This is a genomic window from Citrobacter sp. Marseille-Q6884 (assembly GCF_945906775.1).
Classification (GTDB): Bacteria; Pseudomonadota; Gammaproteobacteria; order Enterobacterales; family Enterobacteriaceae; genus Citrobacter.
Map to the genome: position 1 here is coordinate 1,602,937 of NZ_CAMDRE010000002.1, position 57,249 is coordinate 1,660,185.

The following is a 57,249-nucleotide window of genomic DNA, read 5'->3' on the forward strand; positions in this document are numbered from 1 at the left end:
CGTTAAACAGGACTCGCGTGACACGATCGGCCAGTTCATCGCTCACCTCGGGCAACGCCGCAAACGACCAGTCGGGATAAAGCGGCGTACTGCTTAAACAGGGGATTGACGTCGGATGAGAGAGCACCGTCATAAAATCGGTTTTGTGGAGAAGCCCTTCATCGTCCATTTTTTCCAGTAAACACACCGGCACAATGACCGCCTGAACGGCTTTTTCGCGTAATAAATACAATAAGGCATCGGCAGGAAAACCGGTGAATCGCAAGTGCAGATCGCGCTCAGGACGCAAACCGGCGTCGCTGAGCGCTTTGTACCCCAGCAAATAGCCGCCAAATGCCTGGGGATCAATCGCACCCACGGTTTTGCCGATCAGATCGTGTGGGGACGTTATGCCACTGTCACGCCTGACGAGGATCGCGCTGCCAATCACATTGCTGGTGGCTTTCCCTCCGCGGGTAGAGCGCAATGACGCCAGCCAGCGTAGCGCAGAACGGCTGTTGAGCTGCACAAACTGCGCCGGGTTGGTCACCACAAACTGCACCGTGCCACGGTTGACCGCATCCTGCATCTGATGCAGATCCAGCGGTTGAATATGAAACTGCTCACCGGGAATTTGCTGATTCAGCATGGTTTCCAGCGGCTGCCAGTGGTTGCGGGTGGAAACCTCTCCACGCATAGCCAGAACGCCAATGTTCCATGTCTGCGCCCAGGCTGTACTGCTCAGCATCCATATCGATGCCAGCACCATCAGGCCTCTTACGACATTGCATCTCACTGAATTATCCCTGTCATTTATGTTGTTTTAGATCAACAACAAGCCGGGTATGTGGTTAACCACAATAGAGCTCCCCCCGCCGCGATTTTTACACTGTAAATCATCAACATTCTTTATTCATCATACGCAAACCAACGGCGTGACCAATGTTTCGTTGTTGCATCGTGACGGGAGAAAATATGGACAGCAGTAAACGGCAGTTTCTCCAGCAACTGGGCGTCCTGACCACTGGCGCATCACTGGTACCCCTGGCTCAGGCGCAATTTCCCTTCTCGCCTGAACGACATGAAGGCTCACCCCAACACCGCTACGGCATGTTAGTTGACCTGCGGCGCTGCATTGGTTGCCAGGCCTGTACCGTCAGTTGTGCGATTGAAAACCAGACGCCCCAGGGCGAGTTTCGTACCCACGTCAACCAGTATCAGGTGCAGCTTGAAGGTCAGCAAAGCGTGACCAACGTCCTGCTGCCGCGCCTGTGTAACCATTGCGATAATCCCCCCTGCGTTCCGGTTTGCCCGGTACAAGCCACCTTCCAGCGCGAAGATGGCATTGTCGTTATCGATAACACCCGCTGCGTTGGCTGCGCGTACTGTGTGCAGGCTTGTCCTTACGATGCGCGGTTTATCAACCATGAAACGCAAACCGCCGATAAATGTACGTTTTGCGTCCATCGACTGGAGGCCGGATTGCTCCCCGCCTGCGTGGAATCCTGCGTCGGCGGCGCGCGAATCATTGGCGATCTGAAAGACCCACACAGCCGAATCTCACAAATGCTGCATGAGCACCATGACGCCATCAGAGTCCTGAAACCCGAAAACGGCACCTCGCCACATGTGTTCTACCTGGGACTGGATGACGCGTTTGTTACTCCATTAATGGGACGTGCTCAACCCGCTCTCTGGCAGGAGGTTTAAATGACCCACTCACTGATTATCGAAGAGGTTCTTGCGCGTCCGCAGGACGTAAGCTGGCTCCCCTGGGCGGTACAATATTTCTTTTTTATCGGGATTGCCGCCTGCGCCGCACTGTTCGCCTGTGTGCTTCACTGGCGCAGAAAAGCGATGCCGGAATTAGAGAACCTCACGCTGTTGATCGCCCTGACCTGCGCGATCACGGCTCCGCTGGCGCTCACGGCGGATTTACATCAGACCGCCCGCGTCTGGCATTTCTACGCTTATCCAACTCCCTGGTCATGGATGCCGTGGGGGGCGTTGTTTTTACCCCTGTTCACAGGATTTCTCGGACTGTGGTTTTTGGCGCAGCACGTTAAACACTTCACACATAAAAGTTACAGCGTCACAAAATGGTTGGCCGTGGGCAGTGCGCTCAGCGCCGTCGGGCTGCTGGTGTATACCGGTCGTGAAGTTTCCATCGTGCAGGCGCGCCCTGTCTGGTTCAGCTACGCCTTCCCGGTCGCCATGTTCCTGAGCGCACTACAGACGTTCTTTGCCCTGCTGGTCGCCGCCTCAAAAAGCGAGCAGGCATTACTGCGCAAACTGGCGTGGGGGCAGAGGGTGACATTGGTTGCGCTGGCCATCGTGGTGGTTATCTGGGTAAGCGGCAATACGCTGTCAGGATCGGCTATTCGCCAGTGGTTAGATGTCGCCTCTTCCGCGCGGCACTACGCCATCGCCTGGGCGGCACTCTGGGTCATTTCCCTGGGTCTTTGTGGGCTGATAGTACGTCATCCTCTGTCGCTGCCGCTGCGCATTCTGCTGGCCGTCAGCGCCATGGCGCTGTGCTGGCTAATGCGCTGGACGTTGCTGATTCAGGCACAAACCCTCCCTAAATTTAACGCGCAGTTTAATCCCTATTCCCTGCCCGGCGGCACGGATGGCTGGCTGGCCATCCTTGGCACCTTTGGCCTGTGGATAGCGCTCATCATTATTGTTCGTGAAGCCCTGAACGCGATCGCAAGGAGAATACAACATGGCTAATTTAACCCGTCGTCAGTGGCTTAAAGTCGGTCTCGCTGTGGGGGGAATGGTGACCTTTGGGCTGAGTTATCGGGACGTAGCAAAACGTGCAATTGACGGTTTGCTTGATGGGTCTTCCGGCAAGATTACCCGTGACCGTATCGTGGGCAACGCCCTCCTCCCCGAAGCCAATGCCCGCCCGCAATGGCAGCAAAACCCGCAGCAGGTTATCTCCATGACGCAATGTTTCGGCTGCTGGACACAGTGTGGCATACGGGTGCGCGTTGACAGCGAAAAAGGCAAAGTGCTGCGTATTGCGGGCAACCCCTATCATCCGTTGTCACACGAACACCCCATTGACACCTCCGTTCCCTTTGCCAGCGCCATGGAACAACTGGCGGGTGAAACCGGTCTTGATGCGCGCTCTACTGCCTGCGCCCGTGGCGCAACGTTACTCGAAGGGCTCTACAGCCCGCTGCGTATCCTTGAACCAATGAAGCGTGTCGGTAAGCGTGGCGAAGGAAAATGGCAGCGCATCAGTTTTGAACAACTGATCAAAGAGGTCGTCGAAGGCGGCGATCTGTTTGGCGAGGGTCACGTTGACGGCCTGCGGGCAATATACGATCCCCACACGCCACTCGATGCCAAACACCCTGGTTTTGGGCCAAAATCCAATCAGCTACTGGTCACCAATACCAGCGATGAGGGGCGCGATACGTTTATACGCCGCTTTGCTCTGAACAGTTTCGGCAGCAAAAACTTCGGTGCGCATGGTGCTTATTGTGGGCTGGCGTATCGGGCCGGTTCTGGCGCATTGATGGGGGATCTGGATAAAAACACCCACGTCAAACCTGACTGGGAAAATGTCGAGTTCGCGCTGTTTATGGGCACCTCACCGGCGCAGTCCGGCAACCCTTTTAAGCGTCAGGCTCGCCAGCTTGCCAGCGCCCGCCTGCGCGATGACTTCCGCTATGTCGTGGTGGCGCCAGCGCTGCCCCTAACCACGGTACTGGCTGATGACCGTGGACACTGGCAGCCGGTACGTCCGGGAAGCGACTCCGCGCTGGCAATGGGGATGATCCGCTGGATTATAGACAATCAGCGTTACAACGCCGGTTACCTTGCGATTCCCGGCGTACAGGCCATGCAGCAAGCCGGGGAAAAAAGCTGGACCAATGCTACGCATCTGGTGATCACCGATGAGATCCCGACGCTTGCCGGACAGCATTTAACCCTCGCGCATCTGCATCCAGACGCGCCGAGTGAGCCGATGGTGGTTAACGACGCCGGAGAATGTGTGGCCGCCAGCACGTGTCAGCACGCGCAGCTGTTTGTCACGCGTCAGGTTACGCTGGCTGACGGACAAACAGTCACAGTAAAAAGCGCGTTTCAGTGCCTGAAAGAGTCGGCAGAGAAACGCTCAATGGCTCACTACAGTGAGCAATGCGGTGTACCCGAAGCACAAATAGGCAAGCTGGCCGACGCGTTTACCCGTCATGGACGTAAAGCTGCGGTGATCACCCACGGAGGGATGATGGCAGGCAATGGGTTTTATAACGCCTGGGCGGTAATGATGCTGAATGCGCTGATTGGCAATCTCAGCCTGGAAGGCGGTGTTTTTGTCGGCGGCGGTAAATTCAATGGCGCGACCGATGGCCCACGCTACAACATGGACAGCTTCGCCGGAAAAATTAAACCCAAAGGATTAAGCATCGCCCGCAGTAAAACAGCCTACGAGTCCTCTGAAGAGTACCGTAATAAGGTGGCTGCCGGACAATCCCCCTTCCCGGCGAAAGCACCGTGGTACCCGTTTGTGGCAGGCCAGCTTACCGAACTGCTCACTTCTGCCCTTGAAGGTTACCCTTATCCGCTGAAAGCGTGGATCTCCAACATGACCAACCCGTTCTATGGTGTTGCAGGTCTGCGCGGCGTGGCGGAAGAAAAGCTGAAAGATCCGTCCCGGCTTCCGCTGTTTATCGCGATCGATGCGTTCATGAACGAAACCACGGCGCTGGCGGACTATATCGTACCAGATACCCATAATTTCGAAAGCTGGGGATTCAGCGCGCCATGGGCGGGTGTTGCCAGCAAAGCCACCACCGCACGCTGGCCGGTAGTGGCATCGACCACCAGCAAGACGGCTGAAGGGCAACCCGCATCGATGGAGTCTTTCTGTATCGCTGTGGCGAAGCGCATCGGGTTGCCTGGCTTTGGCGACAGTGCCATTTCCGACCCGCAAGGCAATCAGTATCCGCTAAACCGCGCCGAAGATTACTACCTCAGAATCGCCGCTAACATTGCTTTTATGGGGAAAGCGCCGGTCGCGCAAGCCACAGCGGAAGATATCGCTCTGACTGGCGTACAGCGGATCATGCCTGTATTAACGCAAACGCTGAAAGCCGATGAAGTCAGCCGTGTCGCCTTTATCTACTCACGCGGCGGTCGTTTTGCCCCGGACAAGAGCGGTCGGGCCGATGACCGTGTCGGCAATGCGTGGGAAAAACCGCTACAAATCTGGAATGCTGACGTCGCGGCACATCGTCATGCGATTACCGGTGAGCGCTACAGCGGCTGTCCGGCCTGGTATCCTGCACGCCTCAGTGACGGGCGTTCAGTGGATGAGTTGTTCCCCGTTCAGGAGTGGCCGCTGAAGCTGATTTCCTTTAAATCCAATACCATGTCCAGCGCCACGGCGGTGATCCCGCGTCTGCATCATCTTAAACCGGTCAATTTGGTGGCGATCAACCCGGAAGATGGTCGGCGTTATGGCGTGTCTCACGGCGATATCGTGCGGATCACCACACCGGGAGGACACGCGCAGGCGCAGATCAGTCTGCTTAGCGGTGTCATGCCGGGCGTGATTGCCATTGAACATGGCTATGGGCATAAAGAAATGGGTGCGGCGCAGCACACGCTCGACGGCGAACCGATGGCGTTTGATACCAAAATAAGATCGGGGATAAATATTAACGATCTGGGCTTCGCGGACCCGACACGTCAGGTCGCTAATACCTGGCTGGATTGGGTTTCAGGGGCTTCTGTACGCCAGGGACTTCCGGCAAAAATCGAGCGAGTATGAACCGTGTGCCGGACGGCGACGTTGCCGCCCGGCGCAACCCCGGTCAGTTATTCACCGGGATCACCGCACCTTTATACTTAGTGCGGATCCAATCCTGGATCTCTTTTGAGTGCAGCACATCAACCAGCGCCACAATATCCTTTTTCTTCTCATCACCGCGATGCACGGTAATGATGTTGGCATACGGGTTATTTTCACCACTTTCTACGGCAATCGGATCGTGAACCGGGTCGAGACCCGCGTCGATGGCGTAGTTGGCGTTAATCACCACCGCGTCGCCCTCGTCGTTGTTATACATTTGCGGTAACAGCGCCGCTTCCACGTTAGGCAGGAACTTCAGCTTTTTCGGGTTATCGACAATGTCGCTGATGCGTGCAGTGACTTTATCCACCCCAGGCTTCAGTTTAATGACCCCCTCTTTTTCGAAGATCGATAAGATACGGCCTTCTTCTGAGACAGCGTCACGCATGATGACTTTGCCGCCTTCCGGCAGATCCTTGAGCGATTTCACCTTTTTCGAGTAAATGCCGATAGGCTCAATGTGAATCGCCCCGGCGCTGACGAAGTCATAGGTTTTATCACCGGCATGATCTTTCAATACACTGTTCAGATACGGAATGTGCTGGAAGTAGTTGGCGTCAATCTCACGACCCGCCAGTGCCGTGTTCGGCAGGATGTAATCCTGGAAGGGTTTAATCTCCAGATCGATCCCCTGCTTCGCCAGAATCGGCTTAGCCTGCTCCAGAATTTCTGCATGCGGCACGTTAGATGCGCCAACGGTCAGGGTATCAGCCCAGGAAGCAAAGCTCAGGGCGCTCAGTGTTGCTGCGGCGAGTAATGTCAGCGATTTTTTCATGATGATGGTTTCCGTATTTTATTAGCGTTTATCTAACAGAGAGGTGATCACATCGCCGCAAAGCTGGATGATGAAAACGATGACAAGAATGGTCACCGTCGCCACCAGCGTGACGTCGCTGTGGTTGCGCTGGAATCCTTCCAGGTAAGCCAAATTCCCTAAACCACCTGCACCGATCACCCCCGCCATCGCGCTGTAGCTAACCAGCGCAATCAGCGTCACGGTGATACCGGACACCAGGGCGGGTGACGATTCAGGCAGTAAAACCCGAAAAATAAGCGTGCTCAGACGTGCGCCCATCGAGCGGGTCGCTTCAATGACGCCTTTATCCACTTCACGCAGGGCGATTTCGACCAGACGTGCATAAAACGGTGCGGCGCCCACAATTAACGCGGGCAGCGCGGCATTCGCCCCGAGAATGGTGCCGACCATTGCTTTGGTAAACGGGATCAGCAGCACGATCAGAATGATGAACGGGATCGAGCGAAAAATGTTCACGACCAACGAGATAGCGCTGTACAACGCACGATTCTGAAACAGCCCGCCGCGCGCGGTGAGAAACAGCGCCAGCCCGAGGGCGATGCCCAATACAAACGTCGCCAGGCCTGACAGCGCCGTCATGTAGAGCGTTTCCTGAGTGGCGGCAAACAATTGATCCCATTTCAGATGGGGAAACAGATCTTCAGCCATGTTGAATAACCTCGCCGTCAATGTCGTTATGGCGCAGGTCGGCCAGAATATTGTTGAGTTGTTCTTCGCTGGCGACAACGTGTACCCAGAGCTGGCCGAATGTGCCGTGGGCGGTCTGCGTCATTTTGCCGTGCAAGATGTTGAACGGCAGGCCGTAGCGCAGCGTCAACTCACCGACAATCGGTCGATGGGTGCGGTTTCCGGTAAAGGTTAACTTGATCACGACGCCGCCAAGCTCGCGTGCCAGCTGTGGGTTGAACTCATCCTCCTCAGCATACTGACTCACCTGACGGACAAACTGCCGGGTAATTGGTTGCTGCGGATGCGTAAAGACGCTAAGCACATCGCCTTCTTCGACGACCTTGCCGTTTTCCATCACGGCCACCCGATCGCAGATTTTGCGTACCACATGCATCTCATGCGTAATCAGCACGATCGTGAGTTTGAAACGGCGGTTAATATCGAGCAGTAAATCCAGGATCTGATCGGTGGTTTGCGGATCCAGTGCCGATGTGGCTTCGTCACATAACAGCACGTCCGGGTTATTCGCCAGCGCGCGGGCAATCCCCACGCGCTGTTTTTGACCCCCGCTAAGTTGCGACGGATATGCGTTTTCGCGCCCCGTCAGCCCTACCAGCGTAATCAATTCGGCCACCCGCGCCTTGATAGCGGCTTTCGGGGCACCGGCGATTTGCATTGAGAACGCGATGTTTTCGCGAACGGTCCGCGACCACAATAAATTGAAGTGCTGAAATACCATGCTAATTTTCAGCCGCGCCTGACGCAATGATTCACCCTGTGCAGCAGAAATGTCATGGCCGTTGATCATCACACTGCCGGCGGTCGGCTTTTCAAGGCCATTGAGCAGGCGAATCAAGGTGCTTTTTCCGGCACCACTGTAGCCAATAATTCCGTAAATCTGTCCCTGTTCAACCGTCAGGTTGACGTTATCGACAGCGGTAATAGCAAGCCTGCCTGGCGTAAACACTTTCGAAATATTTTTCAGGACAATCATGTCGTTTAGGTATCCGCTGCTGCTTATAGTTATCCTGCTAGCGCCTTCGCTGTTTAGCAGTATGGATGTCTAAACGAGTGTAATAGTGAAGATATATTTTTAGAATGAATTAAAATGAATTTGATATAACTTTTAGAAATATTATTTTTTTCACCGTCGTCACACGCCTATTGACCGCTGCTGAAAGGGTAACGACTGTTTGTTGCGCAACATGCCTCGACTGCGCACGACCGCTTTATCCATACCGATGCACAAATTCGTGAATATTTCTTATGAAACTGCACAGAACTCTTTTGAAACGCTGTTTCCATTTTCCTTTTTGATAAATTTCAGCGTATAATGCGCGCCAATTGTCTCTTGAATGGTTTCAGCACATTGACCTGTAAAACTCAACGACTACAAAACTCACCTTCCCGTTGGGCTGAAACGCAAGCACACATTCCTCTGCACGCTCTTTCGAAGTCACCTATTCTTAGAGCGAGGCATCACAACTTTCGTAACTCAGGTTTAGCTTTCCATCCGTGCGCGGTGGAGGCCAGATTTCCATATCCTTCTCAACTTAAAGACTAAGACTGTCATGAAAAAGACGAAAATTGTTTGCACCATCGGTCCGAAAACCGAATCCGAAGAGATGTTGACCAAAATGCTGGACGCTGGCATGAACGTCATGCGTCTGAACTTCTCCCACGGCGACTACGCAGAACACGGTCAGCGCATCCAGAACTTGCGCAACGTGATGAGCAAGACCGGCAAAAAAGCGGCCATTCTGCTCGACACCAAAGGTCCGGAAATCCGTACCATTAAACTGGAAGGCGGTAACGACGTTTCTCTGAAAGCGGGCCAGACCTTCACTTTCACCACTGACAAATCTGTTGTCGGTAACAGCGAAATCGTTGCTGTCACTTACGAAGGCTTCACCAAAGACCTGTCCGTTGGTAACACCGTTCTGGTTGACGATGGCCTGATCGGCATGGAAGTTACCGCTATCGAAGGTAACAAAGTTATCTGTAAAGTGCTGAACAACGGCGACCTGGGCGAAAACAAAGGCGTTAACCTGCCGGGCGTTTCCATCGCGCTGCCTGCACTGGCTGAGAAAGACAAACAAGACCTGATCTTCGGTTGCGAACAAGGCGTTGACTTCGTTGCTGCGTCCTTTATCCGTAAACGTTCTGACGTCATCGAAATCCGTGAGCACCTGAAAGCTAACGGCGGCGAAAACATTCAGATCATCTCCAAAATCGAAAACCAGGAAGGCCTGAACAACTTCGACGAAATCCTCGAAGCGTCTGACGGCATCATGGTTGCTCGTGGCGACATGGGTGTTGAGATCCCGGTTGAAGAAGTTATCTTCGCGCAGAAGATGATCATCGAAAAATGTATTCGTGCGCGCAAAGTGGTAATCACTGCGACCCAGATGCTGGACTCCATGATCAAAAACCCGCGTCCGACCCGCGCTGAAGCTGGCGACGTGGCGAACGCCATCCTCGACGGTACCGATGCCGTTATGCTGTCTGGCGAATCCGCAAAAGGTAAATACCCGCTGGAAGCCGTTACCATCATGGCGACCATCTGCGAACGTACTGACCGCGTGATGACCAGCCGTCTGGACTTCAACAACGACAGCCGCAAACTGCGTATCACCGAAGCGGTGTGCCGTGGCGCGGTTGAAACTGCTGAGAAACTGGACGCTCCGCTGATCGTGGTTGCGACCCAGGGCGGTAAATCTGCTCGTGCAGTGCGTAAATACTTCCCGGATGCGACCATTCTGGCGCTGACCACCAACGAAACCACTGCCCGTCAGCTGGTGCTGAGCAAAGGCGTTGTGGCTCAGGTTGTCAAAGAAATCAGCTCTACCGATGATTTCTACCGTCTGGGTAAAGAAGTCGCTGTAGAAAGCGGTCTGGCACAGAAAGGTGACGTTGTTGTTATGGTTTCTGGCGCACTGGTACCGAGCGGCACCACCAATACGGCCTCTGTTCACGTGCTGTAATAATTCCGACGTGAATTAATTTGCTTAAAAAAGCGCCCTTGTGGCGCTTTTTTTATTTTTCCGATAACCACGATTAATAAAAAATCAAATCGGATTTCACTATCTAATCAAAGATTATCTAAGATGAATCCGATGGAAGCTTTCTGTTTTCACACGCTTTTTTAGCCGTTTTTGCACAATTCGATGCTTCTTTGAGCGAACGATCAAAAATAAGTGCATTCCCATCAAAAAAATATTCTCAACATAAAAAACTTTGTGTAATACTTGTAACGCTACATGGAGATTAACTCAATCTAGAGGGTATTAATAATGAATCGTACTAAACTGGTACTGGGCGCGGTAATCCTGGGTTCTACTCTGCTGGCAGGTTGCTCCAGCAACGCTAAAATCGATCAGCTGTCTTCTGACGTTCAGACTCTGAACGCTAAAGTTGACCAGCTGAGCAACGACGTGAACGCAATGCGTTCCGACGTTCAGGCTGCTAAAGATGACGCAGCTCGCGCTAACCAGCGTCTGGACAACGCAGCTACTAAATACCGCAAGTAATAGTACCTGTGTAATAAAAATGGCGCACATTGTGCGCCATTTTTTTTGCTCTGCATTTATCTTCCCTGTTACTGCGTAGTACGCATCTCCTCTCCCGCCCCTGGCAATCCATTCTGCGCAGACTTCACTTCTGCCCCATTTGCGGTAACCGGCGTTTGCCCGGCTGTGACCGTAACCGGATAACCTGCACGACGATACAGCGCCCTTTCTACCAGGCTGCTATCAACGGCTTTATTGTCTTTAAACTGGCTAAAGCCTGCTGGCAGGACATACGGCATGGTCTGAACGTTTTGTTCCTCTTCGGGTGACAAGGGACGATGCACTTCCACATAACGCATACCGTTAGGTTCGACCGAGTACTTGATCGGCTCATTGATCACTCTGACCGGCGTTCCGGTTCGAACCTGGGCAAACAGCGCTTTGATATCCGGCGCATTCATGCGGATACAGCCAGAACTCACTCGCAAGCCGACGCTGTCAGGTGCGCTGGTTCCATGGATAAGGTACTCACCGTTACCATGCGCCAGACGCAGCGCATAGCGTCCTAACGGGTTATTCGGCCCTGCAGGTACCACAGGGGGTAATGTAATGCCGCGCTCCTGAGAGCGCTTACGGATGCCTGCTGTGGGTGTCCACGTTGGATTAGGTATCTTTTGCCCAACGCGGGTATCCATTACCGGCGTTTCCAGCCCTTGTAAGCCAATGCCAATTGGGAATACCTGAACAATGTTTTCGCCCGGTGGGAAATAATACAAACGTAGCTCGGCAAGATTGACAATAATGCCTTCACGCGGTGCATCCGGTAGCAGTAATTGCGAGGGAATGGTTATCAACGTGCCGGGTTTGGGTACAGGCGCAATGGTGTTGTTGGCTTCGAGGATCAGCATCGCGGCAGTATCAAACCGCCTGGCGATTGCCTGTAAGTTTTTATCGCCTTCCTGGACGGTATAGGTTTGATTCTGCCCGACAAGGCGACTGTTCGCCTGGGGCAAAGGATAATCGACCGCCCAGGCGGCCTGTAAAGCGCTGTAAGCGCCGATTAGCATTAGAGTAATAGTAGACGCGCGTTTCATACTCACTCACCCCCCTGGCGTTGTTACCGGATGGCGGCTGGCGCCTGATCCGGTTTACGAGTCATTGCGTTACCTGCACAACATCTGTCAGGACAGCCTGAAAGATGACGTGCTTTTTCTAGTTTAGCTAACAGTTGCCGCTTTCGTGCGGATAGCGCGAATCATCGCTTCCAGTCCCTGTGAGCGAGAAGGCGTGAGATGCTGTGTCAGCGCCATTTTCTCAAACCACGGACGCACATCAAAATTCACGATATCCTGGGCCGTCATTCGGTCGTACAAAATGAATACCACGGCGATAAGCCCTTTCACAATTGCTGCGTCACTGTCGCCCTGTAATTCAATAATGCCTTCGGCATTTTGACGCATTACAATCCAAACCTGACTCTGACATCCCTGAATACTATTTTCCGGGCGGCGATCGTCGGTGTTTAATTCCGGCAGACGCTGCCCCAATTCAATGATGTACAGATACTTCTCTTCCCAATTAGCGCAACGCAGAAAATTACGCAACAATTTTTCTTTATCCGGTAATCCAGCCATAACGCCTCCCTGTTATCCCAATAAGTGATGAATGCGTTTGAGCCCCGTCACCAGACGATCCACTTCTTCATGGGTGTTGTACATGGCAATGGATGCCCGACACATGGCAGGAACGTTGTAATACGCCATCAGCGGCATCGCACAGTGATGCCCCGTACGCACGGCTATCCCGTAGTTATCGAGAAAGCTGCCCACGTCATACGCATGATGCTTACCCAGGTTAAACGCAATCACGCCCAGCCGATTTTCCGGGCCGTAAAGTGTCAGGTCCGGGACGCTCGCCAGTTGTTCCAGCGCATAGCGCATCATGAATTGTTCATATTCGCTGATTTCAGCCAGCCCCAGTGCCGAAACATATTCAATAGCCGCGCCGAGCCCGATAATGCCGCCGGTGTTGGGCGTACCCGCTTCAAAGCGCCAGGGCGCTTTAGCCCATGTCGTGCCCTGAGTCAGGCTGACTGTCGCAATCATTGAACCGCCCCCTTCCCAGGGCGGCATCTCCTGCAGCAACGCTTCTCGGGCATACAGCACGCCGATGCCCGTTGGGCCATAGAGTTTATGCCCGGAGAAAACATAAAAGTCGCAATCCAGCGCCTGCACGTCCACGGTATGGTGCATAACCGCCTGCGCGCCATCCACCAGCACTTTTGCGCCATACTGATGCGCCAGCGCAATCATCTCCGGCAACGGGTTTTCTGTCCCTAACACGTTCGATACATGGGTAATGGCCAGCAGTTGGGTGCGTTCATCAAACAAGGCCGGGAGCGCATCCAGTTGCAATGTACCATCAGCATTCAGCGGAATAATACGCAGCTCAGCACCCACGCGCGCACACAGCATCTGCCAGGGGACGATATTGGCATGGTGCTCCATTTCGCTAATGATGATGTTGTCACCCGCCCGCACATTGCTGCTGCCCCAACTGTTCGCGACCAGATTAATGCCTTCCGTCGTACCGCGCACAAACACCAGCTCTTCGGCTGAACGGGCATTAATAAACAGGGATGCCAGCTTGCGGACATTCTCCATTTTCTCCGTGGCCTGGGCGCTAAGAGTATGGATACCGCGGTGTACCGCCGCATAGCCATGCCGATAAAACTCGGCTTCAGCGTCAATCACCTGATTCGGTTTTTGCGCGCTGGCGGCGCTGTCCAGATAAGCCAGCGGCAACCCGTTCACTTCACGCGTCAGGACCGGAAAATCAGCCCGTACTTTTTCAATGGGAAATGTCATGCTACGCCTCCCGGCAGGCGTTGAGCGATCCGCGCCAGCACCTGTTGTTTCAGCGTTTCATCGCTCAGGGCTTCCGTCAGCTCAGCGGCAAACGCGTAGAGAATCATCTGTTGAGCATCCTGCTGGCCGATCCCTCGGGAGCGAAGATAGAACATCTGCTCGTCGTCGATCCGACCGACTGTCGCCCCGTGGCTGCATTTCACATCGTCGGCGTAGATTTCCAGCTGCGGCTTGGTATCCACTTCCGCCAGTTTTCCGAGCAGCAAATTATTGTTGGTCATCTGGCCGTCGGTTTTAATGGCATGCTGCGCCACGTTGATCAGACCATTGAACACCGCCCGACCTTTATCGCTCACAATCGTTTTATGCAGCTGTCGGCTGTTGCAATAGCCTTTGTTGTGCTCCAGCCAGGTGCGGGTATCACACACTTCGTTTTTCACCGGCATCGCCAGGCTGTTAATACGCAGCGTGGTATTTTCGCCATTAAGTTGAGTGCTGGTGTTATGGCGCAGCACGGCATCCCCCAACAAAAAACTGTAGCTGATAGCCGTGGCATCGGCGCCAAGCTGAATGTCGTTATGCGCGAAGTGATGGCTGACCGGATTCTCAAACGCCAGTTTGATATGGTGCAACTGGGCATTTGCCGCCACGTTCATCGTTAAGCGCGCCCCCGTAAAATGCCGGGCCTCGTTGAGACTGACATAGTGTTCGATGACGGTGGCGTCCGCGCCTTCCGCCAGTTCAAGATGGTGACGATAATGCGCAGTATTGACCTCATCGCCCGCCAGCCCCTGGGTAATGTGCATCAATAGCAACGGTTTTGCCGGGCGGGTGTTACGTCTGACGGAGATATGCGTGACGCTGGGGGACAGGCTTTCCGTCAGGTGCAGAAACACTTCCGGCTGTATCGCCGCAGGTAGCGCCTGACGCGCATCGTCAACCGTGATTTCGAAGCCGCTGCCGTCCGTGCTGTCACACAGCGACGGGCAGAACTGTCCATCGACAAACACCAGACGCACAGCGTCAATGCCTGGCGCCAGCGCGTCACATTGTGCCGGGGTGATGTCCGCGTAACGACTGACAAACTGGCTGTTGGTTAACCCTTCCAGCGGCGTATATTTCCAGTCCTCATGCTTGCGCGTTGGCAGCCCCAGACGCAGCATTTGCTGCAGATGCTGTTGCGCATGATGCGAACGGGTTTCACCCTGTGCTTCAAACAGATGGTGCCACTGTTGTAGCACGTTACTGCTGTTCACTAAGCCAGCCATATCCTTGCTCCTCCAGCTGTTTGACCAGCGTGAAATCACCAGACTTCACGATTCGCCCCTGATAAAGAACATGAACATAATCAGGTTTGATATAGTCCAGAATACGCTGATAGTGGGTGACAATAATGAACGAACGCTTTCCGTCGCGCAGCGAGTTGACGCCATCTGCAACGATTTTCAGCGCGTCGATGTCCAGCCCGGAGTCTGACTCATCGAGAATGCACAATTCCGGCTCCAGCACCGCCATTTGCAGAATGTCATTGCGCTTTTTCTCTCCGCCCGAAAATCCTACGTTCACCGAGCGGGTGAGCAAATCTTCCGGCATCTTCAGGAGCGCAATTTTTTCTTCCATCAGATCCTGAAAGTCGAATCGATCCAGAGACGCTTCGCCACGGTAACCGCGTACCGCATTGAGCGCCGTTTGCAGGAAAAACTGATTGCTGACGCCGGGGATTTCCACCGGATACTGAAACGCCATAAAAATGCCTTCGCCCGCCCGGTCTTCCGGCGACAGTTCCAGCAAGTCTTTGCCCTTGAACTCAACCGTGCCACCGGTCACGTCATAATCTTCGCGTCCGGCGAGCGTTGCAGAGAGCGTACTTTTCCCCGAGCCGTTCGGTCCCATAATGGCGTGAACTTCACCGGGACGGATCTCAAGGCTCAGCCCACGCAGGATCGCCTTATCTTCCACACTGACCTGTAAATCTTTAATGCTTAACATGTGCTTTCCTTAAATTTTAACCGACGCTGTGCTCAAGACTTATGGCGAGAAGTTTTTGCGCTTCCACGGCAAATTCCAGCGGCAGTTCAGAGAACACGTCTTTACAAAAACCGTTCACAATCATTGAGATAGCATCTTCTTCGCTGATACCGCGCTGCAGGCAGTAAAACAGCTGATCTTCACCAATGCGCGAGGTTGTGGCTTCATGTTCGAGCTGGGCGCTGTTATTACGACACTCGACATACGGGAAGGTGTGCGCCCCGCAGTCCGCACCGATCAGCATCGAGTCACATTGGGTATAGTTACGGGCGTTGGTGGCGGTTGGCATGATCTTCACCAGTCCGCGATAACTGTTCTGGCTGTGCCCGGCGGAGATCCCTTTCGAGATAATGGTTGATTTGGTGTTCTTGCCGATATGGATCATTTTGGTGCCCGTATCAGCCTGTTGATGACCACTGGTCAGTGCGACGGAGTAGAACTCGCCAATAGAATTGTCGCCACGCAAAATGCAGCTCGGGTATTTCCAGGTGATGGCCGAGCCGGTTTCCGACTGCGTCCAGGACATCTTGCTGTTCTCACCTTCACACAAGGCGCGTTTGGTGACGAAGTTCAGAATACCACCGGTGTTGCCATCCCCCGGGAACCAGTTTTGCACCGTCGAGTATTTCACTTCGGCATCTTTGTGGATGATCACCTCTACCACTGCCGCATGCAGCTGATAGCTGTCACGTACGGGAGCGGAACAGCCTTCGATATAGCTGACGTAGCTGCCCTCATCCGCCACCAGAATAGTGCGTTCGAACTGCCCGGTCTTCTCGGCATTGATTCGAAAATAGGTGGAAAGCTCCATCGGGCAGCGCACGCCTTTCGGTACATAAATAAACGTACCGTCTGACGCCACGGCCGCATTCAGCGCGGCAAAGAAATTGTCGTTACCCGGAACCACCGTGCCAAGATATTGCTTCACCAGCTCAGGATGATCGTGAATGGCCTCACCGAACGAGCAAAAAATAATGCCCTGTTCTGCCAGCTTATCGCGATAGGTGGTGGCGACGGATACCGAGTCAAATATGGCGTCTACCGCCACCTCTTTACCCTCGCGCACCGGTACGCCGAGTTGTTCGAACGCGTCTTCAACCTCTTTACTTAAAAACGCGTTAGCGCCCGTTTGCTGCACCGCCCCCGGCTCAGAGGCACAGGTTTCGTCACAGTTGCCACAGGAAGGCGCAGAGTAATAGCTGTAATCCTGATAATTCAGTTTATCGTAATGCGCTTTTAACCAGTGCGGCTCTTCCATCGTCAGCCACGACCTGAACGCGTTCAGACGAAATTCCAGCATCCAATCCGGTTCATTGCGTTTCGCCGAAATCGCACGGACGACATCTTCATTGATCCCTTTCGCCAGTTCGTCGGTTTTCAGTTGGGTGAAGAACCCCTCTTTGTAATTCAGGTGTCCGCCCGCCCAGGTGTTGACATCGTCAGTTGCTTCAGTATTACGAGACATAGTACCGCCTATACCCCAAAACTTTCGCCACAGCCGCATTCGTTCTGGGCTTTAGGGTTATGAAATTTAAAAAGCTGATTTAATCCTTCGCGCACGAAATCGACTTCTGTCCCGTCGATAAACGGCATCGCCTGTAATGGCACATAGAGTCGGGCGCCATCCGTTTCAAACAGTAGGTCGTCTTTTTCCGGTTGGCTGACGGTATCCAGCACATAGCCGAATCCCGCACATCCCGTTTGTTTCACGCCTAGCCGCACGCCTAACATCGTGGGCTGCTTCGCCACCAGCTCGCGGATATGCGCGGCTGCCGCGGGGGTTAACGTCAGCCCACGCCATGTAAAATCGTCCGGATTAAATGTTCCTGAATGCAATTCCATAGGGTCACCTCGCGTCATTAGCCTTCAAGCTATAACACCATGTTAGTGATAATGATTATCACTTCAACCCCTCAACAGCAGGGGCATTCTGGTTAACCGCCCTTTTTGGCTACTTTTATTAAGCATAGACCCTACTGTGAGGGTTAACAGGGATGGATTAAATTATGCAATGCATTGATTAATAATGAATTAAGAAAGGCTAATCGGCGAGACAGGTCAACAATCAAAAGATGTATAGAAAATGACTATTTCTGCAATAGAAAGCGTTCAGAGGGGTAAGCGTGCAATGAACCTTAAGGCAAATTCCCAGAATAAAAGAAGAGTGATGTTGTTTAATTTTCAAACGCAGCATATGGCCTTGAATTTTCTATAATTAATAAACACACTCGGCCTCGAAAAGTAAATTCAACGGCGCTATTTATTCTATTTAGATCACTGCGGAAAAGGGAATGACGAACAGAAAGAGAAAGATGATAAGACATATTTTAAGCAACAAAAAACCCTTAAGGCGGCTTGTTAGTCGCCTTAAGGGTTCCGGCCCCATCCGGCGCTTATCTCCGGCACTCACAATGGCTTAGCTCTTGAAGGGGCGATAAGAAGAATCTCATACCCCGCCCCGGGTTTTTTAACACAACTTGCGGTTTGTCCGTTTTACAACCGCCGCAGTACTTTTCTTTAGACCTGGATCTCATTGAGGGCATCTAACAACAGGCGCAACCCGGCTGGTTGATGTTCACGAGAGAGGTACAAACCATAAATCGGTAGCGTTTTAGGCTGCAGCTGTGGCAGCAAACGAATCAACCTTCCTTGCGCCAGACCTTCTCGCGCCTCCTGTTCGGGCACCAGCGCAATGCCCATCCCTGCCAGCGCAGATTCACATAACAGCGAGGAGATTCCGGCGCTTAAATTCCCTTTTATCGCCACAGTGACAGCCTGCCCTTGTGCATCCAGAAAATGCCAGGATTTTCCGGCAAATCCGCTGTAGTAAAGGCAGTTGTGCTGTGCGAGATCATCGACCGTAGTTGGGGTTCCGTGCTGGTGAAGATACTCCGGGGAGGCGCATAACACCGACTCACAGTCGCCTAACCGACGAGCAATAGTCCCTGGCTCAGGATTCTGTGTAATGCGAATCGCCACATCGATTCGTTCGCCCACCAGGCTCACCGGTTGATTATTGATTTCAACTTCAATGCGCAGCTCAGGGTAGCGTGCCAGAAAAGTGGGCAGCACCGGCGCCAGAATATGCATCGCGGTAAAATGCGCGCAGGCCACGCGCAGTGTACCGGACGGTGTTTGCGCACCACTGGCTGCGCCAATATCCTGTGAAAGCTGCGCCAGCACGCGTGTTTTCAGCAATGCTTCTTCACCCGCAGGCGTAATCGTCAATCGCCGCGATGATCGGTGGATGAGCCGGGCTCCCGTCCATTTTTCCATCTCATCAAGATAACGACTGACCATCGGTCTGGAAAGCCCCAGCGCCCGAGCAGCGGCGCTCAGGCTGCCCAAATCACAGATGTGGTTAAATACCGTTGCCGCCATCACTCTGTCCATTGCATTCCATCCGATCGTTTTATGAAACTCAGCATGTCCTGATTAAGGAATTCTAACAGATCCAAATTTCCTTAAAATACGGCAACGATTAAAAGACAATTTCCTGCAAAAGGTTACCTATCATGAAACTTAAATCTCTGGCGATGCTGCTGCCCCTGTTTGCCTCTTCGGTTTTCGCCGCACCGCTACAACTGGATGTCTACAACCCGCAGGACAAGGCGATTTTTCCGGTCTCGTCTACGCTGGTCTCAGGCCCGAAAGAAGCGATTCTGTTTGATGCGCAATTCAGCACTAAAGATGGCGAAAAGCTGGTGCAGATGATTCGGGCGAGCGGTAAAACGTTAAAGGCCATCGTAATCACTTCAGGCGATCCGGATTTCTATTTTGGTCTGGAGCCCATCGTCAAAGCCTTCCCACAGGTCAAGGTGCTGGCCACACCGCATGTGGTGGATCATATTCGCGCCACCAAAGAGGCCAAATTACAGTTCTGGGGCCCGCAGATGAAAGATGGCGCACCCTCCTCGCTCACCGTACCGCAAGCCACCACGCAGACCTCGTTTACTGTTGATGGCGAAACACTGGAGCTTCGCCACCCTAACGATTATGCGGCGTACGTCTGGATCCCGGCAAACCGCGCCATCATTGGCGGAACCGGAGTCGCTTCGGGTATTCACGTCTGGACAGCAGATACCCAGTCCACTGAACAACGCGCAGCATGGCGCAAGGTGCTCAACGAAATGCAGTCGTTACAACCCGCTCAGGTGGTTCCCGGTCATTACATCGGTGAACGCCCGGCAGGCGATAACGCGATCCGCTTCACTCAGGATTACTTACAGTCGTTTGAACAGGCGTTAAGCGCCCATAAAGGATCGGCCTGGGTGATTAAAACGATGACGGCAGCCTGGCCGGATCTTGCGGACGCCAGTTCTCTGGAACTGAGCGCGAAGGTCAATACTGGTGAAATGAAGTGGTAACGCAGATTTAAGACAAAAAATAACCCCGAACACCTGTCGGGGTTTTCATCACGATAAGCATACCAGAATCAATGTACGCCCATGCGCCAGGCAAAATAGATCTCTTCTTTCAGTTCGGTTGAAGAGAGCGTCAGTAAATCCGCAAACTCCAGCTCGAGTTGTTTCAGTCTTTTCAAATACTGAGCCGGTGAAAGATCGCTTTTATCACGACGTAAAAACTCTATTGCCAGTTGGGCAGGGTCTAATTGGGTAGACATATCATCCTCGCTTGTGTTCAGAACCTGCACAGTATAACACCATTCCCTGTGCAGATAATGACCAAACTCAACATGCATCACAAAATTGCGGTCGTCAGGCGCGACGTGCAGCACAATCGTCCTTGTTCATCAAAGATTTCAATTTGCCAGACCTGGTGACGAGAGCCGGTATGCACTGCGCGACATACACCTCTCACCAGCCCTTCCCGCGCAGAACGCACGTGGTTGGCGTTGACCTCCAGCCCGACCACTTTTTGATCGCCCTGAGTACAGAGATAGCCCGCAACTGACCCCATACTTTCCGCCAGTACAACGGATGCCCCACCGTGTAGCAAACCAAAGGGTTGCTTCGTACGATGGTCAACAGGCATCGTGGCTTCCAGGGTATCGTCGCCAATGTGCACAAAACGAATATCGAGCAACCCAACCATATTTCCTTCACCCATGGCATTGAGCGCATCGAGTGTGACTTCACGTTTCCAGATCATCCTATAATCTCCAGCAGTGCCTGTAATGGGTGGCGAACGCCCGTGCCTTCAACGCGTTTCACCTGGCTGCGGCAAGAATACCCTGCGGCCAGGCAACGGTTACGTGGCAACCGCTGCATTGCCTGATGCCATGATAACTCATAGATCCCCAGTGAGTTCTGGTGATTCTTCACTTCATGGCCATACGTACCTGCCATACCGCAACAACCGACACTGACGTTTTCGAGCTTCGCGCCAAACCGGGCAAAAATCGCGGCCCACTGTGCCGGCGCGCCGGGTAACGCGGTCACTTCGGTACAATGACCAAAGAAGTACCAGGGCTCACCGCCGGGTGTGAGGGTTGGCTGATGCTCAAGCACGCTCGCCAGCCACTCATTGACCAGCAAGACATGGAAATCGCCCCGCTGTTCGCCCAGAGCCAGCTTGTACTCATCGCGATAACACAACACCAGCGCCGGATCGACGCCCACCATCGGGATATTCAGTTTCGCCATCCGATTCAAAAACTCTGAAGTCTTTTTCGCGGTTTTCGCAAAGCGGTTTAAAAAACCCTTAATATGCTGCGCTTTGCCGTTTGGCGAGAACGGCAGCAATACCGGCTGTAAGCCCAGTTTTTCTACCAACCGGATAAAATCAGCCACCACCTGCGCATCGTAATAGCTGGTAAACGGATCCTGAACCACCAGTACCGTACGCTCTTTTTGTTGCTGGCTTAATAATTCAAGCTGTTCCAGCGTCATGTTGGCCGAGCGATGCCCGACCAGCTGCTGTTGCAAGGACGGCGCAGACAACAATGGCAAATCCACCATCCCAATATGTTTTTTAGCGAGATTGCGCACCAGCGGCTGATTAATGAAGAAGTTGAACGTTTTGGGCGCCCGCGCCATTAAGGGCGCATAACTTTCGACAGTGGCAACCACATGGTCGCGTAACGGACGTAAATAACGCGAGTGGTAGAGTTGCAGGAAGCGTGAACGAAATTCCGGCACGTCGATTTTGATCGGGCATTGCGTGGAACAGGCTTTACACGCCAGACACCCGGACATCGCCTCTTTCACTTCATGCGAAAAGTCGTACTCCCCTTTCCGGGCATGCCAGCTATTCCGGGTGCGGGCAATCAGGGTGCGCAAACTGGCGCGTTTTTCCGGTAACTCTTTTTCCAGCTTAACAGGATCAATTCCGCGGTCGGCCAGCAGACGTAACCATTCCCGCACCAGCGTTGCGCGCCCTTTCGGCGAGTGGATACGATTGAGACTGATTTTCATCGACGGGCACATTGGGCTTTTCGCATCAAAGTTAAAACATAACCCGTTGCCATTACACTCCATTGCGCCACGCCACTCTTGCCTTACCGCCAGCGGAATCTGACGATCAAAGGTTCCACGTTTGGCCGCATCCACTTTCATCATCGGCGCATCAACGCCTTCTGGTGGGCAGATTTTTCCGGGATTCAGCCGGTTTTGCGGATCAAATACCGACTTCACTTTCCGCAGTTCACCATACAGTTCATCGCCGAAAAACGCCGGGCTGTATTCTGCGCGGAACCCTTTCCCGTGCTCGCCCCACAGCAGACCGCCATATTTTGCCGTCAGCGCCACCACATCATCAGAAATGCGTTTCATCAGCACTTCCTGCTGCGGATCGCACATATCCAGCGCCGGTCTGACGTGCAAAACCCCCGCATCGACGTGACCAAACATGCCATAGCTCAGGCCGTGGCTGTCGAGTAACGCGCGAAATTCTGCAATATAATCAGCCAGATGTTCTGGCGGTACGCAGGTATCCTCCGCAAACGGGATCGGCTTCGCAGAACCTTTCGCATTGCCCAGCAAGCCGACTGCTTTTTTACGCATCGCGTAGATACGTTCGATGCCTGCAAGCTCAGTGCACAACTGCCAGCCAATCACCCCCGCTTCCTGACGGGCAATTAACCCATCAAGACGTTCGCACAACGCGTTTACCTGCGAATCAATCAAGGCTTCGTCATCACCGGCAAACTCCACGATATTCAGACCCAGCATCTCTTTATCGGGGACATCGGTGATTAACTCGCTGACGGAGTGCCAGACAATATCTTCGCGCGCCAGGTTGAGGACTTTGGAGTCCACCGTTTCCACCGACAGCGCACGCGCTTCCACCATGACAGGGGCATTACGCAAAGCGGAATCAAAAGAGTCGTACTTCACGTTGACCAGACGCCGAACTTTAGGCAACGGCGTGATATCAAGACGCGCCTCAGTGATAAACGCCAGCGTACCTTCAGAGCCCGTGAGAATGCGGGTTAAGTCAAACTCGGTCATGTCATCATTAAAGACATGCCGCAGATCGTAACCGGTTAAAAAACGATTGAGCTTAGGAAATTTATCAATGATCAGTTGGCGGTTTTCACGACACCGCTGGTACACCGTCTTATAGATGCGACCAATGGTTGTATTGTTATTGCCAAGCATTTCGGCAAGCTCAACCGGCATGGGCTGGGTATCAAGAATATCGCCGCCCATCAGTACCGCGCGAACTCCCAGCACGTGATCGGACGTTTTACCGTAAACCAACGATCCCTGCCCGGACGCATCGGTGTTAATCATCCCCCCCAGCGTTGCCCGGTTACTGGTGGACAATTCCGGCGCAAAGAAATAGCCATAGGGTTTCAGATACTGGTTGAGTTGATCTTTAATGACCCCGGCCTCAACCCGCACCCAACCCTCTTGCGGATTGATTTCAATAATACGGCTCATATAGCGGGACATATCCACGATAATGCCCTGATTCAGAGCCTGACCGTTGGTACCAGTGCCGCCGCCGCGGGGTGTAAAAATCAATGAGGAAAAAAGCGGTTCCGCCGCCAGACGGGCGATAAGCGCCACATCCGCCGTCGAACGAGGAAAGACCACCGCATCAGGAAGAAGCTGATAGATGCTATTATCTGTCGACATTGTCAGGCGATCGGCGTAGCTCGTTGCCGTATCGCCCGTAAATCCTTGCTGCTCCAGCGCCTGCAAAAAGTTGAGCACCAGTTGAACGACACCGGGTGCTTGAGAAATTTGTGGAATCATTATCGTGACCCTTTCCTGCGGTCTATGTATGTTGTGAAGTTATCGTTTGCGTGTTGCTTTGTTTGTTGTATCACATTTTTTTCTAATACGCCCAACACAATTACAGGCAGAATCGGCCTGTTAAAAACCGCTGAAATTGCTCATCATTACAGGGTGTGATTTACGTGTTCGCGTCGCGTCAACGTTCTGACGTACAAAAAAGGTGAAAAGTATTTATGGTAAATTTCCGTCAGCCCAGGGATATCGCGCAAGTGCTGCTATCGGTGCTGTTTTTAGCCGTCATGATTGTGGCCTGTCTCTGGATTGTACAACCCTTTATCCTCGGCTTTGCGTGGGCAGGGACGGTGGTCATTGCGACCTGGCCTATCCTGTTACGTATCCAAAAGTTGTTGTGGGGACGCCGCTCGCTGGCCGTACTGGTGATGACCCTGCTGTTGGTTCTTTTGTTCATCATCCCCATCGCATTGTTGGTCAACAGCATCGTGGATGGTAGCGGACCGTTGATCCACGCCGTGACCGCCGGAGATATGACGCTGCCGGATCTCGCGTGGCTGAATAGTATTCCCCTGGTAGGCACCAAAATTTATGGCGCATGGCACAGCCTGCTGGATATGGGCGGCTCGGCTATCATGGCCAAAGTTAGACCTTATATTGGCACCACGACGACCTGGTTCGTCGGACAGGCCGCGCATATTGGTCGTTTCATGATGCACTGTGGCCTGATGCTGCTGTTCAGCGCCCTGCTGTACTGGCGCGGGGAACAGGTTGCATTGGGTATTCGCCACTTCGCTTGCCGCCTGGCCTCTAAGCGCGGCGATGCCGCCATCCTGCTGGCGGCTCAGGCGATCCGCGCCGTCGCGTTAGGGGTTGTCGTCACTGCGCTGGTGCAGGCAGTCCTCGGCGGCATTGGTCTGGCGGTGACAGGTGTGCCTTACGCCACGCTGCTGGCAGTACTGATGATTCTGTCCTGCCTGGTGCAACTGGGGCCTTTGCCTGTGCTGATCCCGGCCATTATCTGGCTCTACTGGACGGGCGATTCAACCTGGGGCACGGTGCTGCTGGTATGGAGCGCCGTCGTGGGGACACTGGATAACGTGATCCGTCCGATGCTGATTCGTATGGGTGCCGATTTGCCACTGATCCTTATCCTTTCCGGGGTTATCGGTGGGTTGATTGCCTTCGGCATGATTGGTCTGTTTATCGGTCCGGTGGTGCTGGCCGTTTCCTGGCGTCTGTTCTCTGCCTGGGTGAACGAAGCCCCTGCGCCTGGCAACGACCCGGAAGAGATCCTCGAAGAAATCGCGGAAATCGAAAACAACAAGTAAGCCTCTATCAGGCGGCAATGCCGCCTGATTGTTTAGCATTTCTAATCAATACCATTCCTCCTTCTGCTCACCTTCACTCCCATCCGCCAATAAATCGTCATTTGTGTCGCATATTCTTTACAGCTTTTAAACTATTGAGATGAATCTGATCGACGTGAAATACCGGCATGCCTACTATTAGCCCAAGGCTTTAGATCAACACATTGATTTATAAGCATGGAAATCCCCTGAGTGAAACAACGAATTGCTGTGTGTAGTCTTTGCCCATCTCCCACGATGGGCTTTTTTTTGTCCTGATTTTCCTGACCTGCAGTAAAAAGCGACTTCGATATTCAAGATAAAACCATGATACTGTTGTGCGTGGGTATCGTGGCCAGCAGCATGAAACCGCATGCAGCCACTGAAAGCGCAGCTGACCTTGCCGACGTTTCCGGTGAGAGGTTAAGCAGGTTATGGGGTTTGCAGCCTGACAGGCCACTATCAGTCAATATTCAAAAGGTAATCAATGAAAACCGTAACTGTAAGAGACCTTGTGATTGGCGAGGGCGCGCCAAAAATCATTGTTTCGCTCATGGGCAAAGACATCTCTACGATAAAAACTGAAGCACTGGCCTATCGCGAAGCGGATTTCGACATTCTGGAATGGCGCGTTGACCATTTTGCCGATGTCTCCTCTGTTGACGAAGTCCTGCAAGCAGCACGTACCATCCGTGAAGTGATGGGTGACATCCCCCTCCTTTTCACCTTCCGCACAGCAAAAGAAGGCGGTGAACAGTCACTGTCTGTTGAAAACTACATTGCGCTTAATCGCGCTGCCGTAGACAGCGGTCTGGTGGATATGATCGATCTGGAGCTGTTCACCGGTGACGACCTGGTCAAATCAACCGTCGACTATGCTCATGCGAAAAATATCGTCGTCATTATGTCGAATCATGATTTCCATAAAACACCGGCGGCAGTGGAAATTGTCCAGCGCCTGCGCAAAATGCAGGAACTTGGTGCAGATATCCCTAAAATTGCGCTGATGCCACAAAACAAAACCGATGTACTGACGTTGCTCAGTGCGACGCTGGAGATGCAGGAACGCTACGCCGATCGACCAGTTATTACTATGTCGATGGCTAAAACGGGCGTGATTTCACGTCTGGCGGGCGAGGTGTTTGGTTCAGCGGCCACCTTTGGCGCCGTAAAAAAAGCATCAGCACCGGGGCAAATCGCCGTCACGGATCTGCGCACTGTACTGACGATACTGCATCAGGCTTAACACCGCAGAGGGTTGTCAGAAGATAAGACAGCGTGGCGAGGATTGAAGCGTAAATGGCCGGATGACGGCAGAGCGCCGCATCCGGCCTACTAATAAGGTAAGCCCGGCTAGCATCGCCGGGCAACCTGTTACTTGTTCAGTTCAGCCAGGCTCAGCCAGGTCTGTACGACGGTGTCCGGGTTCAACGACAGGCTGTCGATCCCCTCTTCCATCAACCAGGCCGCGAAGTCTTCGTGGTCGGATGGACCCTGACCACAAATACCCACGTATTTACCCTGCTTCTTGGCGGCACGAATCGCCATCGACAACAGCGCTTTCACGGCGTCGTTACGCTCATCGAACAGTTCAGAGACCACACCGGAATCACGATCCAGACCCAGCGCCAACTGCGTCATGTCGTTCGAACCGATAGAGAAGCCGTCGAAATACTCAAGGAACTGCTCAGCCAGCAAGGCGTTGGACGGGATCTCACACATCATGATGATCTTCAGTCCGTTCTCACCGCGCTTCAGCCCCTGACGCGCCAGTTCATTAACCACAGCTTTTGCCTGAGCAACGGTACGTACGAACGGCACCATCACCTCAACGTTGGTCAAGCCCATGTCGTTACGTACGCGTTTGACTGCGTCACATTCCAGCGCGAAACAGTCACGGAAACTATCCGAAACGTAACGACCGGCGCCACGGAAGCCCAGCATTGGGTTCTCTTCGTGCGGCTCATAACGCTCGCCGCCGACCAGGTTGGCGTATTCGTTGGATTTGAAATCGGACATGCGCACAATGACGCGTTTTGGATAAAACGCAGCGCCCAGTGTCGCGATCCCTTCGGTCAGACGACCAACGTAGAACTCACGCGGCGAATCGAAACCTTTCATCATCGCGCGGATTTCGTTTTGCAACTCAGGTGTCTGATCATCAAATTCCAGCAGTGCGCGCGGGTGTACGCCAATCATGCGGTTGATAATAAATTCCAGACGCGCCAGACCCACACCTTCGTTTGGCAGGCAAGCGAAGTCAAACGCGCGATCCGGGTTACCGACGTTCATCATCACTTTCAACGGCAGATCCGGCATGGTCTCCACGCTGGAGCTTTTCACGCTGAAGTCGAGCATGTCAGCATAGACATAACCGGTATCACCTTCCGCACAAGAGACAGTGACTTTTTCACCCTCTTTCATGCGCTCGGTTGCATCACCGCAACCTACCACAGCCGGAATACCCAACTCACGGGCAATGATCGCCGCGTGACAGGTACGACCGCCACGGTTCGTCACAATCGCCGCCGCTTTTTTCATGATCGGTTCCCAGTCCGGGTCGGTCATGTCGGTTACCAGCACATCGCCGGGTTCAATGCGGTTCATTTCACTGATGTCATGAATGACTTTGACTGTGCCCGCACCGATGCGATGGCCGATAGCGCGGCCTTCAGCAATGATTTTGCCCTGGGCATGCAGCGTATAACGCTCCATCACCTGGCCGCGAGAGCGTACGGTTTCAGGACGCGCCTGCACAATGAACAACTTGCCGGTGTGACCGTCTTTCGCCCATTCGATGTCCATCGGACGACCGTAGTGCTTCTCGATTTGTACCGCCTGCTTCGCCAGTTCCTGCACTTCCTCGTTCGTCAGTGAGAAAACATCGCGTTGTTCCTGCGGAACATCTTCAATCGTAACCTGTTTGCCGTGTTCCTGCGTCGGCGCATAGATCATGCGGATTTTTTTGGAGCCCATCGTGCGGCGCACAATTGACGGACGGTTAGCGGCCAGCGTCGGTTTGTGCACGTAGAATTCGTCAGGGTTTACCGCTCCCTGCACCACCATCTCGCCCAGACCCCATGCGGAGGTGATGAACACCACCTGGTCAAAACCAGATTCAGTATCGATGGAGAACATCACGCCTGAAGACGCCAGGTCAGAACGCACCATACGCTGTACGCCCGCAGAGAGCGCCACGCCACGGTGATCATAACCCTGGTGAACGCGATAAGAGATCGCGCGGTCATTAAACAGCGAGGCAAAGACGTGTTTGATGGCCACCAGCACAGCATCAAAGCCCTGAACGTTCAGGAACGTTTCCTGCTGACCAGCAAATGACGCATCGGGCATATCTTCTGCGGTCGCGGATGAACGTACGGCAAAAGAGGCATTGGCATCGTCCGCAGAAAGCTGCGCGTAGGCATCGCGGACGGCATTTTCCAGCTCCGGCTGGAAAGGAGTGTCGATAATCCACTGGCGGATCTGCGCACCGGCTTTCGCAAGCGCGGTGACATCGTCAATATCCGTTTTATCCAGCAGCTCATAAATGCGCTGGTTTACACCGCTCTGATCCAGAAACTGGTTAAACGCATCGGCGGTCGTTGCAAAACCATTCGGTACCGAAACACCCATACCGGAAAGGTTAGTAATCATTTCACCCAGGGAGGCATTTTTGCCCCCAACTCTGTCTACATCATTCATGCCGAGTTGGTTATACCAAAGCACCAGCGGTGACGAGCCATTGTTGGACATCGAACAATCCTTATATATGAACGAGGTTAGGAAACGCAATTTTGCGTAATTATCTTTGCATATTTACCTCGGCGAAAAAAACGGTGAATCGTTCAAGCAACTTTATTTTTTATTTTTTAAGATTGTTTCCACATTTGCGCAAACCCGCGAGCCACACGGGATCCCCACAAAAACAGTCGGTATAAACATTTGTTCCGAAAAATGAAATGCACTTTTCAGTAAATATAAAAATACCGTTTCATTTTATAAATTACGTGCTGCAATATTCGCTTCTGGCGCATTTTAATTTATGCTTTCAGAGAATTATGTCAGCCCAGGATGAGCAAAATGGATAATGCTGTTGATCGTCATGTATTTTATATTTCTGATGGTACAGCCATCACCGCAGAGGTATTAGGCCACGCGGTCATGTCGCAATTTCCGGTCACCATCAGCAGCATCACGTTGCCGTTTGTTGAAAATGAGAGCCGCGCCCGAGCGGTGAAAGATCAGATTGACGCGATTTACCAGCAAACGGGCGTACGTCCGCTGGTGTTCTACTCCATTGTCTTACCGGAAATTCGCGCGATCATTTTACAAAGTGAAGGCTTTTGTCAGGACATCGTGCAGGCGCTGGTCGCTCCTCTGCAAAGTGAGATGAAGCTTGATCCCACGCCGATTGCCCATCGCACGCACGGTCTGAATCCGGGTAACCTTAACAAATACGATGCGCGTATTGCCGCGATTGATTACACCCTCGCCCACGACGACGGTATTTCGTTGCGCAACCTCGATCAGGCGCAGGTGATCCTGCTTGGTGTCTCCCGCTGCGGCAAAACCCCGACCAGCCTGTATCTGGCGATGCAGTTTGGGATCCGTGCGGCCAACTACCCCTTTATTGCCGATGATATGGATAATCTGGTGCTTCCCGCGTCGCTGAAACCGCTACAACATAAACTGTTTGGCCTGACGATCGATCCTGAACGTTTGACCGCCATTCGTGAAGAGCGCCGGGAAAACAGCCGTTACGCATCGCTACGCCAGTGCCGAATGGAAGTGGCTGAAGTGGAAGCGTTATATCGAAGAAATCAGATCCCGTGGCTGAACAGTACCAACTATTCGGTAGAAGAGATTGCCACCAAGATCCTCGACATCATGGGGCTGAATCGCCGCATGTACTAGAATGCTAGTGCATTGGTTCAATTTTTTGTTATTATGCTCGCCAGTAGGCAGGATGAGTGTGTTATTGTGATGCACATCACTTCCCGGTAGTCCTGCCGTTGAAGCAACAAATTTCTGAGACAAGTAATGAACAGAACCGATGAACTCCGTACTGCGCGTATCGACAGCCTGGTCACTCCCGCTGAACTCGCGCAACGGCATCCTGTTTCGTCCTCCGTCGCCCGTCATGTGACGGAAGCCCGACGCCGGATAGAAAAAATTTTAAATGGTGAAGATCCGCGTTTGCTGGTGATTGTGGGCCCCTGCTCGATTCACGATCTTGACGCGGCGATGGAGTACGCCACACGTTTACAAGCGCTACGCACGAAGCACCAGGCGCGTCTTGAAATCGTGATGCGTACTTATTTTGAAAAACCGCGTACCGTCGTAGGCTGGAAAGGTCTGATCTCCGACCCAGACCTGAACGGCAGCTACCGCGTCAATCACGGAATTGAACTGGCGCGCAAATTGCTGCTCCAGGTCAACGAACTGGGTGTCCCAACCGCGACCGAATTCCTCGACATGGTCACCGGTCAGTTTATTGCCGATTTGATCAGTTGGGGCGCGATTGGTGCACGCACCACCGAAAGCCAGATCCACCGCGAAATGGCGTCCGCGCTCTCCTGTCCCGTCGGGTTTAAAAACGGGACTGATGGCAATACGCGTATCGCCGTCGATGCGATTCGTGCCTCCCGCGCCAGCCACATGTTCCTCTCTCCGGATAAAACCGGGCAGATGACGATCTATCAAACCAGCGGCAATCCTTACGGGCATATCATCATGCGCGGCGGTAAAAAGCCGAACTATTCTGCGGCAGATATCGCTGCCGCCTGCGATACGCTGCATGAATTCTCCCTGCCAGAGCATCTGGTGGTCGATTTCAGCCACGGCAACTGCCAGAAGCAGCATCGTCGTCAGTTAGAGGTTTGCGATGATGTGTGTCAGCAAATTCGCAATGGTTCGACAGCGATCGCCGGGATTATGGCGGAGAGTTTCTTGCGTGAAGGTACGCAAAAAATCGTCAGTGGTCAGCCGCTGGTTTATGGTCAGTCGATTACCGATCCTTGCCTGAACTGGGAAGATACTGAACTGCTGGTCGAAAAACTTGCCTCTGCGGTGGATAGCCGCTTCTAACCTTTTCACCGGGTGGCATCATGTTACCCGGTGACAATTCCTTGTTTTCTCCCCCGTTTTGCACAAAAAATGTTCCCGTCACAATTTTTTCACAAAAAGGCTTGCTGCAAAATTTTAGTTTGTTGATAATGATTATCATTGTTACATTGATTGCTATTTTTAAACACTATGTCACGTATGGATAACACAACGACAACACCTGCAAAAGAGAATTCACCGCCTGCTGTCGCCCCCACAGAGCGCCGAATTAACAGTAAAAGCCTGCTGGGTAATGAGGGACGCGTGATCATTGAACATGACGGGCAACATTATCTGTTGCGCCAGACACAGGCCGGAAAACTTATTCTGACTAAATAAACAACACATTTCGCCAGCCACCCAGGTCATCCCAGGCAGCCAGCGCTTTCGATTTTCTAATGGAGAGTTGCTATGCCATACCTGCACACGGCATCCTTGCGCCCATCGCTTTTGGCGCTGGCGATCGTAAGTACCCTGCCCGTCGCCGCCTATGCGGCGGCTGAAGATATCACCGTTACCGCAACCGGTAATGCCCGCAGCGCTTTTGAGGCGCCGATGATGGTCAGTGTTATTGATGCCACTGCGCCAGAAAACCAAACTGCAAGCTCGGCGGCCGATCTGTTGCGTAAGGTACCCGGTCTGACCCTTGACGGAACAGGCCGTACCAACGGGCAGGATGTCAATCTACGCGGCTACGACCGTCGCGGCGTTCTGGTGCTGGTTGATGGCGTACGCCAGGGCACAGATACCGGACACCTCAACAGTACTTTCCTTGATCCGGCGCTTATCAAACGCATTGAAGTGGTGCGCGGCCCCTCCGCGTTGCTGTATGGCAGCGGCGCGCTGGGCGGTGTCATCGCGTATGAAACAGCCGATGCCAACGATCTGCTGGAAGCCGGAAAAAACAGCGGCTACCGCGTCTTCGGCACCGCCGCAACAGGCGATCACAGTCTCGGAATGGGGGCCAGCGCATATGGCCGCACCGACTCACTGGACGGACTGCTCGCCTGGTCCAGCCGTGATCGTGGCGATTTACGCCAGAGTAATGGCGCGACGGCACCGAACGACGAATCCATTAACAATATGCTGGCAAAAGGAACCTGGAAACTGGACAACGCTCAGACGCTGGCCGGTTCGCTGCGCTATTACAACAATGCAGCGCAAGAACCGAAGAACCCGCAAACCAGCGAGCCGGATAGCACCAGTAATCCCATGACCGATCGCTCGACGATCCAGCGCGATGCACAACTAAACTATACGCTTGCCCCCGCGGGGAATGACTGGCTGAATGCTGACGCGCAAATCTACTGGTCTGAAGCGCGCATCAACGCACAAAATCCTGATGCAACGGGTGAATTTCGCAAACAGACCACCAAAGGCGGAAAAATTGATAACCGCAGCCGTCTGTTTACTGACACCTTTGCCTCCCATCTGCTGACCTATGGCGGAGAATATTATCGCCAGGAGCAACGTCCAGGCGGTGCAACCACCGGCTTCCCGGAGGCAAAAATTGATTTCAGTTCCGGCTGGTTACAGGATGAGATAACCCTGCGAGACCTGCCGATAACACTGCTGGGCGGGACACGTTATGACACTTATCGCGGCAGCAGTGAAGGTTACGCAGATGTCGATGCGGATAAGTGGTCGTCCCGCGCGGGGATTACCGTTACGCCTGACGACTGGCTGATGCTGTTTGGCTCCTGGGCACAGGCGTTCCGCGCACCGACGATGGGCGAGATGTATAACGATGCGAAACACTTCTCCATCGGTCGTTTTTATACCAACTATTGGGTGCCCAATCCCAATCTGCGCCCGGAAACCAACGAAACGCAGGAATACGGTTTCGGTCTGCGCTTTGACGATCTGATGCTGGCGAACGATGCTCTCGAATTTAAAGCCAGCTATTTTGACACCAAAGCGAAGGATTACATCGCCACCGGCGTCGATTTCGCCGCCGCAACCACCCAGTCTTATAACGTCCCCAATGCCAAAATCTGGGGCTGGGATGTGATGTCCAAATACACCACCGATCTGTTCAGTCTGGACCTGGCCTATAACCGTACGCGCGGCAAAGATACCGACACCGGTGAGTACATTTCCAGCATTAACCCGGACACCGTCACCAGCAAACTGAACGTCCCCGTTGCCCATAGCGGTTTCTCCGTTGGCTGGATCGGTACCTTTGCCGATCGCTCTACTCACATCAGCAGTAACTACACTAAACAACCAGGCTACGGGGTAAACGATTTCTATGTGAGCTACCAGGGCCAACAGGCACTAAAAGGCATGACCACGACACTGGTGCTGGGCAACGCCTTTGACAAAGAGTACTGGTCACCGCAAGGCATTCCGCAGGATGGCCGTAACGGCAAAATTTTCGTGAGTTATCAGTGGTAATCCCCCTGCCCCGGCACTCCGGGGCAGCAATCTGGAAGGAAAAGACAATGAATCACTACACACGCTGGCTGGAACTAAAAAAAGAAAACCCGGGAAAATACGCACGTGATATCGCGGGGTTGATGAACATTAGCGAAGCCGAGCTAACGTTTGCACGCGTCGGTCATGACGCATGGCGTTTACGTGGCGAGGTGCGCGAGATACTGAGTGCCCTGGAGACCGTAGGCGAAACCAAGTGTATCTGTCGCAACGAATACGCGGTCCATGAGCAAGTCGGGGCGTTTACCAACCAACACCTGAACGGTCATGCCGGATTGGTGCTGAATCCGCGCGCCCTCGATCTGCGCCTGTTTCTGAACCAGTGGGCAAGTGCGTTTCACATCAGTGAAACCACCGCTCACGGCGAGCGTCAGAGCATTCAGTTTTTTGATAATCAAGGCGATGCGTTGCTGAAAGTCTACACCACGCAGAATACCGATATTGCTGCATGGGGTGCGCTGCTGACCCGTTTCATCTTCGCCGAAAACCCCTCGCTGACGCTGCAACCTGTTGAGAGCGCCGTGACTGCCGTGACCGCGGATGCACAAACCGTGGATACCGAGTGGCGTGCGATGACGGATGTGCACCAGTTTTTCGGTCTGCTGAAACGCCACAACCTTACGCGTCAGCAGGCGTTCAATCTGGTGGGCGATGACCTGGCCTGTAAAGTTGCCAATAACGCACTGGCACAATTGCTGGAAACGGCGCGCCAGGACGGTAACGAAATCATGGTGTTTGTTGGCAATCGCGGCTGCGTACAGATTTTTACGGGCGCCGTAGAAAAACTGGTGCCGATGAAAGGCTGGCTGAATATTTTCAACCCAACCTTTACCCTGCACCTGCTGGAAGAGACGATTGCCGAAACGTGGGTAACACGTAAACCCACCGCCGAGGGTCATGTCACCAGTCTGGAGCTGTTTGCCGCAGACGGTACTCAAATCGCTCAACTGTATGGTCAGCGTACGGAAGGCGAACCGGAACAGACACAATGGCGCGCACAGATCGATGCCTTAACGCCAAAAGGACTGGCCGCATGAGAAAGCTGCTCGTCCTGAGTGTACTGCTGCCTGCGGTCTCGCTGGCGGCGCCAGAGGAAAAGATTGTGGCTCTCGGTGGCGACGTCACCGAGATTGTGTACGCGCTGGGTGCACAATCATCGCTCGTCGCACGAGACAGCACCAGCCAGTGGCCTGAAGCGGCTACGGCATTACCTGATGTCGGCTATCTACGCCAGCTCAACGCCGAAGGGGTTCTCGCCACCCGACCGACGCTGGTCCTTGCCAGCGCTCAGGCTCAGCCCTCACTGGCGCTGAAACAGGTCGAGCAGAGCAATGTCAGAGTGGTTACCGTCCCTGCGGGCAACACGCTGAGCGTCATTGATGAGAAAGTTCGGGTGATTGCACAGGCAACACACCACGAGACTCAAGGAGAAGCGTTGCGCCAGACCTTACGCGAGGCGCTGGCGGCGTTGCCATCATCGCCGCTCAATAAGCGCGTTTTGTTCATTCTCAATCACGGCGGGATGACCGCGATGGCGGCCGGACAACAAACCGGAGCCGATGCGGCCATTCGCGCTGCCGGGTTGCGCAACGCCATGCAGGGATTCAACCGCTATCAGCCATTGTCACAAGAAGGGGTCATTGCCAGCCAACCCGACCTGGTCGTGATTTCGCAGGATGGCGTCAAGGCGATGGGCGGAGAAGCAAACCTGTGGACGCTGCCTGGGCTCGCGCAAACGCCGGCGGGTCGTCATAAGCAGGTATTGCAGATTGATGATATGGCGCTGCTGGGCTTTAGCCTCCGTACCCCCGAGGCCATTTTGCAACTTCGCGCCAAAGCGGAGCAATTACCCTGATGCCCCGGCGAATCACCTGCTCACTGTGGATGCTCGCCATCATGCTGGTATTAATGACCGTTATGGCGACCGGTTTTGGCGCGTTGCGCCTGCCGGTAAGCCTGCTCTGGCGTGATGGCGATGATGCCCTACGGCAAATCTGGTTCACCATACGCCTGCCGCGTGTGCTGCTGGCGCTGGTCATTGGCGGCTCGCTGGCACTGGCTGGCTGTGTGATGCAGGGATTATTTCGCAATCCGCTAGCCGACCCGGGTTTACTGGGGATCAGCAGCGGTGCCGCCTGCGCCGTTGCATTGTGGGTTGTCCTGCCGATTTCATTGCCGGCACTGCTGATGCTGTATGCACCAATGCTGGCCGCATTTCTCGGCGCGCTTGCTGCAACCATCGTGATTTTTATCCTCAGCCAACAGCAAGACGGATCGCTGTCGCGTCTGTTGCTGGTAGGTATTGCGATCAATGCGCTTTGCGGTGCGGCTGTTGGTGTTCTCTCGTGGATCAGCAATGATGCTCAGTTACGCCAGCTGTCGCTATGGGGAATGGGCAGTCTGGGCTCTGCGCAGTGGTCAACATTGCTGGCAGTGGCCTCGTTAATGCTGCCGACCGTGCTGATCATCTGGCGTTTGGCTCAGGCCCTTAACGTGCTGCAGTTGGGAGAAGAAGAAGCGCATTATCTCGGTGTCGATGTCCGCACAGTTCAGCGTATTTTACTGCTGTGTAGCGCACTGTTGGTTGCCGCCGCCGTCGCGGTCAGCGGCGTAATAGGCTTTATCGGTCTGGTTATCCCACATCTACTGCGTATGTGGCTGGGTTCAGATCATCGAGCGGTCATTCCCGGTTCCGTACTGGCCGGCGCTTTTTTACTGCTGCTGGCTGATACCCTCGCGCGTACTGTCGTCGCCCCGGCTGAAATGCCCGTTGGTCTGTTAACCAGTATTCTCGGTGCGCCCTGGTTTCTGTGGCTCATTTTTCGTCAGAGAGGGTCGTATGGCTGAGCATTTTATCGCGGAAGATCTTCACTATCTCGTTGCGGGCAGGCCGGTTATTCAGGATGTGTCGCTCACGCTCGCAAAAGGTGAACTGGTGGCGTTGATCGGGCCTAACGGCGCGGGGAAATCAACTCTGTTACGCCTGCTGACCGGGTATCTTAAACCGGTCGCCGGACGTTGCATCCTTGACGGAAAATCACTGGATGCGTGGGGTCAACAGCCGCTTTCGCGTCACCGGGCGGTCATGCGTCAACAAACGCAGTTGGGATTTGACTGGCAGGTAGAAGCCGTTATCGCCATGGGACGCACACCCTGGGCCCGCCCCCCTGAACCTGCGCTTATCGCCCAGGTGATGGAAATGACCGGCTGTTTACCCCTTGCAGGCAGACAATACGCTGCACTTTCCGGTGGCGAACAGCAGCGCGTTCAGCTTGCGCGCGCGCTGGCACAACTGTGGCGTGACGGCGCACCACGCGGCTGGTTATTCCTTGATGAACCGACTTCAGCATTGGATCTCTTCCACCAGCAACATCTACTGAGAATGCTTAAAACACTGACCGTTCAGGGTGAGCTACATGTCTGTATCATACTTCACGATCTCAACCTTGCCGCGCTGTGGGCTGACCGGATCGTATTGCTTCACGGCGGTCATATTGTGTCACAGGGAACGCCGGAGGCCGTGTTACAGGCAGATGCGCTGACTCGCTGGTACGGCGCGCAGATTCACGTTGGCCAGCATCCGGCCAACGCTTCCCCGCACGTTTTTCTCGCCCGTTAGCTTGAGCAACTCACTTCCAGCCGTTTGCCCCAGTCAGGCGGACGGCTGACATAGTCATCATCCCGATCGGTGAAGGGAGTGCGCAACGCAAGGTGTAGACGATGCAACTCAGAATAATCCCCCTGCTCTGCCTGACTGATCGCCCGCTGAGCCAGCCAGTTACGTAAAACCATTGCCGGATTCGCTGCTTTCATTTGCGTCTGTCGGACGCCATCATCAACATTATCGAGTTGCAAACGCGCGCGATAACGGGCGAACCAGTCATCAAACGCTGCGCGGTCGATAAACTCATCTCTTAGCGGTGAGGAGGCATTGTGCTGTTCCGTCTGGCACAGCATGCGGAACGTTCGCGTGTAGTCGCTTCTTTCGCGCGCCATTAAACTAAACAACTCGCTGAGGATCGCATTATCGTTCTGCTGCTCGGTAAAGAAGCCCAGTTTTTGCCGCATTCGTTTACCGTAGTGGGTGAGCAGCGCCAGTTGGTAGCTATCCAGAGCATCATTGAGCGCATCGACAGAGATAAAAGGCGACAGCGTTTGCGCCAGCCGCTGTAAATTCCACAATGCGGCCGCCGGTTGATTATCTAAACTGTATCGTCCCTGATGGTCAGAGTGGTTACAGATAAAATCGGGCACATAGTCATCCAGGAAACCGAACGGACCGTAATCCATCGTCAGCCCTAAAATAGACATGTTATCCGTGTTCATCACGCCATGTGCGAATCCCACCGCTTGCCAGTCGGCGATCAACGTCGCGGTACGCGTAACGACATCCTGAAACCAACGCTGATATTTATCCGCCTCATCCTGCCATTGCGGCCAGTAATGACGGATCGCAAAGTCTGCCAGTTGGCGGACTTTTTCCGGCTCACGTCGATAGTAAAAGTGTTCGAAATGGCCAAAACGCATATGGCTTTGCGCCACGCGAATAAGCATCGCGCCCGCTTCCGTCGTTTCTCGTTGTACCGGCGTATCGCTGGTCACCATCGACAACGCCCGTGTGGTGGGTATTCCGAGGTAATGCATCGCCTCACTGGCCAGGCTTTCCCGAATTGTGGAGCGCAACACCGCACGTCCGTCCCCCATGCGGGAATAAGGCGTTAATCCGGCGCCCTTCAGGTGCCAGTCCAGCGTGGTACCGTCTGCAAGCTGTTGCTCACCCAGCAGGATCCCTCGCCCATCGCCAAGTTGCCCGGCCCAGACACCAAACTGGTGCCCACTGTAGACCTGCGCTAACGGCGACATACCGGCAAGAAGCGATTCGCCTCCCCAAACGCCAGCCCCCTCAGGAACATCAAACAGCGCAGCTGAAATACCTAATTGTTCAGCCAGAGCATCGTTATGCCAGATGACGCGCGCATTTCTCAGAGGAGTAGGTAAAAGAGCGGTATAGGTTGCTGGTAGTTCATCACGCCAGCGGGTGGTAAAAGACAGGGTCATAGGGCCTCCTGTCACTAGTGTAGCCTGTTAATAAGGTGTTAAACACCAGCAAACAGAAGGGTTATCCCTGCACCAGCGAAATGATCTCAGCGGGCGACACCGCTGGCCACAGCGCCCCCTGCATCGCACTGAACCCTAAGGGCAATACCCGTTGCAGAATGTCCTGTGAATCAACACCGCTAATGATGATGGATTCACAACTTGGCGAGAGTTGCGCCAGGATTGCGCGCATAAATGGCTCAAACGACAGATGTGTAATACGTTGTTGAACAAAGTTTTTATCCAGAACCACGCGCTTGAAAAGACCATCATAAATCGCCCGGGTGGATATGCCTGGGGCACCAAAATTCGTCAGAATTAATGGAAACCGGGCGGCTAACGCCGTCAGCGTTCGATTTTCTTTTCCGCTATTTAACTCTGGATAGTTTTCATTAATCGTGAATTCAATAAATGAAAATCGTTCAACATGGGATGCAAATTCTGCATCTGATAATAAAGTATTAGCGACTGCTGGCGTTAAATTAAGCCATGCGGAAAGTTTGCGCTGAATAAAAAAGTGCTGGCAAGTTTCGATTAATTCAAGTTTTTCCGTAAATAAACGACATTGCTCTGCTTCCGACAAACGAGGTATGACCAGCTCAGTCGGCATGTGTACGGTCCGGTCCGGACTAACAAAATTAGCGATGATGTCTACGTACGCAAGGTCGCCTTTTTCACTTCTCGCAGGAAGAAAAGAGAACTCAGAGTGATAAAGGTTATCCAGTGAAACAATCATTGTGCCAGCCCCGCTGCATGGGTGTTATCCGGCATCCTGTAGCAAAGGATGGAAAAATACGTCACTTCTGATACAAATAGAGGCCCTTTCATTTTTCCCTTTTTAGCCAGTAAATCGAATCCTTTTTTTTAGCTTATCCTGATTATAAACTAATATCCAGCTTTGTACTTTTTAATAAATCGGAATAAATCATATTTTTAGCAAAATACGCTTTTTGTATGCAGGGTTATTGGCAGACCAGAAGCATCAGCAAAAGCTAACTTTTAAATGAAGAAGATGAGGCGACTTCACACCCAGTCAGCCTCATCGAACCGGAGATTAAATACGTCGTGCCTGCCAGAAATTTTTACGCCAGTAGACATTGTCGAGTGACGAACGCATCACTCCCCGACTGGTTGATGCATGAATAAATTGGTTATTGGTATCGTAAATACCAACGTGTAACCCACTTTCCCCGGACCCAGTTTTAAAGAACACCAGATCGCCAGGCAGCAATTCATCTTTATCTATTTCGGTGCCAATCTTTGATTGCGTGCGCGTATCGCGCGGCAGTTGCAAATCAAATTTGTCGCGCATGGTCATCAATACAAAACCCGAACAATCAACACCGCTGCGGCTCATGCCGCCATAACGATAAGGTGTACCACGCCAGGTTTGTAACTGGTCATTCAGACCAGCGATAACAGCAATAGAGTCCGACAACCGCGCATTAGGCGCAGGAGCCCGATGGCTGCTGCACCCCGCCAAAAATAACGCTGTGATGAAAAGAAGCCAAAAACGCATTCAGGACGAATCCTCTGATTTTTATTTTTATGCCAATTTAGCGTGGAAATTATGTGGTTTTCAAGAACCCATTTCACTTAAGTGGTTGATATGAGCATTCTGTGGCCTTCAATATCCAGCCGACGGAAGTTTACGCCATAAGCCAGCGACAGGTTGGCCGGGGTTAACACGGCATCACGCGAGCCGCAGGCAAGGAGTTTTCCGCGTTTAAGCAACCATGCCCTATGTGCATGCCGTAACGTATGGTTCAGGTCATGGCTGCTCATCACAATCGCTATCCCCTGCTCGCATAACCGACTCAACAGCCTGTCCAGCGCGTTTTGTTGTGCGACGTCCAGACTGTTCATCGGCTCATCTAACAGCAAAAGCTGTCCCTGCGGATTAGCCTGCGGGCAAATTTGCAGAATCACCGCCGCAAGACGCACACGCTGCCATTCACCACCGGAAAGCTGGTTAGCGCTGCGACCCAGCTTATCACCAAGTCCCAACACCTCAGCCACCTCTTGCAACTGGTCAGTACGGGTTTTGTCCGGTTGATGTAGCGTCAGAAAATGCCAGACCGGCATCGCAAACGGCGGATTTTGCTGTTGCGCAAGATACGCGCGATGTTGCGCCAGCTTTGCAGCTGGCCAGGCGTCGAGCTCTGTATCCCCAAAGAGGATCGTGCCCTCACCGCTGGTTAAGCCCGCCATACGTGCCAGCAATGTGCTCTTTCCTGCGCCGTTAGGTCCCACTAAATGCAGGATCTCCCCCGCGCTTACCTCACCGGATAGCGGGCCAAGTCGGCTCGCTTCCGCAACATCCTGTAGCTGCATCAAAAGAGACATTAGTTTGCCAGCGCCGTCTTAATACGTTGTACCAGGACCGGATCCTCAGGTGTCATGTCGGGTGAAAACCGCTGTAGAACATGTCCATCCCGTCCAACCAGGAATTTTTCGAAATTCCACAAAATATCGTCCGGGTAGAGCGGTGCCCGACCTTTACTCGCCATCCGCGCATAAAAGCCGCTGTCAGCAGGCGCCACGGCTGTCGGTGCGGCTTCAATCAGTTGCTGATACAACGGGTGACGTGCTTCGCCATTGACGTCAATCTTACTGAACATCGGAAAAGTGACGCCCCAGGTGGTACTGCACCAGGTTTTGATTTCTTCTTCGCTACCCGGCTCCTGACCAAGAAACTGATTGCAGGGAAAGCCTAAGACGGTGAATCCCTGCTCATGCCAGCTCTTCTGAAGATTCTCCAGTTGCTCATATTGCGGCGTTAATCCACATTGAGAGGCAACGTTAACAATGAGCAGTACCTTTCCGGCATACGCCTGTAACGAGGTCACTTCCCCGTCAATGGTCGTCACTTCTGTATCGAACAGTGTGTTTTGCATAGCATCTCCAATTCCGACATTTCAGCTTTTAATCATAGACCGAACAAAGGCTTTCTAGCGCCTGGATTTTAACAACAGCCAGATGAAAACGGGTGCGCCCAGGGTAGCCGTCACCACCCCGATAGGGAGCTCCGCGGAGGCCAGAGCCAGACGTGCGATAACATCGGCCAGCAGTAACGCTATTGCCCCCGCCAGCGCGCAACCCGGCAGTAACACACGGTGATCGGTTAAACCACACAGCCGCAGAATATGCGGAATGACCAGACCGATAAAACCAATTGCCCCCGCCAGCGCTACGCTAACGCCCACCATCCAGCCTGTAGCAACCACCAGCAGATTACGCCAGAACCATAAGGGCAATCCCAACTGCCGCGCAGAAGTCTCTCCCAGCGCCAGCATATTCATCGGTTGCGACTGCCAGCAAATCCACAGCAACACGGGGATCAGCGCCACCATAAGCCAGGCCTGTTGCCAGTCAACGCCACCGAAGCCGCCCATCATCCAATACATCAACTGGCGCAAATCAAAAGAGGTCGAAAAGTAGATAGCCCACGTCATCAATGCGCTACAAATAATCCCCAGCGCCACCCCTGCAAGTAGCAGGCGACTGGTAGACAAATGACGACGGGCGAATCGCAGAAGAATCAGAGTGATAATCAGCGCCCCGGCAATGGCACATAAACCCAATGCCCAGCCAGGTAGCCGGCCTTGCCCAAGCAATACCGCCGCGATTAAGCCAACGCCAGCGCCGTTAGATACGCCCAGCAACCCCGGCTCCGCGAGTGGGTTCTCAAAAAGCGCCTGCATCACCGCGCCAGAAAGCGCCAGTGCGGCACCGACCAGTAACACGGCGAGCGTACGGGGAAGTCGAATTTGCCAGACAAACAGATCGCCACGAGCACTGAACCACTCAGTGGGAGCAATCCACTGTTCTCCGGCGCATAAGCTTAGAATCGTTGCCAGCAATACCAGTACTGACAGAGACAGGATCCAGCGTACGTTTCGTCGCTGTTGTTGATGGGCGAAAGTCAGCATGTTTTCCATTCAGCTGAAAAGAGATGGGGTGATTCTACGGCGCTGAATCCGCAGTGGAAAGGAAAAAGGCCGCATAGCGGCCTTTTTAGTTATACGCGTCATGCTTTGCGTATAGTTAAATTACTCTTCTTTGGGCGTTGCGTTTTCGACCCGGCTTTTTAACTTCTGTCCGGGTCTGAAGGTCACCACGCGCCGTGCTGTAATGGGAATATCTTCGCCCGTTTTCGGGTTACGCCCCGGACGTTGATTCTTATCACGCAGATCGAAGTTACCAAAACCAGAGAGTTTTACCTGCTCACCGTTTTCCAGAGCACGACGGATCTCTTCGAAAAACAGCTCGACCAGTTCTTTGGCATCCCGCTTGCTAAGCCCAAGCTTATCAAACAGATATTCTGACATTTCAGCTTTTGTAAGCGCCATAGGTTCAATCCCTCAATGATGCCTGGAATCGCTCTTTTAATGCCTCTACACATTTGGCGACGGTAGCGGCAATCTCCTCTTCTTCAAGTGTACGGCTGGTATCCTGAAGGATCAGGCTGATAGCGAGGCTCTTATAACCCTCCGCAACACCCTTACCGCGGTACACATCAAACAAGTTTACGCCAACTACCTGATTTACGCCAACTTTCTTACACTCGGATAAAATATCCGCAGCGGGAACGTTTTCTGCCACAACGACCGCGATGTCACGACGGTTCGCCGGGAAGCGAGAAACTTCACGCGCCTGAGGCACCACGCGGTCTGCGAGCTTATTCCACTCCAGTTCAAACACCAGAGTGCGACCGTTCAGATCCAGTTTACGTTCCAGTTCCGGATGAACAACCCCAATGAAACCAATACGTTCACCTTTCAGATAAATCGCCGCGGACTGACCCGGATGCAGCGCTGGATTCGCTTCTGCTTTGAACTGAATGTCTGCCAGTTTGCCAGTCAGGTCCAGAACCGCTTCGAGATCGCCTTTCAGATCATAGAAATCAACGGTCTCTTTCGCCAGGTTCCAGTGTTCATCATAACGGTTGCCACAGATCACGCCAGCCAGCATCAGATCCTGACGGATCCCCAGGTTAGCCTGCGTGTCCGGTACGAAACGTAAACCCGTTTCGAAAATACGCACGCGGTTCTGTTGGCGATTCTGGTTATAGACCACTGTAGAGAGCAAACCCGGCCACAGGGACAGACGCATTGCTGACATATCAATAGAGATTGGGCTTGGCAGCAGCAGCGCCTCTTCACCCGGATGCAGCAGTGCCTGGACTTTCGGGTCAACAAAGCTGTAGGTGATAACTTCCTGATAGCCTTTGTCATTCAGCATAGTTTTAACACGTTTCAGCGATAAATCCGCTTCACGATGCGTACCCATGATAAGCCCCGCCTGAATTGGCGTGTTCGGGATATTGTCATAACCGTATACGCGAGCAATTTCTTCAACCAGGTCTTCTTCGATAGCAATATCGAAACGCCAGCTTGGCGCTACCGCTTTCCACTCATCCTGGCCTTCCGTCACTTCACAGCCCAGACGACGCAGAATATCGCCCACCTGCTCATCAGCAATAGGGTGTCCGATCAGACGATCCAGTTTGCTACGACGCAGCGTAATGGTGGCACGTTCTGGCAATGTAGCTTCATTCGTGACGTCAATAACCGGACCCGCTTCACCCCCGCAGATATCAAGCAGCAGACGCGTTGCTCGCTCCATCGCTTTGTACTGCAGCGCAGGATCGACGCCACGCTCATAACGGTGAGAAGCATCGGTGTGCAGGCCGTGACGACGCGCGCGACCGGTAATGGACAGCGGGCTGAAAAACGCACATTCCAGCAGAACGTTTTGCGTTTCATCATTCACACCAGAGTGTTCGCCGCCGAAGATACCGCCCATTGCCAGAGCTTTGTTGTGATCAGCAATCACCAGCGTATCAGCGTTCAGTTTCGCTTCGGTGCCATCCAGCAATACCAGGGTTTCCCCTTCTTTTGCCATACGCACAACGATTCCGCCTTCAATACGATCTTTATCGAACGCATGCATCGGCTGACCCAGTTCGAGCAGAACGTAGTTGGTCACATCAACGACAGCATCGATAGAACGGATCCCGCAACGGCGCAGTTTCTCTTTCATCCACAGAGGCGTTGGTGCTTTAACATTGATGCCCTTAACCACACGGCCCAGATAGCGCGGACACGCGTCCACAGCATCGACCTGAATCGGCAGCACATCGCTGATGGTCGCGGCCACTGGCGCGATTTCTGGCTCTACCAGCGGGGCTTTATTCAGGACAGCGACATCACGTGCCACACCGATGATGCCTAAACAGTCTGCACGGTTCGGCGTAACGCTGATTTCGATGGTGTTATCGTCGAGCTTCAGATATTCGCGGATATCCGTCCCAATCGGCGCATCCGCCGGCAGTTCAATGATACCGTTATGATCGTCGGAAATACCCAGCTCAGAGAAAGAGCACAGCATCCCTTCTGACGGCTCACCGCGAAGTTTGGCGGCTTTAATTTTGAAGTCGCCCGGCAAAACGGCACCAATGGTCGCCACGGCCACTTTCAGCCCCTGACGGCAGTTAGGCGCGCCACAGACGATATCCAGCAGACGATCACCGCCGACATTCACCTTGGTGACACGCAGCTTATCGGCGTTCGGATGCTGACCGCACTCCACGACTTCGCCGACCACGACACCATTAAATTCGCCCGCAACGGCATCTACGCCATCCACTTCCAGGCCAGCCATAGTGATTTGGTTTGACAGCGCATCGCTATCAATCGCCGGGTTAACCCATTCGCGTAACCACAGTTCACTGAATTTCATTGTTTTATCCTGCCTTTATTTAAACTGTTTGAGGAAACGCAGATCGTTTTCGAAGAAAGAACGCAGATCGGTGACACCGTAACGCAGCATAGTCAGACGCTCCATTCCCATGCCGAATGCAAAGCCAGAGTAAATTTCCGGATCGATGCCGACATTGCGCAGTACGTTCGGGTGAACCATACCGCAGCCCAGAACTTCCAGCCATTTGCCGTTTTTACCCATTACGTCAACTTCCGCAGAAGGTTCCGTGAACGGGAAATAGGATGGACGGAAACGAACCTGCAGGTCTTCTTCGAAGAAGTTGCGCAGGAAGTCGTGCAGCGTACCTTTCAGGTTGGTGAAGTTGATATTGGTATCAACGATCAGCCCTTCCATCTGATGGAACATCGGGGTGTGCGTCTGATCGTAGTCGTTACGATATACGCGACCCGGCGCGATAATGCGGATTGGCGGCTGCTTCTCTTTCATGGTACGGATCTGCACACCAGAGGTCTGGGTACGCAGCAGACGCGTGGCATCAAACCAGAATGTGTCGTGGTCAGCGCGCGCCGGGTGATGGCCAGGAATATTCAGCGCATCGAAGTTGTGATAATCGTCTTCGATTTCCGGGCCCGTCGCCACGGTAAAGCCCAGTTCACCGAAGAAACTCTCAATACGATCGATAGTACGCGTTACCGGATGCAGACCGCCGTTTTCAATACGACGCCCCGGAAGGGAAATATCGATAGTTTCTTCAGCCAGACGCGCATTCAGTGCGGCATTTTCTAACTCAGCTTTACGTGCGTTCAGCGCCTGCTGTACCTGTTCTTTGGCTTCGTTGATAACCGCACCTGCTGCCGGGCGCTCTTCTGGCGGCAGCTCGCGCAGGGTAGTCATCTGAAGGGTCAGGTGCCCTTTCTTGCCCAAATATTCGACGCGGACATTGTCTAACGCGGCAACATCTGAAGCCTGGTTAATGGCGGCCGTTGCACTGGCAACCAGCTCTGCGAGATGTGACATGGTTTTCCTCGTTATGTGGCGATATTCATTAGTCGCACGTATATACACAAAATCATTCAGTAAAAGAATGCAGCCACCGCGGCAGCTTGAAGGATGACGTGTATAAAAAAAGCCTCCACCAGGGAGGCTTTTAGGCGCTGTTTTCCGTTTCTTCTTTCACGCGCTAGCCTCCCGGGTTCAGGTGCTAAAGTAAAAAAAGAAGCGGAAAATAGCAGCATTCATGCTTGCGTTACCTTGTGTGGTAAAAACCGGACAACCTTTATTGAAAAGGCTTACGGATAAATTGTCAACTAATTGATTGGACTACAAATAAAAGAGAGGGAGCCAGGCTCCCTCTTTTCACCGGCTTATGCCAGAGCTGCTTTCGCTTTTTCGACCAGAGCGGTGAACGCTACTTTGTCGAATACTGCGATGTCAGCCAGGATCTTACGGTCGATTTCAACAGAGGCTTTTTTCAGGCCGTTGATGAATTTGCTGTAAGAAATACCGTTCTGACGTGCTGCTGCGTTGATACGCGCAATCCACAGTTGACGGAACTGACGCTTTTTCTGACGACGGTCACGATAAGCGTACTGACCAGCTTTGATAACAGCCTGGAAGGCAACGCGGTATACGCGAGAACGCGCACCGTAGTAGCCTTTAGCTTGTTTCAAAATTTTCTTGTGACGTGCACGGGCAACTACACCACGTTTTACGCGAGCCATATGTGCTCTCCTGTATCTATATTCTTAGTAAAAAAATGAATTAAACGTTAACGGCTTATGCGTACGGCAGGCACGCGATAACCAGACCCAGATCGCCTTTAGACACGAGGCCTTTTGGACGCAGGTGACGTTTACGCTTAGTAGATTTTTTGGTCAGAATATGACGCAGGTTTGCGTGCTTACGCTTAAATCCACCACCACCGGTTTTTTTGAAGCGCTTAGCAGCACCGCGTACGGTCTTAATTTTTGGCATCTTAATAACTTCCACTTCGCATTGTTAATAAACGAAACGTAGGCGAACAACGGCTGTGGAACCCGTAGGCTCCACAGACATTGCTACTTGAAGGCCTTACTGTTTCTTCTTAGGAGCGAGCACCATGATCATCTGGCGGCCTTCGATCTTCGTTGGGAAGGATTCGACTACTGCCAGTTCACTCAGATCGTCACGGACGCGGTTGAGCACTTCCATACCGATCTGTTGGTGGGCCATCTCACGACCGCGAAAACGCAGCGTGATCTTAGCCTTATCGCCATCTTCCAGAAAGCGTACCAGGCTGCGGAGTTTTACCTGGTAATCGCCATCGTCGGTGCCAGGACGGAATTTAATTTCCTTAACCTGGATAACTTTTTGCTTTTTCTTCTGTTCCTTAGAAGACTTACTCTTTTCATAAAGGAACTTGCCGTAGTCCATGATACGACAAACTGGCGGTTCGGCGTTAGGGCTGATTTCAACTAAATCTACTCCAGCTTCTTCAGCTTTTTCGATCGCTTCTCTCAGACTCACAATACCCAAAGCTTCGCCTTCCAGACCTGTTAAGCGAACTTCCAGGGCGCGAATCTCGCCATTGATACGATTCGGACGTGCCGTTTGAACTCGTTTTCCGCCTTTAATACCTTATTCCTCCAGTTGTTGAAGACTGCGGCTGCGAATCTCTTGTTGCAGCTTCTCGATAACTTCATTTACGTCCAGGCTGCCCAAGTCTTTGCCACGACGGGTACGCACGGCAACTTTGCCTGCTTCTACCTCTTTGTCGCCACAGACCAACATGTAAGGGACACGACGTAAAGTGTGCTCGCGGATTTTAAAGCCTATCTTCTCATTTCTCAAGTCTGCTTTTACACGAATACCCGCATTTTGCAGTTTCTGCGTTAATTCGTTTACGTATTCAGACTGTGAATCGGTAATGTTCATGACCACAACCTGAACCGGCGCAAGCCAGGTCGGGAAGAAGCCAGCAAACTCTTCAGTCAGGATACCGATGAAACGTTCCATAGACCCAAGAATTGCGCGGTGAATCATAACCGGCACCTGACGCTCGTTGTTTTCGCCAACATAAGAGGCGCTTAAACGGGACGGCAGAGAGAAGTCCAGCTGTACAGTACCGCACTGCCATGCACGATCGAGGCAGTCATACAGGGTAAATTCAATTTTCGGACCGTAGAATGCACCTTCACCCAGTTGGAACTCAAACGGGATGTTGTTTTCTTCCAGTGCAACGGCCAGGTCAGCTTCAGCACGGTCCCACATTTCATCGCTACCGATACGTTTTTCCGGGCGAGTGGACAGTTTGACGACGATCTTCTCGAAGCCAAAGGTGCTGTACATATCGTAGACCATACGAATACATGCGTTAACTTCATCGCGGATCTGCTCTTCGGTACAGAAGATATGCGCATCATCCTGAGTGAAGCCACGTACGCGCATCAGACCGTGCAATGCGCCTGACGGCTCATTACGGTGGCAGCTACCGAACTCCGCCATACGCAGCGGCAGATCACGATAAGATTTCAGACCCTGGTTGAAGATCTGAACGTGACCCGGACAGTTCATTGGCTTAATGCAGTATTCACGGTTCTCAGAAGAGGTAGTGAACATCGCATCTTTGTAGTTGTCCCAGTGCCCTGTTTTCTCCCACAGAACACGGTCCATCATGAACGGGCCTTTAACTTCCTGATACTGATACTCTTTGAGTTTGGAACGCACAAAGACTTCCAGTTCACGGAAAATAGTCCAGCCATCGTTATGCCAGAACACCATACCGGGTGCCTCTTCCTGCATATGATACAGGTCGAGTTGCTTACCAATTTTACGGTGATCGCGTTTAGCGGCTTCTTCCAGACGTTGCAGATAGGCGCTCAGCGCTTTTTTATCTGCCCATGCAGTACCGTAAATACGCTGCAGCATCTTGTTGTTGCTGTCGCCACGCCAGTACGCCCCTGCGGTTTTCATCAGTTTGAAGTGATGACAGAAACGCATATTGGGTACGTGCGGACCACGGCACATATCGACATATTCTTCATGATGATACAAACCAGGTTTGTCATCATGGGCAATGTTTTCATCAAGAATAGAGACTTTATAGGTCTCGCCGCGCTTCACGAAGGTTTCACGCGCTTCGTGCCAGCTGACTTTCTTCTTAATGACATCGTAGTTTTTCTCAGCGAGCTCGTGCATCCGCTTTTCGAGCGCGTCGACATCTTCCTGGGTTAACGTACGGTCAAGATCGATATCGTAGTAGAAACCATTGTCAACAACCGGTCCGATCGCCATTTTGGTGTGCGGCCAGAGTTGTTTGATCGCGTGCCCTAACAGGTGCGCACAAGAGTGACGAATGATCTCCAGACCTTCTTCATCTTTAGCGGTGATGATGGAGAGCGTCGCATCTTGTTCAATCAGATCGGAAGCATCAACCAGCTCGCCATTTACACGACCAGCAATAGTGGCTTTCGCCAGACCTGGACCGATGTCCAGCGCAACATCCATGGGGCTTACAGCGTGGTCGTAATGGCGTTGGCTGCCATCAGGAAGAGTAATAACAGGCATGTTATATCCTTATTTGCAGTGGTGACCCACACGTAAGATCACATACAAAGTTTCAATATTTAAAATTACCAAAAAGGTGTGGGCTGATTCCCGCTTCACTCTGCGAAATATGTCACGCATCACCGGACTGGCAATCACGTAACCTACACCCGCTTTTTGATAACACCGTTTGACAGTGTACACGGCATTACGGGCCGATCAAAGCAACAATCAACGCGCTATCTATGATGTAAATCAATTCACTGACAACCTGCCGCCTTTGTTACACTATGCTGTAAGGGTCTGAACGCGACAGGAAAAAGACAATGCCAACAAATCGATTTGCAAAAAAACACTGGAAGATGGTCGTCGTACTACTCGTGATTTGTGCGGCAATGTTGATGCTGCGTTGGGCAGCGATGATTTGGGGTTAAACCTGAGAACGTAGAGGGGAAGGTTCTCTGCGTATTTTATTTTTCAAATATTAATATAGAAAATACATTTCAAAAATACTTTACGTTTAACGCTAAAAACAAAAAAACCGGTACATCATTATCCGGTTTTTTCATTACGACATTTGGGCGATGATATTTCTGAATATTGCCTTGAATATTAGGACCATTCGCCTGCAACCAGTTTATGAACATCAAACGCATCATTCATACTTTGCCCCGTAGACTGGGATCCCGGCGCGATGTTGGAGCCCGCTTCAACGTCGGAGGCATGAGTAATGCCGACCTGAGCCGTACTGTTCGCAGGTGCGCTGGTTGTCTGTTCGGCAGCAAATACGCCGAAGGAAAGAGCAGAAAGCACGATGACGGCTGCACTCGCATTGATTTTTTTCATATATTATTCTCTTACTTAAATTAACGCTAACTTCTGAAAGCGAATTATCGCCTGTGGATTTCAGTGTAGATCTGGATCACGTTTTTATCTAGTCAATTTATTTATCAATTCGTGTCAAATATACTGAATATGTATAAGAACGCGGGATTGTGGAGAAATAATGAAGGAATAATGGAGATGTGAATATTTTAGAAAAAATAAAACTCCGGTCAGAAAATAATAACACTTAATGATAATTTAGAAAAGCCAGGTCATTTATTTGACCCGGCTTATGACTACATACGATAACCGAGTGAAAGTGTCGTGCGGCGATCGGTATGATCTGGCGCCGTTGCTGGCGGTTCAGAGTTCCAGGTCACGTTATAAGCGACCTTCAATCCAAAGTGTTCGTTGATAGCAACATTCAAGGCCGTTTCTGAATTGACTGTCGTATCGTCAGCACCGAATACCGACACACCCTGAGTAAACTTGGTCGTGTCCGTCATCTGCCAGGCATAGGCACCGGATGCATAACCCAGTGGCTGTGTTTCAGTTTCACCATCGGTGTGTTCGTCATAGCGAACACCTGGACCAAATTCAAAACGGAAGCTGTGCACCGGTCCGTTAAGGAACTGACGACCATAACCTGCGGTCAGTACGTCACGCTCGTGATAACCGTTATAACGGTCAGTCAGCCAGCTCGCCTGTCCAAAGAGATAATCGTAATCGGTCATATTAAAACGACTACGACCACCTGCAGCATATTTTTCCGAAGAACGCTCATCATTTGAGGAGGTGTTGCTGGCATTTCCCCACAGAGACCACGCCGTCGTTTCACCGTACCAGGTCATGGTGGTGTCTGCAGTTAAAGAAGAACTTTTTGTGTTGCCTGACTGGGCAAGGTATCCCGCGTTCAGGTTACCTTCAAAAGGTTTTTTCGCGCTGGAAGGGTCATCCATGACAGTAAAAACGGAATCATCGGCGGCGGCATGCATTGACGCAAACACGCACCCCGTCAGCATTAATGCTGCGGGTACTGTCTTCAAAAGCTTCATTTATTAAGAGTCCGTACAACAAAAAAAGAGACCATTACGGTCTCGGAAACTTTCATAGGGATCAATGACAAACGCCCCAAGAAAGGTAACAAATTATAAAAAGACTCGAATAACATAGCAATAAATTCTTATTTCATTTTTTGAATAAGAGCGCTCTTAAATCATTATTTTATTTATATATCTTTACCGCGCGCATTTTAAATAAAGATGCGATAAATCATGCTGTTAATTACTTCACTTTCGTGGCGTTAAGTGCCAGACTGAGGAAAGCCTAACAGGAGGTAAAGATGGTACGTATCTATACGTTAACACTTGCGCCCTCTCTCGATAGCGCAACAATCACCCCTCAAATCTACCCCGAAGGTAAACTTCGCTGTACATCGCCAGTTTTTGAACCGGGTGGCGGTGGCATCAACGTGGCTCGCGCTATTGCACATCTGGGTGGTACCGCGACGGCTATCTTTCCGGCAGGCGGCGCTACCGGAGAGCACCTTGTGTCCCTACTCGCCGATGAAAATGTTCCTGTATCAACAATAGAGGCCAAAGACTGGACCCGACAAAATCTGCATGTCCACGTGGAATCCAGCGGCGAGCAATATCGTTTTGTGATGCCTGGCGCCACGCTCAGTGATGACGAATTTCACCAACTGCAGGATCAGGTGCTGGAGATTGAATCGGGTGCGCTACTGGTGATTAGCGGCAGTTTGCCGCCCGGCGTCAAACTTGAAAAGTTGACCCGGCTTGTCACTACGGCACAAAAACAGGGCATTCGTTGCATTGTTGATAGCTCTGGAGATGCGCTGGCAGCGGCGTTAGCCATCGGTAATATTGAACTGGTCAAACCCAACCTCAAAGAACTGAGCGCCCTCGTCAATCGCGAACTGACTCAGCCTGACGACGTCCGCAAAGCCGCACAGGAAATTGTACAAAGCGGTAAAGCCCATCGCGTTGTGGTCTCGCTTGGGCCACAAGGGGCGCTGGGAGTCGACAGTAAAACCTGCGTACAGGTCGTTCCGCCACCGGTGAAAAGTCAAAGTACTGTCGGCGCGGGCGACAGTATGGTGGGCGCGATGACGCTAAAATTAGCTGAAAACGCCCCTTTTGAAGATATTGTACGCTTTGGTGTCGCAGCCGGTAGCGCCGCCACGCTCAACCACGGTACGCGTCTGTGTTCTTTGGATGATACGCAAAAAATTTATTCGTATCTTTCCAGCTAATCGCACCTCCCCCTTGCGGCAAGGGGGATTTGCCCACAAAACTTTCGGCATATGAATTATGCGTCTATGCTAAAAAATCATGTGATTACAAAGAAGTGAATCACATGCAACCGAAAGTCTCCTTATCCCAGCGAGGAGTGGAAGAACGACAAACATTAAGTGCCTTTCCAGCAATGACGCGTCTATGGTGTGCGTCAGTTCGTGTTTTTTAAACGAATTCTTGCGCTAACCTTATGATCTGGCAGATAACATGGGGAGAGACATCATGTGGCAGGCTATCAGTCGTCTTTTAAGCGAGCAATTAGGTGAAGGCGAAATCGAACTGCGTAATGAACTGCCCGGCGGAGAGATCCACGCCGCATGGCATTTACGCTATGCGGGGCGCGATTTTTTCGTCAAATGCGATGAAAGAGAGCTGTTGTCCGGCTTTACGGCGGAAGCCGATCAGCTGGAACTCCTTTCCCGAAGCCAAACCGTATCCGTTCCCAAAGTCTGGGCGGTAGGTGCAGACAGGGACTACAGCTTCCTGGTGATGGATTTTCTCCCTCCTCGCCCACTTGATGCCCACAACGCCTTTATTCTGGGACAGCAGCTTGCGCATTTGCATGAATGGAGCGATCAACCGCAGTTTGGTCTCGACTTCGATAATGCGCTCTCCACAACACCACAACCCAATACCTGGCAGCGCCGCTGGTCAACCTTTTTTGCGGAACAACGCATTGGCTGGCAACTGGAACTCGCGGCTGAAAAAGGGATCGCGTTTGGCAATATCGACGCCATTGTCGAACATGTTCAGCAGAGACTTTCTTCTCACCAGCCGCAGCCTTCACTGCTCCATGGCGATTTGTGGTCGGGAAACTGTGCTCTCGGCCCTAACGGCCCTTATATTTTTGATCCAGCCTGTTATTGGGGTGACCGGGAGTGCGATCTGGCGATGCTACCGTTACACACCGATCACCCCCCCCAAATTTATGACGGCTATCAGTCTGTCTCACCACTGCCGTTAGATTTTCTGGATCGACAGCCCATCTATCAGCTCTACACTCTGCTGAATCGGGCGATTCTGTTCGGGGGGCAGCACCTGGTGGTGGCGCAAAAAGCGATGGAAAGGTTACTGGCGGCTTAACGCTGAGATAACCTGATAGCGCGTTGTTTATCAGGCCTACCGTTTTGCTCCTGCGTAGGCCTGATAATGCTGTACTTACAAAAATCCCAGTAAGGAAAAGAAGAAATAGCCGATGACGATAACAATCACTGGCAGAATATAGAGCGGGAAAATCTGCAGGAAAATCGTATGGTGCGGCACGACAATACGCGACTCAATTTGCTCGCGCGACAGCCCTTCACTCCCTTTCGCCTGTTCCAGAATCAGTTGGTCTTCGACACCCTCGCGTAAAAAACGTGCCTGACGACTCATTCTGGCCCCCGAATCCTGCATCGCCAGGCCGATAAAAATCAGGATAAAAATCAGCCAGAAGACGAGATTCAGCCCACTTTGAAAATCGGGTGTCGGCGAGTTATACCAAAACAGATTCAGAAACGGCGTATTCACCCGCATCATGTCAATCATCACATGGGCAAAATCGAGCATAACCGCGTTAATGCCCTCCTGTTTCTCACTGTGCGCATACATAAATTTCAGTACTGAAACCAACGTTGAAATCAGCGCAGGGATGAAAATAATCCACCCCACCAGCCTTTTCAAAATCGCGATGCGTCCAGCTTGTTGATACGTCATGCGTTCCCCTTGATAAAGACGTGTCATTTTGGCCTAAGTTTACCCGTTGATAACCGTTTTCGCCTGATCTTTAAAGGCGATATAATGAGGATTAGCCATAATGAACGCTTAGAGCCTGTTCAACTGCGCTCTTAATCCCTGCTGTTTAATTCTCAAAGGAGAGGTTGTGATGTCAACCCCGCGTCAAATTCTTGCTGCAATTTTCGATATGGATGGATTACTGGTCGATTCAGAACCCCTCTGGGATCAGGCCGAACTGGATGTGATGGCAAGTTTAGGCGTAGATATCACCCGCCGCCATGAACTTCCGGATACATTGGGATTGCGTATCGACATGGTTGTGGATCTCTGGTTCGCCCAGCAGCCGTGGAACGGCCCGTCGCGCCAGGAGGTCACTGACCGGATCATCACCCGAGCCATTTCACTGGTCGAAGAAACTCGCCCATTGCTGCCCGGCGTGCGTGAAGCCGTCGCGCTGTGTAAGGAGCAGGGGCTGATGGTTGGGCTTGCGTCTGCCTCCCCACTGCATATGCTGGAAAAAGTGCTGACCATGTTTGATCTCCGCGACAGCTTTGATGCACTGGCTTCCGCAGAAAAACTCCCGTACAGCAAACCACATCCTCAGGTTTACCTCGACTGCGCCGCAAAACTGGGCGTTGACCCATTAACCTGTGTGGCACTGGAAGACTCCGTTAACGGTATGATCGCCTCGAAAGCGGCGCGTATGCGCTCCATCGTCGTACCTGCACACGAGAATCAGGACGATCCGCGGTTTGTGCTTGCCGACGTAAAACTGACGTCGCTTGTTAATCTTACCGCCGCTCAACTGCGCGGGTAATCCGCCAACGGGCAATGCCAGCATTGCCCGTTTTCTTCGTGAAATCACAAATTTCAAAACATCGTTTCATTTTTAATTGTATTTGTTTGCCACCTCTCCTATCCTTCACCTGAACCACAGCAATAACAATAATTGATAATCGGGGTGAACATGGTTTTGGATACGTTTGGTCTTACAGGTAAAGTCGCAATCGTCACCGGATGTGATACCGGCCTTGGCCAAGGTATGGCGCTTGCGCTGGCAGAGGCGGGCTGTGACGTGGTTGGGGTGAATCGCAAAATCCCGCATGATACAGCGGCGAAGATCCAGGCCCTCGGCCGGCGTTTTATGGCTATTCAGGCTGACCTCAGTCGACAGGACGCCCTCGCTGACATTGTGACCCAAACCGTCACCACGCTGGGCCGGGTCGATATTCTGGTCAACAACGCGGGGACCATTCGTCGCCAGGACGCGCTGGACTTTAGCGAGAAAGACTGGGATGAGGTGATGAACGTAAATCTCAAATCCGTGTTCTTTTTATCCCAGGCCGTAGCGCGCCAGTTTCTCGCTCAGGGAAACGGGGGAAAAATCATTAATATTGCGTCAATGCTCTCTTTTCAGGGTGGCATCCGCGTGCCTTCCTATACGGCATCGAAAAGCGGTGTGCTGGGTATCACCCGCCTGCTGGCAAACGAGTGGGCTGCGCAAGGTATCAATGTTAACGCAATCGCGCCGGGTTATATGGCCACGAATAATACGCAGCAGTTGCGTGAAGATACCGCGCGTAACCAGGAGATTGTTGATCGTATTCCAGCCGGACGCTGGGGAACGCCGGACGACCTGAAAGGACCGGTAGTTTTCCTTGCCAGTTCCGCCTCTGACTACATCAATGGCTATACGCTGGCAGTGGATGGCGGGTGGCTGGCGCGTTAATCGCCCGATTGTGACAAAGGGTTACAACGTCACCTCTTCCGTCTACTGTATAAAACCCCTATACTGTATGAATTGACAGTTTATTGGGTTTTATCATGACGGCGGAAGGCCACCTTCTTTTTTCTATTGCCTGTGCGGTATTTGCCAAAAATGCCGAGCTAACGCCCGTTCTCGCTCAGGGTGACTGGTGGCATATTGTTCCTTCAGCCATTTTAACGTGCCTGCTGCCCGATATCGATCATCCTAAGTCTTTGCTTGGCCAACGTCTGAAATGGATCTCAAAACCGATTGCCCGGGCATTTGGCCATCGGGGTTTTACCCATAGTCTGCTGGCGGTCTTCGCCCTGCTTGCCACGTTTTACCTGAAAGTCCCTGATACCTGGATAATCCCTGCCGATGCGTTACAAGGGATGGTGCTCGGCTACCTGAGCCACATTCTGGCAGATATGCTCACCCCTGCAGGCGTTCCCCTGTTATGGCCCTGCCGCTGGCGTTTTCGCCTGCCGATCCTCGTACCGCAAAAAGGG

The 57,249-nt window shown here is 52.5% G+C and carries 55 protein-coding genes, 1 other RNA gene and 1 other annotated feature (2 of these 57 cut by a window edge); of the genes, 23 read left to right on the forward strand and 33 right to left on the reverse strand.

Annotated elements, in window-relative coordinates:
• A protein-coding gene (gene ttrS / locus N7268_RS22725) for a tetrathionate respiration histidine kinase TtrS (protein ID WP_260864581.1) crosses the window boundary here: on the reverse strand, positions 1–775 show its 5' end (the start). Its footprint begins 1,007 nt before the window's first position; the window shows 775 of its 1,782 coding nt (coding positions 1–775); the start codon lies at positions 773–775; its stop codon lies off the left edge, out of view.
• Positions 776–954: 179 nt separating this feature from the next.
• On the opposite strand from ttrS, the gene ttrB reads away from it, so the two are divergent.
• From ttrB to ttrA, 3 genes are read left to right on the forward strand one after another with little or no spacing between them, the layout of a single operon-like run.
• On the forward strand, positions 955–1,689 hold the full coding sequence (gene ttrB, locus N7268_RS22730; protein ID WP_313958456.1) for a tetrathionate reductase subunit TtrB: 735 nt from the start codon (positions 955–957) through the stop codon (positions 1,687–1,689).
• Positions 1,690–2,712, forward strand: coding sequence for a tetrathionate reductase subunit TtrC (gene ttrC / locus N7268_RS22735; protein WP_260864582.1), 1,023 nt, complete (start codon positions 1,690–1,692; stop codon positions 2,710–2,712). It abuts the gene before it with no gap.
• A complete protein-coding gene (ttrA, locus tag N7268_RS22740) occupies positions 2,705–5,770 on the forward strand; it encodes a tetrathionate reductase subunit TtrA (protein WP_260864583.1) in 3,066 nt (1,021 codons plus the stop codon). Before ttrC ends, ttrA begins: the two co-directional genes overlap by 8 nt.
• Positions 5,771–5,813: 43 nt before the next feature.
• Here the strand turns inward: ttrA and N7268_RS22745 are convergent, their stop codons facing one another.
• Genes N7268_RS22745 through N7268_RS22755 form a run of 3 tightly spaced genes read right to left on the reverse strand, consistent with a single transcriptional unit; the run spans position 5,814 to position 8,331 of the window.
• On the reverse strand, positions 5,814–6,626 hold the full coding sequence (locus N7268_RS22745) for a MetQ/NlpA family ABC transporter substrate-binding protein (protein WP_260864584.1): 813 nt from the start codon (positions 6,624–6,626) through the stop codon (positions 5,814–5,816).
• Between the two features lie 21 nt (positions 6,627–6,647).
• Positions 6,648–7,316 carry a methionine ABC transporter permease gene (locus tag N7268_RS22750; protein WP_260864585.1) on the reverse strand — a complete coding sequence of 223 codons (669 nt, stop codon included), beginning with the start codon at positions 7,314–7,316 and terminating at the stop codon, positions 6,648–6,650.
• The gene (locus N7268_RS22755) at positions 7,309–8,331 is read right to left on the reverse strand and encodes a methionine ABC transporter ATP-binding protein (RefSeq protein WP_260864586.1); all 1,023 of its coding nucleotides are present in this window, start codon (positions 8,329–8,331) and stop codon (positions 7,309–7,311) included. Before N7268_RS22755 ends, N7268_RS22750 begins: the two co-directional genes overlap by 8 nt.
• 577 nt (positions 8,332–8,908) lie before the next feature.
• On the opposite strand from N7268_RS22755, the gene pykF reads away from it, so the two are divergent.
• Positions 8,909–10,321 carry a pyruvate kinase PykF gene (gene pykF, locus N7268_RS22760; RefSeq protein WP_198904362.1) on the forward strand — a complete coding sequence of 471 codons (1,413 nt, stop codon included), beginning with the start codon at positions 8,909–8,911 and terminating at the stop codon, positions 10,319–10,321.
• Positions 10,322–10,630: 309 nt separating this feature from the next.
• Complete coding sequence (gene lpp / locus N7268_RS22765; protein WP_003029373.1) at positions 10,631–10,867, forward strand: murein lipoprotein Lpp; 237 nt, start codon at positions 10,631–10,633, stop codon at positions 10,865–10,867.
• A 68-nt stretch (positions 10,868–10,935) separates the two neighbouring features.
• Here the strand turns inward: lpp and N7268_RS22770 are convergent, their stop codons facing one another.
• The 8 genes from N7268_RS22770 to N7268_RS22805 form a co-directional block, all read right to left on the reverse strand.
• On the reverse strand, positions 10,936–11,940 hold the full coding sequence (locus N7268_RS22770) for a L,D-transpeptidase family protein (protein ID WP_260864713.1): 1,005 nt from the start codon (positions 11,938–11,940) through the stop codon (positions 10,936–10,938).
• Between the two features lie 123 nt (positions 11,941–12,063).
• A complete protein-coding gene (sufE, locus tag N7268_RS22775) occupies positions 12,064–12,480 on the reverse strand; it encodes a cysteine desulfuration protein SufE (RefSeq protein WP_260864587.1) in 417 nt (138 codons plus the stop codon).
• Between the two features lie 12 nt (positions 12,481–12,492).
• Positions 12,493–13,713 carry a cysteine desulfurase SufS gene (gene sufS, locus N7268_RS22780; RefSeq protein ID WP_260864588.1) on the reverse strand — a complete coding sequence of 407 codons (1,221 nt, stop codon included), beginning with the start codon at positions 13,711–13,713 and terminating at the stop codon, positions 12,493–12,495.
• Complete coding sequence (gene sufD, locus N7268_RS22785) at positions 13,710–14,981, reverse strand: Fe-S cluster assembly protein SufD (RefSeq protein ID WP_260864589.1); 1,272 nt, start codon at positions 14,979–14,981, stop codon at positions 13,710–13,712. Before sufD ends, sufS begins: the two co-directional genes overlap by 4 nt.
• The gene (sufC, locus tag N7268_RS22790; RefSeq protein WP_198904366.1) at positions 14,956–15,702 is read right to left on the reverse strand and encodes a Fe-S cluster assembly ATPase SufC; all 747 of its coding nucleotides are present in this window, start codon (positions 15,700–15,702) and stop codon (positions 14,956–14,958) included. The genes sufD and sufC overlap by 26 nt, the downstream gene beginning before the upstream one ends.
• 16 nt (positions 15,703–15,718) lie before the next feature.
• The gene (gene sufB / locus N7268_RS22795; RefSeq protein ID WP_260864590.1) at positions 15,719–17,206 is read right to left on the reverse strand and encodes a Fe-S cluster assembly protein SufB; all 1,488 of its coding nucleotides are present in this window, start codon (positions 17,204–17,206) and stop codon (positions 15,719–15,721) included.
• Positions 17,207–17,214: 8 nt separating this feature from the next.
• On the reverse strand, positions 17,215–17,583 hold the full coding sequence (gene sufA, locus N7268_RS22800; protein WP_198904368.1) for a Fe-S cluster assembly scaffold SufA: 369 nt from the start codon (positions 17,581–17,583) through the stop codon (positions 17,215–17,217).
• A 675-nt stretch (positions 17,584–18,258) separates the two neighbouring features.
• Positions 18,259–19,134 (reverse strand): LysR family transcriptional regulator, encoded by an 876-nt coding sequence (locus tag N7268_RS22805; protein WP_260864591.1) that lies wholly within the window; start codon positions 19,132–19,134, stop codon positions 18,259–18,261.
• A 122-nt stretch (positions 19,135–19,256) separates the two neighbouring features.
• Between N7268_RS22805 and N7268_RS22810 the strand changes: the two genes are divergently transcribed.
• Positions 19,257–20,108 (forward strand): Vmh family MBL fold metallo-hydrolase, encoded by an 852-nt coding sequence (locus N7268_RS22810; protein WP_260864592.1) that lies wholly within the window; start codon positions 19,257–19,259, stop codon positions 20,106–20,108.
• A gap of 68 nt (positions 20,109–20,176) precedes the next feature.
• Here the strand turns inward: N7268_RS22810 and N7268_RS22815 are convergent, their stop codons facing one another.
• The 3 genes from N7268_RS22815 to N7268_RS22825 form a co-directional block, all read right to left on the reverse strand.
• Complete coding sequence (locus tag N7268_RS22815) at positions 20,177–20,365, reverse strand: YdiH family protein (protein WP_198904369.1); 189 nt, start codon at positions 20,363–20,365, stop codon at positions 20,177–20,179.
• A gap of 77 nt (positions 20,366–20,442) precedes the next feature.
• Positions 20,443–20,853, reverse strand: coding sequence for a 1,4-dihydroxy-2-naphthoyl-CoA hydrolase (gene menI, locus N7268_RS22820; RefSeq protein ID WP_260864593.1), 411 nt, complete (start codon positions 20,851–20,853; stop codon positions 20,443–20,445).
• Positions 20,850–23,906 (reverse strand): FAD-binding and (Fe-S)-binding domain-containing protein, encoded by a 3,057-nt coding sequence (locus N7268_RS22825; RefSeq protein ID WP_260864594.1) that lies wholly within the window; start codon positions 23,904–23,906, stop codon positions 20,850–20,852. Before N7268_RS22825 ends, menI begins: the two co-directional genes overlap by 4 nt.
• A gap of 215 nt (positions 23,907–24,121) precedes the next feature.
• On the opposite strand from N7268_RS22825, the gene ydiK reads away from it, so the two are divergent.
• From ydiK to aroD, 3 genes are all read left to right on the forward strand, one after another.
• Positions 24,122–25,231 (forward strand): AI-2E family transporter YdiK, encoded by a 1,110-nt coding sequence (gene ydiK / locus N7268_RS22830; protein WP_260864595.1) that lies wholly within the window; start codon positions 24,122–24,124, stop codon positions 25,229–25,231.
• Positions 25,232–25,415: 184 nt separating this feature from the next.
• Positions 25,416–25,523, forward strand: an RNA gene (gene rprA, locus N7268_RS22835) — antisense sRNA RprA.
• 213 nt (positions 25,524–25,736) lie between these two features.
• Positions 25,737–26,495 (forward strand): type I 3-dehydroquinate dehydratase, encoded by a 759-nt coding sequence (aroD, locus tag N7268_RS22840; RefSeq protein WP_260864596.1) that lies wholly within the window; start codon positions 25,737–25,739, stop codon positions 26,493–26,495.
• Between the two features lie 128 nt (positions 26,496–26,623).
• Here aroD and ppsA read toward each other — a convergent pair whose 3' ends face one another.
• Positions 26,624–29,002, reverse strand: a complete 2,379-nt coding sequence (gene ppsA, locus N7268_RS22845; RefSeq protein WP_260864597.1) for a phosphoenolpyruvate synthase — start codon at positions 29,000–29,002, stop codon at positions 26,624–26,626.
• Between the two features lie 327 nt (positions 29,003–29,329).
• Between ppsA and ppsR the strand changes: the two genes are divergently transcribed.
• From ppsR to N7268_RS22885, 8 genes are all read left to right on the forward strand, one after another.
• Positions 29,330–30,163 carry a pyruvate, water dikinase regulatory protein gene (gene ppsR / locus N7268_RS22850; protein WP_198904375.1) on the forward strand — a complete coding sequence of 278 codons (834 nt, stop codon included), beginning with the start codon at positions 29,330–29,332 and terminating at the stop codon, positions 30,161–30,163.
• Between the two features lie 126 nt (positions 30,164–30,289).
• Entirely contained in the window at positions 30,290–31,336 is a 1,047-nt protein-coding gene (gene aroH, locus N7268_RS22855) for a 3-deoxy-7-phosphoheptulonate synthase AroH (RefSeq protein WP_260864598.1), read from the forward strand.
• A 168-nt stretch (positions 31,337–31,504) separates the two neighbouring features.
• Complete coding sequence (gene hemP / locus N7268_RS22860) at positions 31,505–31,693, forward strand: hemin uptake protein HemP (RefSeq protein WP_260864599.1); 189 nt, start codon at positions 31,505–31,507, stop codon at positions 31,691–31,693.
• A 72-nt stretch (positions 31,694–31,765) separates the two neighbouring features.
• Positions 31,766–33,751 carry a TonB-dependent hemoglobin/transferrin/lactoferrin family receptor gene (locus tag N7268_RS22865; protein WP_260864600.1) on the forward strand — a complete coding sequence of 662 codons (1,986 nt, stop codon included), beginning with the start codon at positions 31,766–31,768 and terminating at the stop codon, positions 33,749–33,751.
• 47 nt (positions 33,752–33,798) lie between these two features.
• Positions 33,799–34,827, forward strand: a complete 1,029-nt coding sequence (gene chuS / locus N7268_RS22870) for a hematinate-forming heme oxygenase ChuS (RefSeq protein WP_260864601.1) — start codon at positions 33,799–33,801, stop codon at positions 34,825–34,827.
• Positions 34,824–35,645, forward strand: coding sequence for a hemin ABC transporter substrate-binding protein (locus N7268_RS22875; RefSeq protein WP_260864602.1), 822 nt, complete (start codon positions 34,824–34,826; stop codon positions 35,643–35,645). The genes chuS and N7268_RS22875 overlap by 4 nt, the downstream gene beginning before the upstream one ends.
• Complete coding sequence (locus N7268_RS22880) at positions 35,645–36,637, forward strand: FecCD family ABC transporter permease (RefSeq protein ID WP_260864603.1); 993 nt, start codon at positions 35,645–35,647, stop codon at positions 36,635–36,637. The genes N7268_RS22875 and N7268_RS22880 overlap by 1 nt, the downstream gene beginning before the upstream one ends.
• A complete protein-coding gene (locus tag N7268_RS22885; RefSeq protein WP_260864604.1) occupies positions 36,630–37,409 on the forward strand; it encodes a heme ABC transporter ATP-binding protein in 780 nt (259 codons plus the stop codon). The genes N7268_RS22880 and N7268_RS22885 overlap by 8 nt, the downstream gene beginning before the upstream one ends.
• On the opposite strand, the gene selO is transcribed toward N7268_RS22885, so the two are convergent.
• The 14 genes from selO to thrS form a co-directional block, all read right to left on the reverse strand.
• Positions 37,406–38,848: a protein adenylyltransferase SelO gene (gene selO / locus N7268_RS22890; protein WP_260864605.1), complete on the reverse strand. Its 1,443-nt coding sequence runs from the start codon at positions 38,846–38,848 to the stop codon at positions 37,406–37,408. The two genes, N7268_RS22885 and selO, sit on opposite strands and share 4 nt — an antisense overlap.
• Before the next feature lie 61 nt (positions 38,849–38,909).
• On the reverse strand, positions 38,910–39,623 hold the full coding sequence (locus N7268_RS22895) for an EAL domain-containing protein (protein ID WP_260864606.1): 714 nt from the start codon (positions 39,621–39,623) through the stop codon (positions 38,910–38,912).
• 318 nt (positions 39,624–39,941) lie between these two features.
• Positions 39,942–40,406: an NlpC/P60 family protein gene (locus N7268_RS22900; protein WP_260864607.1), complete on the reverse strand. Its 465-nt coding sequence runs from the start codon at positions 40,404–40,406 to the stop codon at positions 39,942–39,944.
• A gap of 77 nt (positions 40,407–40,483) precedes the next feature.
• Positions 40,484–41,233, reverse strand: coding sequence for a vitamin B12 ABC transporter ATP-binding protein BtuD (gene btuD / locus N7268_RS22905; protein WP_260864608.1), 750 nt, complete (start codon positions 41,231–41,233; stop codon positions 40,484–40,486).
• Positions 41,233–41,784 carry a glutathione peroxidase gene (locus N7268_RS22910; protein WP_260864609.1) on the reverse strand — a complete coding sequence of 184 codons (552 nt, stop codon included), beginning with the start codon at positions 41,782–41,784 and terminating at the stop codon, positions 41,233–41,235. The genes btuD and N7268_RS22910 overlap by 1 nt, the downstream gene beginning before the upstream one ends.
• A gap of 54 nt (positions 41,785–41,838) precedes the next feature.
• Positions 41,839–42,819: a vitamin B12 ABC transporter permease BtuC gene (gene btuC / locus N7268_RS22915; RefSeq protein WP_260864610.1), complete on the reverse strand. Its 981-nt coding sequence runs from the start codon at positions 42,817–42,819 to the stop codon at positions 41,839–41,841.
• Positions 42,820–42,939: 120 nt separating this feature from the next.
• A complete protein-coding gene (gene ihfA, locus N7268_RS22920; protein ID WP_003030571.1) occupies positions 42,940–43,239 on the reverse strand; it encodes an integration host factor subunit alpha in 300 nt (99 codons plus the stop codon).
• A gap of 4 nt (positions 43,240–43,243) precedes the next feature.
• Entirely contained in the window at positions 43,244–45,631 is a 2,388-nt protein-coding gene (gene pheT / locus N7268_RS22925) for a phenylalanine--tRNA ligase subunit beta (protein ID WP_260864611.1), read from the reverse strand.
• 15 nt (positions 45,632–45,646) lie between these two features.
• Positions 45,647–46,630, reverse strand: a complete 984-nt coding sequence (gene pheS, locus N7268_RS22930; RefSeq protein ID WP_137383362.1) for a phenylalanine--tRNA ligase subunit alpha — start codon at positions 46,628–46,630, stop codon at positions 45,647–45,649.
• A gap of 102 nt (positions 46,631–46,732) precedes the next feature.
• Positions 46,733–46,857: a sequence feature (Phe leader region), on the reverse strand.
• Positions 46,808–46,852: a pheST operon leader peptide PheM gene (pheM, locus tag N7268_RS22935; protein ID WP_001386830.1), complete on the reverse strand. Its 45-nt coding sequence runs from the start codon at positions 46,850–46,852 to the stop codon at positions 46,808–46,810. It overlaps the preceding feature by 45 nt.
• 120 nt (positions 46,858–46,977) lie before the next feature.
• Positions 46,978–47,334 carry a 50S ribosomal protein L20 gene (gene rplT / locus N7268_RS22940; RefSeq protein WP_003030578.1) on the reverse strand — a complete coding sequence of 119 codons (357 nt, stop codon included), beginning with the start codon at positions 47,332–47,334 and terminating at the stop codon, positions 46,978–46,980.
• 55 nt (positions 47,335–47,389) lie between these two features.
• Positions 47,390–47,587 (reverse strand): 50S ribosomal protein L35, encoded by a 198-nt coding sequence (rpmI, locus tag N7268_RS22945; protein WP_003030583.1) that lies wholly within the window; start codon positions 47,585–47,587, stop codon positions 47,390–47,392.
• Positions 47,588–47,683: 96 nt separating this feature from the next.
• The gene (infC, locus tag N7268_RS22950; RefSeq protein WP_048997935.1) at positions 47,684–48,226 is read right to left on the reverse strand and encodes a translation initiation factor IF-3; all 543 of its coding nucleotides are present in this window, start codon (positions 48,224–48,226) and stop codon (positions 47,684–47,686) included.
• A gap of 3 nt (positions 48,227–48,229) precedes the next feature.
• Positions 48,230–50,158, reverse strand: coding sequence for a threonine--tRNA ligase (gene thrS / locus N7268_RS22955; RefSeq protein ID WP_198904384.1), 1,929 nt, complete (start codon positions 50,156–50,158; stop codon positions 48,230–48,232).
• Between the two features lie 305 nt (positions 50,159–50,463).
• Here thrS and yniD point away from each other — a divergent pair, with 305 nt between their 5' ends.
• Positions 50,464–50,571: a small membrane protein YniD gene (gene yniD, locus N7268_RS22960; RefSeq protein ID WP_123969695.1), complete on the forward strand. Its 108-nt coding sequence runs from the start codon at positions 50,464–50,466 to the stop codon at positions 50,569–50,571.
• A gap of 178 nt (positions 50,572–50,749) precedes the next feature.
• Here the strand turns inward: yniD and N7268_RS22965 are convergent, their stop codons facing one another.
• Together N7268_RS22965 and N7268_RS22970 are read right to left on the reverse strand one after the other, a co-directional pair.
• Positions 50,750–50,983 (reverse strand): hypothetical protein, encoded by a 234-nt coding sequence (locus N7268_RS22965; RefSeq protein ID WP_260864612.1) that lies wholly within the window; start codon positions 50,981–50,983, stop codon positions 50,750–50,752.
• A 275-nt stretch (positions 50,984–51,258) separates the two neighbouring features.
• A complete protein-coding gene (locus N7268_RS22970) occupies positions 51,259–52,017 on the reverse strand; it encodes a YdiY family protein (RefSeq protein ID WP_260864613.1) in 759 nt (252 codons plus the stop codon).
• A gap of 287 nt (positions 52,018–52,304) precedes the next feature.
• Here N7268_RS22970 and pfkB point away from each other — a divergent pair, with 287 nt between their 5' ends.
• Complete coding sequence (gene pfkB, locus N7268_RS22975; protein ID WP_198904387.1) at positions 52,305–53,234, forward strand: 6-phosphofructokinase II; 930 nt, start codon at positions 52,305–52,307, stop codon at positions 53,232–53,234.
• A gap of 265 nt (positions 53,235–53,499) precedes the next feature.
• Positions 53,500–54,360: a fructosamine kinase family protein gene (locus N7268_RS22980; protein WP_260864614.1), complete on the forward strand. Its 861-nt coding sequence runs from the start codon at positions 53,500–53,502 to the stop codon at positions 54,358–54,360.
• A gap of 75 nt (positions 54,361–54,435) precedes the next feature.
• On the opposite strand, the gene N7268_RS22985 is transcribed toward N7268_RS22980, so the two are convergent.
• Positions 54,436–54,972, reverse strand: a complete 537-nt coding sequence (locus N7268_RS22985; RefSeq protein ID WP_260864615.1) for a YniB family protein — start codon at positions 54,970–54,972, stop codon at positions 54,436–54,438.
• Between the two features lie 169 nt (positions 54,973–55,141).
• Here N7268_RS22985 and hxpB point away from each other — a divergent pair, with 169 nt between their 5' ends.
• From hxpB to N7268_RS23000, 3 genes are all read left to right on the forward strand, one after another.
• A complete protein-coding gene (hxpB, locus tag N7268_RS22990; protein WP_260864616.1) occupies positions 55,142–55,810 on the forward strand; it encodes a hexitol phosphatase HxpB in 669 nt (222 codons plus the stop codon).
• A gap of 150 nt (positions 55,811–55,960) precedes the next feature.
• Positions 55,961–56,722 carry a 2-dehydro-3-deoxy-D-gluconate 5-dehydrogenase KduD gene (gene kduD / locus N7268_RS22995; RefSeq protein ID WP_260864617.1) on the forward strand — a complete coding sequence of 254 codons (762 nt, stop codon included), beginning with the start codon at positions 55,961–55,963 and terminating at the stop codon, positions 56,720–56,722.
• 95 nt (positions 56,723–56,817) lie between these two features.
• On the forward strand, positions 56,818–57,249 hold the 5' portion of the coding sequence (locus N7268_RS23000) for a metal-dependent hydrolase (protein WP_260864618.1). 156 nt of this gene lie beyond the right edge of the window; 432 of the gene's 588 nt are visible here — the first part of the coding sequence; its start codon is at positions 56,818–56,820; its stop codon lies beyond the right edge, outside the window.

What these genes read in the sequence shown, in the direction of transcription:
- ttrB (WP_313958456.1), top strand. Translation starts at nt 955, where the DNA reads ATGGACAGCAGTAAACGGCAGTTTCTCCAGCAACTGGGCGTCCTGACC.
- ttrC (WP_260864582.1), top strand. Translation starts at nt 1,690, where the DNA reads ATGACCCACTCACTGATTATCGAAGAGGTTCTTGCGCGTCCGCAGGAC.
- ttrA (WP_260864583.1), top strand. Translation starts at nt 2,705, where the DNA reads ATGGCTAATTTAACCCGTCGTCAGTGGCTTAAAGTCGGTCTCGCTGTG.
- N7268_RS22745 (WP_260864584.1), bottom strand. Translation starts at nt 6,626, where the DNA reads ATGAAAAAATCGCTGACATTACTCGCCGCAGCAACACTGAGCGCCCTG.
- N7268_RS22750 (WP_260864585.1), bottom strand. Translation starts at nt 7,316, where the DNA reads ATGGCTGAAGATCTGTTTCCCCATCTGAAATGGGATCAATTGTTTGCC.
- N7268_RS22755 (WP_260864586.1), bottom strand. Translation starts at nt 8,331, where the DNA reads ATGATTGTCCTGAAAAATATTTCGAAAGTGTTTACGCCAGGCAGGCTT.
- pykF (WP_198904362.1), top strand. Translation starts at nt 8,909, where the DNA reads ATGAAAAAGACGAAAATTGTTTGCACCATCGGTCCGAAAACCGAATCC.
- lpp (WP_003029373.1), top strand. Translation starts at nt 10,631, where the DNA reads ATGAATCGTACTAAACTGGTACTGGGCGCGGTAATCCTGGGTTCTACT.
- N7268_RS22770 (WP_260864713.1), bottom strand. Translation starts at nt 11,940, where the DNA reads ATGAAACGCGCGTCTACTATTACTCTAATGCTAATCGGCGCTTACAGC.
- sufE (WP_260864587.1), bottom strand. Translation starts at nt 12,480, where the DNA reads ATGGCTGGATTACCGGATAAAGAAAAATTGTTGCGTAATTTTCTGCGT.
- sufS (WP_260864588.1), bottom strand. Translation starts at nt 13,713, where the DNA reads ATGACATTTCCCATTGAAAAAGTACGGGCTGATTTTCCGGTCCTGACG.
- sufD (WP_260864589.1), bottom strand. Translation starts at nt 14,981, where the DNA reads ATGGCTGGCTTAGTGAACAGCAGTAACGTGCTACAACAGTGGCACCAT.
- sufC (WP_198904366.1), bottom strand. Translation starts at nt 15,702, where the DNA reads ATGTTAAGCATTAAAGATTTACAGGTCAGTGTGGAAGATAAGGCGATC.
- sufB (WP_260864590.1), bottom strand. Translation starts at nt 17,206, where the DNA reads ATGTCTCGTAATACTGAAGCAACTGACGATGTCAACACCTGGGCGGGC.
- sufA (WP_198904368.1), bottom strand. Translation starts at nt 17,583, where the DNA reads ATGGAATTGCATTCAGGAACATTTAATCCGGACGATTTTACATGGCGT.
- N7268_RS22805 (WP_260864591.1), bottom strand. Translation starts at nt 19,134, where the DNA reads ATGGACAGAGTGATGGCGGCAACGGTATTTAACCACATCTGTGATTTG.
- N7268_RS22810 (WP_260864592.1), top strand. Translation starts at nt 19,257, where the DNA reads ATGAAACTTAAATCTCTGGCGATGCTGCTGCCCCTGTTTGCCTCTTCG.
- N7268_RS22815 (WP_198904369.1), bottom strand. Translation starts at nt 20,365, where the DNA reads ATGTCTACCCAATTAGACCCTGCCCAACTGGCAATAGAGTTTTTACGT.
- menI (WP_260864593.1), bottom strand. Translation starts at nt 20,853, where the DNA reads ATGATCTGGAAACGTGAAGTCACACTCGATGCGCTCAATGCCATGGGT.
- N7268_RS22825 (WP_260864594.1), bottom strand. Translation starts at nt 23,906, where the DNA reads ATGATTCCACAAATTTCTCAAGCACCCGGTGTCGTTCAACTGGTGCTC.
- ydiK (WP_260864595.1), top strand. Translation starts at nt 24,122, where the DNA reads ATGGTAAATTTCCGTCAGCCCAGGGATATCGCGCAAGTGCTGCTATCG.
- aroD (WP_260864596.1), top strand. Translation starts at nt 25,737, where the DNA reads ATGAAAACCGTAACTGTAAGAGACCTTGTGATTGGCGAGGGCGCGCCA.
- ppsA (WP_260864597.1), bottom strand. Translation starts at nt 29,002, where the DNA reads ATGTCCAACAATGGCTCGTCACCGCTGGTGCTTTGGTATAACCAACTC.
- ppsR (WP_198904375.1), top strand. Translation starts at nt 29,330, where the DNA reads ATGGATAATGCTGTTGATCGTCATGTATTTTATATTTCTGATGGTACA.
- aroH (WP_260864598.1), top strand. Translation starts at nt 30,290, where the DNA reads ATGAACAGAACCGATGAACTCCGTACTGCGCGTATCGACAGCCTGGTC.
- hemP (WP_260864599.1), top strand. Translation starts at nt 31,505, where the DNA reads ATGTCACGTATGGATAACACAACGACAACACCTGCAAAAGAGAATTCA.
- N7268_RS22865 (WP_260864600.1), top strand. Translation starts at nt 31,766, where the DNA reads ATGCCATACCTGCACACGGCATCCTTGCGCCCATCGCTTTTGGCGCTG.
- chuS (WP_260864601.1), top strand. Translation starts at nt 33,799, where the DNA reads ATGAATCACTACACACGCTGGCTGGAACTAAAAAAAGAAAACCCGGGA.
- N7268_RS22875 (WP_260864602.1), top strand. Translation starts at nt 34,824, where the DNA reads ATGAGAAAGCTGCTCGTCCTGAGTGTACTGCTGCCTGCGGTCTCGCTG.
- N7268_RS22880 (WP_260864603.1), top strand. Translation starts at nt 35,645, where the DNA reads ATGCCCCGGCGAATCACCTGCTCACTGTGGATGCTCGCCATCATGCTG.
- N7268_RS22885 (WP_260864604.1), top strand. Translation starts at nt 36,630, where the DNA reads ATGGCTGAGCATTTTATCGCGGAAGATCTTCACTATCTCGTTGCGGGC.
- selO (WP_260864605.1), bottom strand. Translation starts at nt 38,848, where the DNA reads ATGACCCTGTCTTTTACCACCCGCTGGCGTGATGAACTACCAGCAACC.
- N7268_RS22895 (WP_260864606.1), bottom strand. Translation starts at nt 39,623, where the DNA reads ATGATTGTTTCACTGGATAACCTTTATCACTCTGAGTTCTCTTTTCTT.
- N7268_RS22900 (WP_260864607.1), bottom strand. Translation starts at nt 40,406, where the DNA reads ATGCGTTTTTGGCTTCTTTTCATCACAGCGTTATTTTTGGCGGGGTGC.
- btuD (WP_260864608.1), bottom strand. Translation starts at nt 41,233, where the DNA reads ATGTCTCTTTTGATGCAGCTACAGGATGTTGCGGAAGCGAGCCGACTT.
- N7268_RS22910 (WP_260864609.1), bottom strand. Translation starts at nt 41,784, where the DNA reads ATGCAAAACACACTGTTCGATACAGAAGTGACGACCATTGACGGGGAA.
- btuC (WP_260864610.1), bottom strand. Translation starts at nt 42,819, where the DNA reads ATGCTGACTTTCGCCCATCAACAACAGCGACGAAACGTACGCTGGATC.
- ihfA (WP_003030571.1), bottom strand. Translation starts at nt 43,239, where the DNA reads ATGGCGCTTACAAAAGCTGAAATGTCAGAATATCTGTTTGATAAGCTT.
- pheT (WP_260864611.1), bottom strand. Translation starts at nt 45,631, where the DNA reads ATGAAATTCAGTGAACTGTGGTTACGCGAATGGGTTAACCCGGCGATT.
- pheS (WP_137383362.1), bottom strand. Translation starts at nt 46,630, where the DNA reads ATGTCACATCTCGCAGAGCTGGTTGCCAGTGCAACGGCCGCCATTAAC.
- rplT (WP_003030578.1), bottom strand. Translation starts at nt 47,334, where the DNA reads ATGGCTCGCGTAAAACGTGGTGTAGTTGCCCGTGCACGTCACAAGAAA.
- rpmI (WP_003030583.1), bottom strand. Translation starts at nt 47,587, where the DNA reads ATGCCAAAAATTAAGACCGTACGCGGTGCTGCTAAGCGCTTCAAAAAA.
- thrS (WP_198904384.1), bottom strand. Translation starts at nt 50,158, where the DNA reads ATGCCTGTTATTACTCTTCCTGATGGCAGCCAACGCCATTACGACCAC.
- yniD (WP_123969695.1), top strand. Translation starts at nt 50,464, where the DNA reads ATGCCAACAAATCGATTTGCAAAAAAACACTGGAAGATGGTCGTCGTA.
- N7268_RS22965 (WP_260864612.1), bottom strand. Translation starts at nt 50,983, where the DNA reads ATGAAAAAAATCAATGCGAGTGCAGCCGTCATCGTGCTTTCTGCTCTT.
- N7268_RS22970 (WP_260864613.1), bottom strand. Translation starts at nt 52,017, where the DNA reads ATGAAGCTTTTGAAGACAGTACCCGCAGCATTAATGCTGACGGGGTGC.
- pfkB (WP_198904387.1), top strand. Translation starts at nt 52,305, where the DNA reads ATGGTACGTATCTATACGTTAACACTTGCGCCCTCTCTCGATAGCGCA.
- N7268_RS22980 (WP_260864614.1), top strand. Translation starts at nt 53,500, where the DNA reads ATGTGGCAGGCTATCAGTCGTCTTTTAAGCGAGCAATTAGGTGAAGGC.
- N7268_RS22985 (WP_260864615.1), bottom strand. Translation starts at nt 54,972, where the DNA reads ATGACGTATCAACAAGCTGGACGCATCGCGATTTTGAAAAGGCTGGTG.
- hxpB (WP_260864616.1), top strand. Translation starts at nt 55,142, where the DNA reads ATGTCAACCCCGCGTCAAATTCTTGCTGCAATTTTCGATATGGATGGA.
- kduD (WP_260864617.1), top strand. Translation starts at nt 55,961, where the DNA reads ATGGTTTTGGATACGTTTGGTCTTACAGGTAAAGTCGCAATCGTCACC.